We start from the raw sequence: 56,210 nt of genomic DNA, 5'->3' as shown, positions 1-56,210 counted from the left end.
GTTCGAGAATATTGCGCATCTTCTGGGCGTGGTTGGCCCACACACCGGCGAGACAATCCGCCTGCAGTTCCAGCGCAACCGAGAGGCGGTTCGCCTGCTCGGGCCGCGAACGCTGTTGAAGGCCGTGAACCTTGGACGCAATGCCGAGCAGGTTCTGCACGTGGTGCCCCACCTCGTGGGCGATTACGTAGGCTTGCGCAAAGTCCCCGGGCGCACCGAAATCGCGCTGCAACTCGTCAAAGAAGCGCAGATCCAAGAAGACTTTCTGATCCGGCGGGCAGTAAAAGGGTCCCATAGCGGCTTGCCCAAGACCACAGGCCGAGTTCGTTGCCCCGGAAAAAAGCACCAGGGTGGGTTCCCGATACGCCTGCCCGGCCCGGCTGAACAGGCTCTGCCAGACATCCTCGGTGCTGGCCAGCACCTTCGATACGAAGACGCGTGTCTGGCCTTGTTCCTCTCCACTATTCCCGAGGCGCGGGGCCGGCTGTCGCTGCTCGATGGGAGCGCCGCCTTCCAGCAGGCTCAGGACAAGGGCAGGGTCCGCCCCGAAATAGATGGCCGCAAGGGCAATCAGGATACCTCCCAGGCCAATCGAGCGGCGCCCGCCGCCCAGTCGGACCGGGGAACCGCGACGGTCCTCGATGTTTTCACTTTCGCGTTCATCCTCAAGTCGCATGGCTTCTGGCCCTCACGGAGAAAAAGCGGCGGGAGATCTCGGGCTATTAAACCCCGCATTGCGCCCGCGCGAAAGCCGGACCGGTCAGAAACGCAGTTCCGTCTGCACGTAGAGGTAATTGACGTTGTCGTGATTGGTCGGGGCGCCGGGAGCATTCTTGGCGAAGTCGCCCTTGATCAGATAGGTCCAGCCCCCTTCGAAGGATATGTTTTCCAGTGCATCCCAGCGTGTCGAAAACTCAATGGTATGACCGATGAAATCACCAGACTTGCCGGTCGGGTCCACCAGGTTGGCGGGCTGCCAGGCCGCCCGGCTGTCGGCCAGCCACCATGCCCGGTAGGCCAGGAATGACGAGACATCGCGGTGGGGCGTGACGAAGATCCGGGCGCCGGGGGAACTGATGTTGTTGCGCGCGAACAGGCCCAGGATGCCGGTAGGCCCGTATTCCCAGCGCCGTGCGCCGAACAGCGTATCGAAGGAGTGGCTGGTGTTGCCGTTGTCGCTGCTTCCGCCGGAGGCGTAGTCGTATTGCACGAGCAGCCTGGGCTGCCAGGGCACATCGAAGGTGTAACCCAGTTGCAGATGCTCCAGGAAGGCTTCCACCGAGACATCCTCCTTGGAACTGGAGCCAGTAGTCGCGTTATAGATCGTGTCGATGCGGCTACCGGTTTGGGCAGCGCTTTCCCCCTCGAAATCCCATGCGCCGGCCTTGGCTTGACGGAACCAGCGGATGCCCGGCGTGAACAGCCTGCGCTTGTTGCTGCTGTCGGCGTCTTCTCCCAGGTAATACAGATAGGCCTCGCCACGGCTGCTCCAGGGTAGTCCATTGAATTCCGCGAACAGACCCGTGAAGACGGCGTCCTGTTGTTCCTGATCCCAGGCATAGTCGTTATTGCGTAACTGCTCCTTCTCGTCGGGCAGGCGAACCACGGGCTGCACGCCGAAGGCCTGCACTTGCCAGGCCCCCGCTCCGTCCCGCAACCGCATCAGCACGCCGGTAAACGAATTGGTGGTGTTACGAAAGGCATTACGGGCGACCAGGCGGCGGCTGCCGAGGTCGAGGGTCTGGCGGCCACCCTTGAATTCGAAGCCCAGCCCGGTTTCGAAGAGATTCCGCGTGCTCCAGGCGCCGTAGATCTGCGTGAAATCCGCCACGTCCACCATGGTGGTGCTGAGCGACGGATTGCGGTCGGTCCCGACTTGGCGCGCGTCCCAGAATTCGACCCCGGCACGGAAAGATTCGTAGTTGGCCTCCAACCACAGCACCGTCTGCATGGGAATCTGGTGCTGGCCGCCGGTTTGGCCTTTGGCGAAGGGCGCGTCCAGGGTCTCGTAGCGAACACGGTATTCCAGGCCGAGCGAAAGCCAATCCGGCAATCCCAAGGTTTTCCTGGCGTTGTATTCCGAGGGCCAGTCGAAGCGGTCCTTGCCGGTCAGCCAGTCGAAGCGCTGGCTGTCCGCTGCGGTCAACGACCAGCGCCGCGGTGGTTCTTTTGGCAGTGGCTGGACGTCGGCGGTATTCGTGGACGGTGCGGCAGCAGTTTTTTCCTCGGCGGGTGGTCTGGATCCCGATGCAGGCTCTTTAGATGATGCCTGGGTCGGGCTCAGAGCCAAGGCGATGGTCGGCGCGGCGATCCCCAGTGCGAACAAGGACCCCCAACGCCATGGGGTTAGGCGTAAGCGCAGCATGTTCTCCTCCATTGTCATGCGTCAGTCCGCTGAAGTTCGGCCAGGTGAGGCCCTGGTTTTCTGTAAGAGTAATTTGGCATTTAGTCTAGCAGTGACCTCGAATGGGGTTGGACACGGATTCAGAGTACGTTCGTCGCCATCTATCAGCGGGTTTTCACCGCCGTTCACACCTCAATGGTGTTGGGTGGAAAAGTCGTCCGCACGCTTGGCGTCACATCTGTCGCCGTATTATTCAATGCATAGAGCATCGCCGTCGGGCGGGAGGCCAACCCCCCAGTTCTTGGGCCGGCGGACAGCGCCCTGAGGCCGTTGCTCCATTAAATTTTCCCCGCTGCACGGGACTCCTCTTGAGCGCCCCCACCGGCCGCGTCAGCCAAGGTCGGGCGCATGCCGACCTTGGCGTCGGCCCGAAATACCAGGAGGGTATTTCGGGCCTGATCAAATAGGGCTCGACACAGGTGACAGATGATAACCGTGAGGAGATAGAACGTATCCTTCGGCAAGTAACTTTCCCGCGAAGATTTCCGGAACCCGAATCTGGGCTTTCCGGCGCAGCGTATTGATGTGCCGTGGGTTGTAAAGAAAGCGGAATAGTCATTTTCCAATTTCGGCAGGCTCTCCGGCGCGCTTGGATGTTCAAATCATGGCGGAGGCAACACGGTGACGCGTAGCCACCGCCGCCGGTTAGAAACCGCGGCAGCCTTCTTACTTGAAATGTGTTTGATTTTTTCCGGACTGCCATGGATCTGGAGGCGTTCCACGCCAGATCGCGGCAGCGTAGTATTGTTCCAGGATGATGCGCTCCGGAGGCCGGACGCTGCGATCATTCCGGAACGCACAGCAGGGAGAGGTCATGAGCGACAGCCCCAATGCCAGTTACAGTTTTACCCTTCGCGTCAAACTGCCCACCCGTGCCGGCAGCCTCGGCGTGGTTACCACGGCCATCGGTGCCGACGGTGGCGACATCGGCGCCATCGACATCGTCGGCTTCGCGGACGGCTGCATGCTGCGCGACATCACAGTCAATGCCACGTCGAGCCCGCACGCCGAGCGGATCGTGGGCTCGGTCCGGCGGCTGCCCGAGGTGGACGTGGTCAACGTATCCGACCGCACTTTCCTGATGCACCTCGGGGGCAAGATCGAGGTCGTTTCCAGGGTGCCGCTGAAAACCCGGGATGATTTGTCCATGGCCTACACGCCGGGCGTCGCGCGCATCTGCGAGGCGATACACCGGATGCCGGAGAAAGCCTTTACCCTGACGATCAAGCGCAACACCGTGGCTGTCGTTACCGACGGGACCGCCGTGCTGGGGCTGGGCGATATCGGGCCGGCGGCGGCGCTGCCGGTCATGGAAGGCAAGGCCATGCTATTCAAGGAGTTCGCCGGCGTGGATGCCTTTCCCATCTGCCTCTCCACGCGCGACCCTGACGAGATCGTGCGCACGGTGAAGGCCATGGCCACCGGCTTTGGCGGCATCAACCTGGAGGACATCTCGGCGCCGCGTTGCTTCGAGATCGAAGAGCGCCTGCAGCAGGAATTGGACATACCGGTGTTTCACGACGACCAGCACGGCACTGCGGTCGTGGTGCTGGCTGCCCTGATGAATGCCACCAAGCTGGTCGGCAAGCCGCTGGACAGCTTGAAAGTTGTCGTCAACGGGGTGGGTGCGGCGGGCGTCGCCTGCAGCAAGATCATCCTGGCGGCCGGCGTGCGCAATGTCATCGGCTGTGATCGGGAAGGGGCGATCTACGCCGGACGCAAGGAAGACATGAATGACTCCAAGATCTGGTACGCGGAGAACACCAATCCCTTCGGCGAGCGCGGCAGAGTGCATCATGTGCTCAAGGGTGCGGACGTGTTTCTCGGATTGTCCGGTCCCGGCGTGCTGACGGCGGCCGATTTGAAGAACATGGCCATGGACCCCATCGTTTTCGCCATGGCCAACCCGGTGCCCGAGATCATGCCCGAGCAGGCGGCGGGGCTGGTTGCCGTCATGGCGACCGGCCGCTCCGACTACCCCAACCAGATCAACAATGTCCTGTGTTTTCCCGGCATCTTCCGCGGGGCCTTGAACTGCCGTGCCTCGCGCATCAACGAACCCATGAAGCTGGCCGCCGCAGGCGCCATCGCCGCGATCATCCAGGATCACGAACTGCACCCGGAATACATCGTGCCCTCGGTCTTCGACAAGCGGGTGGCGGAGGCCGTGGCGCATGCCGTCGAGGACGCCGCGACTGCTTCGGGTGTCGCGCGGCGGGTGGCAGGGCATGGTGAGGGCCACGGGGAAAGCGGCTGAGGATGCGATCGCCCCGCCGTGTGCCAAGTTACGGGATGTTTGGGCGCCCCTGCCTGAAGGGATGTTACGGCGAGCCGGCGCTTGAGGTATAACCCAACGGTGAGATTGGACCTTTCTGGAGTTTCATTGATGAGTACAGTGCTGGATTACTGCAAAGAACTGCCGGAAGCTCGTTTCGAAGCCGAAGCCGTCCTGATGCGGGAGGGAGGTCGGGAATGCAAGCTCTACATCCTGATCGAAGGGGAAGTGGCTGTGCTGAAGGGTGACATCCTGGTGAATACCCAATCCGAGCCGGGGACCATCTTCGGCGAGCTTTCGGTGCTGCTAGACGTGCCGCACACCGCGACGGTCAAGGCGGTGCAGCCCACCCGCGCCTATGTCGTGGATAACGCCCAAAGGTTTCTGCAGTCGACGCCGGAAATCGCGTTCCATCTCTCCCGGCTGCTGGCCAAGAAGCTCAACAGCATCACCGGCTACCTGGTCGATCTGAAAAAACAGTTCGAGGACCAGGAGGACCACCTGGGTATGGTGGATGAGGTCCTGGAAAGCCTGCTCAATCAGCAGATCGAGGCCCACACGCCGGGTTCCCAGCGCTATCCCGATTCGTCCCTATAAGCCATGGAGGCGGGCGTTCGAGGGCGGGGATCGGCCGCATGAGGTCCTGATCTAGGCAGACTTGTTCCATGCCGGCCAATGAGGACCAGAAGGCCCGTCGTTCCTGGGTGTCCAGTATCACGTGGGTCGGCGTGGGGCCGATCTGGCGGCCTGGGTTGAATACCCAGGTGGCGCCGATACGGTCTGCCCAGGAGCCGCCGCTCTTGAATGGCGACTGGTGGATGTGGCCGGTGAGCACCATGTCTGGCTGGAACTGTCGTATCCACTGGGTGAGCTGCGAGTCGCCGAAGGACTGCCGCCCTCCCCAACTGGTGGGCGATTCATCCGGCGGTGCGTGATAAACCCAGACCCAGCGCGCTTTCTCCCTCGTGCTGTCGCGCTCCAATTGCTCCGCGACGCTCTGGCAGGCAACCGGGCCGTCCCACCAGGGGCAGACGGTGAATAGCGTGCCGTTTCTTTCCAGGCTGTCCCCGTCGGTGGGTACATCGAATTGCCGTAGCTTCAAGATCCAGCGGGCGAACTTTTCGTCGGCTTCATTTTGCGCGTCCAGATCGTGGTTGCCGGAGCAGACGATGACCTGCGTGCGGGCGCGGAGCCGGCGCAGATAGGTGACGATGACGGTGATCTGCGCCTGAAAGTCGACCGCCGAGGCTATATCGAGGTGATCTCCCGCGATCACGACCACGTCGCAGGTATCAGCCTGGTTCAAGACCCAGTCGAACTGTCTCAGCGTGTAGTGCAGATCAGAGACCAGCAGGCAGCGCATATCAGACCTTCTTGGAAGGAGGGAGGCGTTTAGGCGATGGTAGCAGAAACCCGAGCCGCTTTCGCCGCTGGGCGCGCGGGAGCGCGGCGCCGGCATGCACCCATGGCGCAATGCCCAGCAATGAGGCAGGCTTCACCGTTTTAGGTCACGCGTTTCGCCCCATTGAGCCCGTCCCCGTGGCCGGATTGCGGAGTCTATGCGCAGTTTTACGTATACGGATACCCGGCCCGAATTGTGCTTGCTCAGTTTCACAAGGCCCCAATCACTCTCTTTGCTGGCGACGTTCGGCGATAGGCCCGAAGCGGGAGGACCGGTGACGGTTTTGCTCCTTCAGCTATCCGTCGGTACATCTGCCTCAATCAAGGTGGTAAACCGCAGTGGACGAGAAAAGCGCGCTCGGACTGAATGCCGAGCACATCAATGTCGCGGACGAGCGATTACGTCGCCGCCATTTTCTCAATATCAACCTGACCCTGGCGGCCGCGGGGCAGCCCATCTGCGAGCAGGTCAACAGCGGCGACTTCATGGATGTGGCCCGCGATGTGGTGGATTGCTACTACGCCCAGTCCCGCCTGGCGCCGGAATATCTGTGTCCGGCGGACCAGCGCATCCAGTCCTTTCTCGATGCCTACCTGGGGAAGTTCCAATTGCCCAGCCCGAAGCTGCCCGTCACGACGCTGGTCCTGCATCGTCACGGCATCGCCCGTGAACTGTCCTTGTCGCCCCGCCTGCATCTTTTCGAGTCCGGAATCATCCAGAGTTACCGGGTGCGGCAGGGCATTCTGCATAACACCCTGAACGACAGGCGCACCACCCAGGGTTCTTTTCATATCGCGGCAGGCGGTTTTGCGGTCCCCAGCGACAAGCGCGAAGTGCCGGTCCTGGCATTCCAGCGGCTTCTGCAGAAAGCGCTCGAACCGCCTCGGGAGATGCTGCGCCTGCCTTTCACGGCCGAGGAGAAGGAACCGGCGGAAATCTTCGTGTCCCTGCTCATCCGGCCGGTGGTTTGCCCCGCGGTGCCCGGTGTCGCCAGCGAGAAAACCATGGAGATCCGCTTCTTCGCGCCGGGCGGCGCGGTCTCCAACCTGGATTTCGTTGAGAGTATCTTCGGCAATGCAGGCAATCCCTACCTTCCCGAAAATGACGCCGGCCTGGATATCGAACATTGGAGCGGTCACACGGGATGCGTGATCGTGGCGCCTCACCTGGCGGGCATCAGGAAGAAGGACCTGGGATTGCCGCGCAGGGACGAGGCCTCGAGCCGCCAGCTGGCCGACGGCATGTATTGGCAGGACGAAGAGGAAATCTACAACGACGGCAAGCCCTTCAAGATCACGGCGCGCGATGCCTCCGGCGTGATCGTGACCCTGATATCCGACAATTATTTCGGCTACTGCAAGAAAGAGGTCAAGACGCAGATCAGCTTCGCGGCGAACCTCTACGGGCTCGCGGAAGAGGAGCATGCCGGTGGGGCCTTGGTGTTTGCCCGGCAGAATCACGGCGAGGAGTTCGGCCTGGACAACAGCGTGCTCGGCAGCGGCTACAGCTTTGCCGAGGTCAAAGCGCGGTATGCCGAGTGTATGGAACTGCAGCCGGAAGGTTACGGCATCGACCGGCGCTTTCCACAACTGTGGTATGTACCCGAGGGTACGCGCATCGACCTGAACCGGCAGGAGTTGTCCTGGCTGGACGGCGATTCCGTGCAACTGCTGAAGCTGCACCCCGACCGTGTCTACATGCTGCCCGATGGCTACAAGGTGCAGATGGAGAAGCACCCGGCGGCTCCCTCCTGGCGGCTGGTGAGAACGGAGGCGGAGGGCGTGTTCTGCCACAAGCCCTGCACCGTGTCCGGAGGGGGAAAGTCGGAGATTTCCAAGTCGATCCGGAACACCGTGTTGTTCGGGCCGGTGTTCGTGGCCGATCTGGAGGATGACCTCGACCAAGTGGAAGCGATCTTCCGGCGCGATTACAGCGACCGTTTCATCAGCGGCATGGCGCCCTGCGAAGGTCGCGAGCACACCAGCCGGTACGTGCTCAGCAGCACGCGCAGCCTGGGTTCGGTCATCAAGCTGCTGACGCCCTCCAGCCGCTACACCCCCGACTACAATGCCTGGCTGGAACAGATCCCCAATCGGATCAAGTCCATCGTGTTCATGATCAAGCGCTTCTACAAGCCGGAATGGGGCGATCAATGGCGCCGGCACTTTTCAGTCGATTTCATCAATGGGCGGCCGGGCAATGAGTTGAAACTCGACGGGCGTGGCCTGGTGGCTTCCAATCTGAGGGTGGGATTTTCCGGCAAGGCATCCTGGCGGGTTTTCAAGCTGCGGCAAGATTTCGTGCCAGCCGCCAAGATCCAGACGGAAGACGACATCACCGTGAGCGTGGTGGTGCCCAGCGACGTGCTGCCCAACCGGCCGGAGCATCTCAATAACCCCTGCGTCAAGCTCACCCACAATTGCGAGTACCGCTTGTTCCAGCGTCCCGACGAAGCCATCCATCGGGGCTTGGACATCGAGACCGAGCGCGACCTGGCCGGCCCCGGCAATTTCCTGTCCAACTACGAGGCGCTGGGGGCATCGGAACTGCAGGATCTGGTGGAGGATGTGATGGGCTTCCACCAGTACACCCCGTCCATGCGCAGTTTCCTGTCGGAGGCCTCCCGGGACGAGCAGGGCTACGCGGTTTCGCCCGCGCATCCGCGTCTGGTCGCAGGCAAGCCGAGCCAGAATCCCCGCTACCTGCAGTTGCGCCAGGACATACAGGATGAGTTCGCGCCCTATCTGGCGCAGATGGGGGCGCGCCTGCGCCGGCGCGTGCCATTGCACGAGGACGTGGTCTTTCCCGTCTCTGCGGTGATCTCGGGGCGGCGCAACAACCGGCCGGAACCCGGAGTGCGCCCCTTGTGCGTCTACAACCCCATTCATTACCAGGAACTGCCGGAACTGTTCATGGACTACATCTGCAGTCTGACCGGCAAATCGCCCTCGACCACGGGCGCGGGCAGCGAAGGTGCCTTGACCAAGGGTCCTTTCAACGCGCTGCTGCCCACCGTAGACCTGAACAACGCCCTGGTGTCGGCGATCCTCACCGGATACGGCGGCTTCAGCAGCGCGGCGGGCTATATCGGGCCGCACCTGCGCGTCGACCACGACGTCAGCCTGCTGATTCCGGAGATCTGGTCGCGCCTGCCGCCCGAGGCCAATGATCCGGCCTACCTCATCCGGGAAGGACACCTTGAGCCGGTTCAGGATTTCGAGTACCAGGGCCGACCGGTTCTGGCGAGTCGCCTGGGTTATCGCATCACCAGCCACTTTGTGCACAGCTTCCTGGGCAAGGTTTTCGACGCGCCCTCCGCCGTTTTCGACGACGCCGTGCTGCGGCCTGAGACGCAGGATATGGCCTGCTTCGTCGACGGGGTGGAAAACATCGTCGAGGCGCAGAGGGTCGTGGCCCAGGCCTATCTGAACGACGGCAGCGTGGAGCAGGCCTGCCCGCCCCTGAAGGCCTTGCTCTACATCATGGCCACCGGCAGTTACCGGGGGATGGATGTGCAGCATCGGGAAATCCGCCAGATGTTCACCCGGGAGCGCCTGCTGGGCTCGGACTGGTACCGACTGCGCCTGGCGGTCAAGCAGGCCAGGGACGTGGAGTTGTGGGAAAGGCATATCGCCTATCTGGAGGCTTTTGTCGCAGACGGAAGGCACGCCCAGTTCGTCCACCGCCTGCAATTGCAGGAGCGATTGGCCAAGGCGCGCAGCATGCGGGACTGGACCATGTCCGCCGACTACCGTGAATTCCTCGTGGGCACGCTGGGCGCCGACCCGCTGCAGATGGGTGCCGGTGCCATTCGCTATGACGTCGAGCCGCCCGCCGGTGTGGTCACGCTCAGGCAGGTGATGCAACGCTGAGCCTTGACTGGCCGAACTTACCAACCGCAAACGATCCGAGATGAACTTAGACCCCTTGAATGACGGCATTTCCGCCGTGAACTATGTGGACCACATGGGCGATGATCTGCGCGTGGTCAATGCCGCGCGCGTGAGTCTGGACCGCCAGAGCCAGTTTGAATGCGACGAGACGGGGCGCTGGCTGCTGGAAGAGGACGAGAAACTGATTGTCGACCTGGCGGCGCGCAAGCACATCAGCCCGTTCTTTCATCCGCAGATCTGTCTGTGCATCAGCATGCCCTCTTACCTGGGCAAGGTCTGGTGGCGGTCGACCGTGGGCGTGAGCCGCTCGGAAGTCTTTCAGCGCTATGTGAAAGCCAGCCCGAAGCTGTATTCGCCCTCGAGTTGGCAAGGCTCCGGGCCTGACGCCAAGACCCGCGAGCCGGAAGCGGCCTCCGATTTCGCCGTGCGCGTCGAGGGGCTCTACCGCGATGCGGAAGCGCTGTACGAGGAGGCCCTGGCGTCGGCGATATCCGCGGACATGGCGCACATGCTGCTGCCCCAGGCCCAGTACACCAGTTGGATAGAGACCGGCAGCCTCTATTACTTTTCCAGAATGTTCGCCCTGCACGGGCGGCTTGGGACCCAGGAAAGCCTTCGGGCCTATGCCGACTGCATCGACAGGATCGCCAGCGGTTTGTTTCCTGTCTCCTGGCGCGCCCTGATCGACCACGTCTGCGCGACCTGAGCGCGGCCGCGTCATTACCCGTATCAGCCTTCAGCCCCGAATCATGACTGCCCGAGAGGATGCCCGCGTGAATGCCAGCCCCGAACTGACCGATGCACCGGAACCGGAAGAATCCGTGCCGATGATGTCGCCGTCCCTGGACGTGAAACGGACCACGCCCATGGACAAGGAGGAGATCAAGCGCGCCTTCCTGGACAATCTGTTCTACGTCCAGGGCAAGTTTCCCGTGCTGGCCACCCAGCATGACTACTATATGGCCCTGGCCCATGTGATCCGAGACCTGCTGCTGCACCGCTGGGTGAGTTCGGCATCTGTCTACACCGCCGAGAAGGCGCGCACGGTCTGCTACCTCTCGGCGGAATTCCTGATGGGGCCGCATCTGGGCAACAACCTGCTCAACCTGGGCATGGGCGAACAGATTCGCCAGGCCTTGGCGGAACTGGGCCTCAGCCTCGATGAACTGATGCAGGAAGAGGCCGAGCCCGGGCTCGGCAATGGCGGCTTGGGACGCCTGGCGGCCTGTTATCTGGACTCCCTGGCGACCCTGGAAATCCCGACCCTGGGCTACGGCATCCGCTACGAGTTCGGCATCTTCGAGCAGGAGATCGCCGATGGCTGGCAGCTTGAACGCACCGACAAATGGCTGCGCTACGGCAACCCCTGGGACATAGCGAGGCCGGAGTGGGCGGTGGAGGTCAAGCTGGGCGGGCACACGGAGCATTACCGTGACGCGAAGGGGGAGCCGCGGGTGCGCTGGAAGCCTGAGCAGACCGTCGTGGGCATTCCCTATGACACGCCCATTGCCGGCTACCGGAACAACACGGCGAACACCTTGCGCCTGTGGCGCGCGGAAGCGCCGGAATCCTTCGACGTGGCCGTTTTCAACCGGGGCGATTACTACGGCGCCGTCGAGCAGAAGGTGAAATCGGAAAATCTCACCAAGGTGCTGTATCCCAACGACGAACAGGTCAAGGGCAAGCAGTTGCGCCTGGAGCAGCAGTATTTTTTCGTCTCCTGTTCCCTGCAGGATATGCTGCGCATCATGCGGGTGCAGCACATTCCGCTGGAGCGGTTCCACGAAAAATTCGCGATTCAGCTCAACGACACCCATCCGGCCATCGCCATTGCGGAACTTATGCGGCTTCTGGTGGACGAGCATGGGATGCCCTGGCAGCAGGCCTGGGCTATCACCCGCCGCTCGTTTGCCTACACCAACCACACTCTGTTGCCCGAGGCGCTGGAGCGCTGGCCTATCGGGATCTTCGCGTCCTTGTTGCCGCGCCACATGGAAATCATCTACGAAATCAATGCCGGATTTCTGGAAGAGGTGCGGTCCCGTTTCAACGGCGACCACGACCGCGTGGGCAGGCTGTCGCTGATCGATGAGGGCGGCGAGCGCTACGTGCGCATGGCCCATTTGGCCTGCGTGGGCAGCTATGCCATCAACGGCGTCGCCCAGCTCCATTCGGAGTTGCTGAAATCCGATGTACTGCGGGATTTCTACGAACTGTGGCCGGAAAAATTCCAGAACAAGACCAACGGCGTCACGCCCAGGCGCTGGCTGGCACTGAGCAATCCGAGCCTCGCCGGTTTCATCACCGCGAACATCGGCGAGGGTTGGGTGACCGATCTCGATAAACTCAAGGAACTGGAGCGGCGGGCCGACGATGCCGTGTTCGGGGCCAAATGGCGCGAGATCAAGCGGCTCAACAAGCATCAATATGCCATGTATCTGCGGCACAAGACCGGCGTGGGCGTGGATCCGGAATCGCTGTTCGATGTGCAGGTCAAGCGCATACACGAGTACAAGCGCCAGCACCTGAACATTCTCAATGTGATCCGCATGTACCTTGAGCTCAAGGCCAATCCCAACCTGGACATACAGCCGCGAACCTTCCTGTTCGGCGGCAAGGCCGCGCCCGGCTACCGCATGGCCAAGCTGATCATCAAGCTGATCAATGCGGTGGGTTCGGTGGTCAATCGGGACAAGAGCCTGCGCAACCAGCTGAAAGTGGTGTTCGTGCCCAATTACAACGTCAGCAATGGCCAGCGGATCTACCCGGTGGCGGAGTTGTCCGAGCAGATTTCCACCGCCGGCAAGGAGGCCTCGGGTACCGGCAACATGAAGTTCCAGATGAATGGCGCCTTGACCATCGGCACCCTGGACGGAGCCAATGTGGAGATGCTGGAAGAGGTCGGGGCCGAGAACTTCTTCCTGTTCGGCCACACGGTGGACGACATTCAGAGGTTACAGCGCGAGGGCTACCGGCCGTTTGAAACCTTCGAGCGCAATGGAATCCTGCGGGAGGTGTTCAGCCTGCTGCAATCGGGATTCTTCGCCAAGGGCGACGCCGAGCTGTTCAGGCCGCTGGTGGAGAATCTGCTGTACAGCGATCCCTTCTTCGTACTGGCGGATTTCCAATCCTACGCGGATTGCCAGGATGAGGTGGGACGGGTCTATCAGGATGCCGGCCGGTGGACGCGCATGTCCATCCTCAATGTCGCACGCTCCGGCAAGTTCTCGTCGGACCGGGCGATCGACGAATACTGCCGTGACATCTGGAACGTGAAACCGGTGAAGACCAACCTGCTCAAGCAGCATCGCATCATGCACCGCTCCATTCAATAGCGCGCTTCCGCGAGGATTTCCCGGGTCGAAGCTGGTGGTGAGCTTCCAGTCTCGGCCTGGGGGCTGCTGTCAAGCGAGCGAGCGGCCGGTAATCTTTTCGTAGCGCTCGTGGGCCATCTGGGTCAGGACCTCCGCGAACTGCGGATGGTCGCGCAGAATGCGGTCGAAGTCGGACTTCTCCAGCACGAACAGATCGCATAGGGTCTTGGCGCGGACCGTGGCGATGCGGGCTCCTGACAACAACAGGGCGATCTCCCCGAAGCAATCGCCATCCTGGAGGTGCATCAGCGGCTCGCCCCGACGGTCGAGGAATTCCACCTCGCCCCGGCAGATCAGGAACATCTCCAGCCCCGGATCGCCCTTGCGGCAGATGATGTCATCGGGCGCGGCGCGGCGCGGACGCAGGCACATGCTGAGGTGGCTGAGGAACAGCGGGTCGGCATCCTTGAACAGGGGAATGTGCTCCAGGGTTTCCGTGGTTACCACCTCAAACCAGCGGCGACCGTCCTGCTCCACCAGGTCGGAGGCGGCCTTGGGCCCCCAGGTGCCGGCCGGGTAGTTGGGGAAGTCCAGGGTGGGATAGACGAACCAGGCGTCCAGAATGGGCTGGACGATGCGCCAGGAGCTTTCCACCAGGTCGGTGCGGGAGAACAGGGTCGCATCGTTCAGCATGCAGCTGTAGATCATGACCTCGTAGCCGGTGCCACGCGATGCCTGGAACGCCTCGCCATAATTGAAGCGCATGTTCACCGGCTGCAATTGCATGGTTGGGCCCGGTATCTTGGCCTGGAACACAGACTGGATGGCCTGTTCCGGCTGGATGTGGAAGATCAGGCGGTTGGCTCCCACCTTCTTCACCGCGGTGCTGCGAAACACCGAGGCCGGCGCCTTCTTGAACTCCACCACCACGTCGGTGCCGCGCTTCCACAGGGCCTTGCCGGTGCGCAGGTAGATGGGAACGCCTTCCCAGCGCCAGTTGTCGATGTAGAGGCGCAGGGCCGCATAGGTTTCCGTGCTGGAATAGGGGTTCACCCCGGGCTCATGCCGGTAATCCGGGCAGTTTACGCCATCCGCCTTGCGGCCGGCCCCATACTGGCCGCGCACGCTGTTCCTGAATGCCTCCTCGGGCGAGTAGACGCGAACCGCCTTGAGCAGCTTGGCTTTCTCATCGCGGATATCGTCGGCGGCGAAGGAGTTGGGCGGCTCCATGCACACATAGGAGAGCATTTGCAGCATGTGATTCTGCACCATGTCGCGCAGGGCCCCGGATTTGTCGTAGTAGCCGCCCCGGCCTTCCACGCTGACCGATTCCGACACCGTGAACTGGATGTTGTCCACGTGCTGGTTGTTCCACAAGGGTTCGAACATGCCGTTGGCAAAGCGGAAGGCCAGGATGTTCTGTACCGTTTCCTTGCCCAGGTAGTGGTCGATGCGGAAGATCTGCCGCTCGTCCCAGAAGGACAGCAGTTGCCGGTTCATTTCCCGTGCCGAGGCGAGGTCCGTGCCAAAGGGCTTTTCCACAATGATGCGTTTCCAGCCGGTGCAGCGGTCGAAACCGGAGGTCTGCAGCTTGCTGGAAATCAGCCCGAAAACCGAAGGCGGCACCGCCTTGTAGTACAGGACATTGCCCCGGGCCTGGTACTGGCCGTCCAGTTCCAGCACCAGATCCCTGAGCGTGGTGAAGGTGGATTCGTCCTCGAAGGAGCCAGCGGTGTAATACAGCCGGCTGCTCAAGGCCTGCCAGGCCGATTCGTCGAACTCGCGGCGGGTGTGGAACTGGCGGATGTCGCGGCTCATGCGCTCGCGAAAGCCCTCGGTGTCCATTGCATCCAGTGACACACCGACGATGGCGAACTGCTCCGGCAGCAGCCCATCGATGAACAGGTTGTAGAGCGACGGTATCAGCAGGCGCTTGGTGAGGTCGCCGGCCGCGCCGAAGATGACCATTATGCAAGGCTCGCCCGGCGCGGCCCTGGTGCTTGCTTCCACCATCGGTGCCCAAACCCACTGGCTGTGTTCCACGGAGTGTCCCCTTACGCTTGTCTGATTCGCAAAAAATGGTCCGGTCGAAGTGCGGCCAGAAGCCCGCTCATTCCACTTGCCGCAGTTGGATGGTGTCGATGATGGCGCCATGGGCCAGGGCGTTGGTGATCACCACCAGCCAGGTGCCCGGGTCGCACCAGTTGCGCCGCCGGAGATAAGCCAGGGCGTTCTTGATGGTGATTTCAGGATCGTCGGAAAAATCCATGAGGAACGGCTCCACACCCCACGGCAGCAGCAGGTGACGGAACACCGCATCCACGTCGGTGAAGGCATAGATGGGCACCGAGCGGGGCCTGAGCGCGCCCAGGATATAGGGCAGGGAACCGCTGCGGCTGAATACCACGATGCCGGAGCGGTCCAGGTCCTGCGCCAGCACAGCGGCGGAGCGGAGCATCTTGGATTTCGGCGTCAGCAGGCGCATGGCCTCGTTCAGGCGCCGCTGTTCCTTGGGTTCGACGCTCTCGAGGATGTTCTGCAGCACCGTCACGCATTCCAGGGGATAGCTGCCGGTGGTGGTCTCGGTGGAGAGCATGAGGGCGTCCACCATGCTCTTGATGGCATCGGTGACGTCGGTGATTTCGGCGCGGGTCGGCCGGGGCGAGGACACCATGGATTCGAGCAGGTGCGTGGCGATGATGACCGGCTTGCCGTGGGCATGGCAGGATTCCACGATGCGCGCCTGAACCAAGGGCAGAATGTGGTCGTCGATCTCCACCGCCAGGTCGCCTCGGGCCACCATGATGCCGTCCGCCTTGGCGACGATACCATCCAGATTGCGCAGGCCCACTTGATCCTCGATCTTGGCGATGATGCGTGCGGGCGAACCGTGGCTCTCCAGCAGGGCGCGCAGTTCGTCGATATCCTTGGGCTGGCGGGCGAAGGAGAGGGCGACGAAATCAATACCGGCCGCCACCCCCTGCGCCAGGTAATCCCGGTCGGCGTCGGTAATGGGCGGCAAGTCGGGGGTGATGCCCGGCAGGTTGATATTCTTGCATGAGCCCAGCGTCCCCGGCGTCTTAACGACGCAGCAGACCCGATACGCTTCCTTTTGCGTCACCTCCAGGCGGATGCTGCCGCGGTCCACCAGGATGCTGTCGCCGACGCTGACATCGCCGGGCAGGCCGGGATGATTGACCCAGACGCCCTGTCGTCCGGGGGTGGGGGCCCCCGTGAAGAACTCGAATTCCTGGCCGAATTGCAGATCCACGTCGTGATCGAGGACACCGGTATGCATTTCAGGTCCTTGCAGATCCAGCATGATGGCCACGTGTCGCTCGACTTCGCTAGAGACCTGTCGAATTCTGGCGACGATCTCGCCGACCTGAGCGGAGCTGATGAAGGCCATGCTCAGCCGGATCATGTCGACGCCGCTCCGGATAAGCTTGGCGATCTGTTCGCGGCTTTCGGTCGCAGGTCCTAGGCTGACGATGATCTTGGTGTGTCGGTAATAGCCCCGCATTCAATCTCTCCAGGGAATAAACGGCCGCCGGGCATTCACCCAGGGCGATGGCCCGCTGTAACGGGCGTCACGGCAATGATGGGTTGGACAAAGCGGGTCAGCCCCAGGCCGGCAGCTGCCCGCCGCCGGGCCGAGCGCTCAGCCCGGCCACCCAGGGTCGGGCCGAAAACGCGGGGCTGATCAGGATAACATCGATCGGTGGCTTGTTTTCGTCCCAATACGGGTACGGATTATTTTTGTTGGGCATCGGTCATGCGGGAGTGTGCGAACGGTTTCGCTATTTTAAATGACAAATAGCGCCTGTTGAGCCCATAGGAGTCGAAATGACCCGCTTCAGTGCGTTTTCAGGACCGCCCGCCACCCCATCAGAGCATCAGCGCATCTGGCGCCAGCGGTAATGTACCTGCCCGTCGTCGCACTGATAACCGGAGCGATTGCTGCCATCGGTCACCGCGACCGGCGTGCAATGATGGCTATCGCGGAAACTTGCCCATTCACTTTCCTCATGCCGGTTGTACATCAGCAGCGACGCTTCCGCCAGAACCGCAAAGGCGACGCCGCCAAACATGAGATGGCTGGTTTTCATGCTTTATCCCCCTCGAGTTGTTGTGTTTTTGTTTGTCCGGTCCCTGTCCGGGCAGGGGCGGGCCAGGTCCGGCAGGCACCGTTGAGGCCGCAATCATTGAGACCGTCTGCGGCGCACTGGGTTCCGATCCCCCGTACTTCGCGTTTTCACCAGGCCGCCCGTGGCGATTTACAGGCGGCGCGCGAGTGATACCATGAGACTGGCGGCGCTTGGGACAGTCGTAGCCGTAGTTGGGTGGGGATTTTCGAGGCGGCGGTGGGCATCCATGAATAAACCTAAGAACCTATCGGAGCGGCTATCCCTGCATTGGGTCCTCGGTGTGTGTCTGGCCGTTCTGGCGTCGTGCACCAGTCCGGGTTACAACGACAACCCTTCTCAGCAGATATCCAATCCGCGACTCGGCTGTCCCGTGGCGACCGAGTTCTTTAGCGTGTATTTCAACATCCATGTGCAACCGCCGGCAGGAGAGCAGGATGCGCGCGTGACGAGCGATGTGTTCCGCGCTTACTGCAACGCCATTCCGGTGCCGGGCCGCGTCTTTCTGACCATCGACCTGGTGGGGCCCGAATTGCCGAGAACGCCCCTCGCCCTCCGGGTCTCGGAACTGGGGGGCGACGCGGAAACCTATGCTGCTCCGCCACTGCTCGACTTGCCCGCGCAGCGCTATCCGAAGGGTATGATCGAAGCGAGTTTTGAACCGTCACGAGTCGGCGACTATGCCATTTACCTGAGCCGGGAAGGCAGCACGGCGGAAGATGAGCAACTCGTGATCCCGCTGCACGTGGGGGACGCCGAAGCGGCCGGGGGCCTGTTGCGGGGACTGGCCACGCTCATCGGCGTGATCCTGGCCGTCTCGTTCTCGGCTTATCTCCTGCTCCGAATCGGGCGAAGGCGCGGGTTGCCCTGAGGCCGCGCCGGATTTCCCCTTGTGGGATCTCTTGGCATCCATGCTTGGCAGGTTTCCTACACCCGTGTCGTGTTTGCGCCTCGGCGTCAGCGGATGATGCCTGGTCGCCCTGAGGCATGGCCGCCGCTAAAGGGGTACGCGCGGACTTAGATACATGGCGCCGGAATTGCATCGCTTCTTGCGTGCACCCGGCCCCGGGGCGCGCAAGGCACTGACGAGGCATTGCATAGATGACGGCAGAACAGCAGGCGCAACTGAAAGACTATCTGGCATCCGTTTCCGCCATGAGCCTGGAGCAGGTATTCGAGGCCTTTCATGCGGCGCGTGCCAGCAAGGCGCAGGCCGGGGACGATTCGGTGACCTATTGGCGGGCCGTACTCATCGGCCTCGGCGAACAACTGCATCGCCGGCTGGGCCCCGGCGCTTTGCAGGAATACGCCCGGCGCTACTGCTGAACGCGATGGCTGAACGAATGCGTGTATCCGCTCGTGTCAGCGTCGCCCACCCTACTTGGCTTATTTACGGTGCAATGTGATGGAAATGGATCAGGGATTTACCCTGCTGGCTGAATGCGAAGTCGCCACACCCAGGGCGCCGGACGCCGCCTATCGGCGCATCGACCTGGCGGTGGGCCGCAAAGGCTTCCTCTACCGCGGGATCGTCCGCGAAAGCTGGGGGCGCTATCAAGCCGACGGGCAGGCGGTGGAGGAGGGGAGCTTGCGGGTGACGTCCACCGACAGCGACTGGTCGCTGGCCTTGATCGGGGTGCGCGACAAGGCGGCGCCACGGAAGATTGGCGCGGACCCGGAAGCGGCGGAACACTTAAAGGCCGCCCTGGCAGAGTGCGAGGCCAGGCTGCGGGTGTTGACAGGCCGCTGATGGGGCCCTCAGCGGGTGCCGAGGACCACGATGGTCTTGCCGGAAACCGAAATCAGCCCCTGATCTTCCAGCGCCTTCAGGATCTTGCCCGCCATTTCCCGCGAGCAACCGACGATGCGGCCGATTTCCTGGCGGGTGATGCGGATCTGCATGCCGTCGGGATGGGTCATGGCGTCCGGTTGGCGACAGAGGTCCAGCAGGGTGTTGGCGATGCGGCCGGTGGCGTCCAGGAATGCCAGGGTGCCGACCTTGCGGCTGGTGCTCAACAAGCGGTTGCCTAACTGACGGCCGAAAATGTGCAGTATTTCGACGGCGTAATCCGCCAACTCGTTCTTGAGCAGATGATGCAGCCGTGCGTAACCGATTTCCGCCAGCTGTGTGGCTTCACGCGTCACGACGGTCACATCGCGCTTCATGGCGCCCATGAAGACGCCGATTTCCCCGATGAAATCGCCCTTGTTGAGGTACGCCAGCACGATCTCGCTATCGTCCAGGTCGTTGTGCATACGGACGGCAACCGAGCCCTCGGCAATATAGTAGAGCACGTCGCCGTCGTCCCCCGGCTTGATGATGGCAGCCTTGGACTGATAGCGCCGTTTATGGCAAAAGCGCAGCAATTGCTCGAGCGCTTCGTTCTTTTGCGGGGGGCTGGGGATGATTTGCATACTTCGCTGGCCGTCGGTATTTCCCTGTAATCATAAGTCTAGCAAGTTTGGCGGCATGCCGTCATCGAGGCGCTTGGTGCTGCGGGATTCTGTGGTAAGCTATGCGCCATTTTTTCCTGGGTCAAGAAAAGGCCGATGAAAGCGCGGGTTGTGTGGTTAGAGAAGGTGAAATTCCTGGCCGAGTCGGGCAGCGGGCACGCCGTGGTGATGGACGGTCCACCCGAAAACGGCGGTGACAACCTCGGCGTCCGTCCCATGGAAATGCTGCTGATGGGCATGGGTGGGTGCACGGCCATCGACGTGGTGCACATTCTCAAGAAGGGGCGTCACGACGTGCGCGGGTGCGAGCTTGGCCTTGAGGCGGAAAGGGCCGAAAGCGATCCCAAGGTGTTCACCCACATCACCATACGCTACCGGCTGACCGGCAAGGGCCTGAGCGAAGCGGCCGTCCGGCGAGCCATCGACCTGTCGGCGGAAAAGTATTGCTCGGCATCCATCATGCTCGGCAAGACCGCACAGATTTCGCATGACTTTGAGATCATCGAAGTTCAGGAATAGCGCCTGTCGGTTTCAGGCGTTCCGGCGACCCAAACGGATGTCAAGGCTCGCACAGTTTTAGCAATCAGTGGGATGTGCCGTCGGGGTCGGCCATCCGACCCCGTTTCGATACAGGTGTTTCCGAATCTGATGGAAAAGTTGCAGTTACACGGCTTCAACAACTTAACCAAGTCGCTAAGCTTCAATATCTACGATATCTGCTATGCCAAGTCGGAGCAGCAGCAGCGGCGGTATATCGAGTACATTGACGAGGCCTACAGCGCCAAGCGCCTGACCCAGATTCTGACGGACGTCACCGCGATCATCGGCGCCGAGATCCTGAACATAGCGCGTCAGGATTACGAGCCCCAGGGCGCCAGCGTGACCATGCTGATCTCCGAGGGCCATGACGGCGCCGGTGTCATCAGCAACACCGAGGCGCCGGGACCTTTGCCCGAGGCTGTGGTGGCCCATCTGGACAAGAGCCACATTACGGTCCACACCTACCCGGAAAGTCATCCGCACAACGGCATCAGCACCTTCCGCGCGGATATCGACGTCTCCACCTGCGGCCGTATTTCACCGCTCAAGGCGTTGAATTACCTGATTCACAGCTTCGAGTCGGATATCGTGATCATGGATTACCGCGTGCGCGGGTTTACCCGGGACATCAGCGGCCAGAAGCATTACATCGACCACGAGATCACCTCGATCCAGAACTACATTGCCGACCTGACCGCCGATCGTTACCAGATGATCGACGTCAATGTGTATCAGGAGAAGATCTTTCACACCAAGATGATCCTGAAGGACTTCAACCTGGACAATTACCTGTTCGAGACCGACAAGGATGCGCTCAGCAGCGACGAGCGCCTGGCGATCCAGAAGCAGTTGAAGCAGGAGATGGCGGAGATCTTCTACGGCCGCAATTACAAGCTGCGTCGTTAGGCTGCTGCCGTCGCACTGAAGAACCGCCGCATCTGTCGCGAGAGCGGCGGTTTTTTTCGGTTCAGCGCATAGGTTGCGCTGTGGATGAGGGTTTGATGACGAGAGCGCCCAATTAGCGGCGCTCCTATTCGGCAGACCTGATTTCTTAGCTCAGATTCTGAGCCGCGACCATGAAATAAAGCATGGGAATGGAGAACATGGTGTTGAAGCGGCTGGTGAGCATGGCGGTGCGGGCCGCCGCTTTTTTCTCTTCGTCCTCGGCGGGCACCAGGCCCAGGGCCTTCTGCTGGTTCGGCCAGATGATCATCCAGACGTTGTAGGACATTACCAGGCCAAGCCACATGCCGATGCCGATATAGGTGGTCATGCCGCCCTTGAAGTAACCGAACAACATGGCTTCCAGCACATATCCCTGCAGGCCGGCCAGGATCAGGCCGGTCACGACCGTCGAGAGTGCCGCCCAGCGGAACCAGAACAGGGCGGTGGGCGCGATGACTTTGCCGACGGCGGGTTTCTGCTCGTCGGGAATCTTGGGCATGGAGGGGATCTGGACGAAATTGAAGTACCAGAGCAGGCCGATCCACATGATTCCCGAGATGACGTGCAGCCAGCGGAACAAGAAAGTCAGCCAGGTGCGGCTCATTTCAATGCTGCCTGAGGCAAAGGCGAGCAACGCAGCGAGCGCCAGTCCGAACGCCAGCGCATATTCCAGTTTGTCCAGCCCGAATTTGCCCAGGCCGTGGATGGCCTTCAACATGATGTTTTGCATAGTTCTTCCTCCGGTTTTTGGCTTGTTTTTGATGTCGGCCACCTTCTCAGGGGCGATGCACAGGTTATTGCGAACTTGCTTCCGGAGCAAACCGGGAAACCCGCTCCCGCGCCGGGACTGTCTGAGCGGTGCGCCTTTGGCCTCTGGGGGCGCGGGCTGGGTGGGGGGAGGGGCTCTGCCCGGCCTTTTCAGGGCGGGCATGTGGGCATGAACTACATCGATGTGATCGGCATGTTGGCCGGCGGTCTGACCACGGTTTCCCTGGTGCCCCAGGTGCTGAAAATCTGGAGAACCCGGTCCGCCAACGATATCTCACTGGGCATGTTCGCCCTGTTTGGTCTCGGGGTGGTGCTGTGGCTGGCCGACGGGCTTCTGATCGACGCGCTGCCCGTGATCGTCGCCAATGCGGTGACCCTGGTGCTGACCTTGACGATCATCCTGATGAAATGGCGGTTCGGCGGATAGGGCGCTGAGGAGTTATCCCGCGCTTCCAGAGAGCGCAGGACTGCAGCACCGATCGGGCTATTTGACGGCCATCGCCATGGGAGCTTCCCGGTAGACGGTGACGGGCACGCCCAGCGCCGCCCAACCGTATAGCCAACCGGCATCCTCCGAGGCATTGGGCCAGCGCGTGTTTTTCTCCTTGGTGGACAGGTTCACGCATCCGTGGCTGGCCGGATGTCCGAATCCGTTGTGCCAGAACGCTCCGTGCAGCGCCAGATCGCCCTTGAAGAACTGCGTGTAGGGCACATCCTCCACCTCGTAGTAGCCTGGCCGTCCCTTGGGTATGCCGCGGCTACGCATGGTTTTGCGTAGGTAACGGTCGTAAATGTAGAAACTGCCGGTGGCCGTCGGTGTCTTTGCCTTGCCGGTGCTGACCTTGAAGGTCCTGACAACCTGCCCGTTTTCCACGGCGGTGGCCTGCTGCCTGTCCAGATAGACGAAGATATGCCGGTCGGTGCCCGTGCTGAAGCGGCCGGCGAGCGGTGCTTCCAACCTGCCTCCGCTTTCGGCGCGCAGCAGGGCCTCATCGCCGCGTACCTCGAATGTTGTGGAGGCGGGCCATGCGGGCCTCGGCGTGAACTGCAGGCGCTGCTTGCCGACCCAGTGCCAGTAGCCTGGCACGTTCGCGCCATCGCTGGTTTTGACCGAAACGGCCTGTTTGGCTGTCATGCGGTCACGCACTGGTTCGCTGAAGATCAGCTGCAGCGGCAGCATGAGTCCGAGATTGTCTATTCCCTGGACATTCAGTCTGGCTTCGAGGGCCGGAGGCGTGGCCACTTCCATCTGCAGCGGGGGCAGGGGAGTACCGGTGACCGTCTGCCATATCAGCTTCAGCGGGTAGGTCTGGCCTTGCGCGTAGCTTCCAACCTGGAGCCGAAAGCTGCGGCGGCTGGCGTCGACAGCGGAGACCGATGCTGAGAGAGCGCCGAGAACCCCCAGATTTCCCACCGGGCGGTCGAATTGCAGGATCAACTCGCCGTCGGCACCCAGCATACGCGCCAAGCCGCCCTCCAGGGCAGGCACCGCCAACAGCCCGGAATTCCGGTCGCGGGCAGCTTTCGGATCAAGGGCCTCTGCTTGGAGGATGGCGCCTTTTTCCAGGTCAAACCCCCAGGCATCGGTGACAGGCGGGCGGGCACGCAGATCCATGCCCGGCAACACGCGCGAGGTTTCCCGTTCGAGCCAAGCAGTAGCTAGCCTGGCGACCTGCGCTTTTGCGTCCGGGGCATTAGGCGAAAACGGTGGTCCAGTCAGCGGCATGGCCTGAAGCGTCTGGGACGTAAGGGCCAGAGCGAAAATGGAACTCACCAGTTCGAAGCTGAATCGACTTGGGAAGGAGGCGCGTGGATTTGTAGCTGGCATCAGATCGATACCCCGGTCTTTCGTGCAATTCAGTTGAAACGGGTCATGTTTACATCGGGCTGCCTAGCTGGCTGGGCACGCCGTCCCGTCGCAAAACCTACATATCATCCAACATTAGCGTTCATTCTGCGAGTTTACTTAGCGTTTGCGAGGACTCGTCAAGCGCCAGGCGGGTTCTACGGGAACCGATACGACCATCCCACTTTCCCGGCTGAAGCAATTGTCGTGCGGCATCGGCAGGCCGGCGCGATGTGGCTCGTGAAAAAAAAGAATTCCTGCGGGCCGTCTACTTCCGGGATGCGTTCGTACTAGAATTATCGCCATTGTCTGGCGCAATGCCAGCATCGACGGATTTTTTTCCTGGCCTTGGCAACTCCTGGCCGGAATTTTGGGGAATTTCCATGAACTACCGACTTGCCCTGATCGTATTTGCCCTTATTCCCCTGTCACTGATGCAATCATGTTCCACCCGTCCGAGCGTGAAGGAAAACGTCGCGGCCCACGGAGCGGGATCAGTGCCGGAAACCTCCCCCGCGCCGCGCGCCTTTTCGGGTTCGAAGGAACCGGGGTACGGCCATGGGGACGACGGTCTAGATGACGCTGCTGCCCTGTTCGGTACCTTCCCCCGTCCCAAGACCCTTGAACCGCAGGTCAGGTTCTGGCGCAACGTCTATTCCACGTGGGGCCGCTCGCAAGTGGCCATCCATGACGACCTTTACCTGAACGTGGTTTACGAGGTGCTGGACCTCCCCGGCTTCACCCTGGAAGGAATGACCGCTTCCCAGAAGGACTATGTGAATGAACGCATGGCCTACTGGCGGGACCGACTGCAGAACCTTGAAGCCAAAGTCAGTTCCCGTTTGCCCTTGAGCAGCGACGATCAGCGCGTGGCCAACCTGTTCGCGCAGAACGAGGACGGCCTGACTTCGGTGCAAGGAGCCAGCGAACGGCTGCGCTATCAGCGCGGCATTCGCGAAAAGTTCCGCCGCGGCCTTGAACTCAGCGGCATGTATGAGAGTCGTTTTCGCGAGATTTTCCGGCGGGCCGGGTTGCCCGAGGACCTGGCTTATCTTCCCCATGTCGAGTCGTCCTATCAAGCCAATGCGCGTTCCTCCGCGGGCGCGCTCGGGGTCTGGCAGTTCACGGCCGGCGCGGCGCGCATGTTCATGAACGGCGATGACAGCGTCAGGGCTCGGCTCGATCCGATCGCGTCGGCTTACGGCGCTGCACGCTATCTCAGCTATGCCTATGGCAAGCTGGGCAGCTGGCCCTTGGCGGTGACGTCCTACAACCACGGCATTGGTGGCATGCAGCGCGCGAAGACCCTGTATGGCCAAAACTTCAGCCGCATCGTCAAGGACTACGATCACCCCTTGTTCGGCTTTGCGTCACGCAACTACTACGCCGAATTTCTGGCTGCCCGGGAAATCGCCAGCCAGCCGGAGCGCTACTTTCCCGAGGGTGTGACCTATGCGAAAAGCGCAGACTGGTCGATCTCGCGTCTGGCCGACGAGAGCGACACAGCGGTTTCCGCCGCTCAGGTCCTTGCTCGGGACATGACGCCCAGCCCGCGCCAGTTCGGGCAGGCTCGGCGCAGCGTGGTGGTCAAGCAGACCCAAGAGCGGGGGTATGCCGGCAAGTTGGTTTTGGCAAAAGGCCACTCCTCGCCTAGCATTCGGGCAGGCTTGGCCAAATCCTCAAGGTTCGCAGATCGCCCGCTCAAGGGCGGGACGCGGGTCGCGCAAAACCGGGTGCCACATAGCGCCACCCAGTCGAGGCTGCCGGCAGGCGCGGTCAGCGCCCGCCAGACCGTCGCGCGTGGGGAGATCAAGCCGGCGGCGCAGAAAGCCTTGACTACGGGGGCGAAGAGCCGATCCGCGCTACCGGTCACCGCCAGCGCCTCTACGCGGCCTGCGGCCACGACGCCGCGTAAAACCGCGTCGACCGGGAAGACGGCGGGTGCTGCGGTAACGCGCTCGTCGGCCTCGCAAGGCATTACCAATATCGCGCGTCGTTGACGCGCCTAAAGGCCCCTTCAGCGCAGCAGTTTGCGCAGCCCCATGAGTTGAGTGCCGCTCCAGCCCTGTTGCCGGTAAAAGGCCAAGGCGGCGGCATTTTGCCTGTCTGCGAGAAGTTGAAGCCGCGTAAGGCTTTGCTTAGTCGCCCAGGCCTCAGCCGTCCGCAGTAGTTCCCGCCCGGCGCCGTGTCGCCTCCAGCTTTCAGCAACCACCAAATCCTCGATCAGCCCCACCGCGGCGCCTTCCGCCGTGGAAATTAGAACCTGCAGGGTGATCATGCCGACCACCTCCCCGCCACTTTCCGCCACCCAGATAACCGCGTCCGGATGCCGCAGCAGGAGTTCCAGGCCCTTTGTCTGCTTCTCGGGTGCCGCCTGGAAATCAGCTTCGATGCTGAATAGTTGGGTCAACAACTCCACCATTGCCGGAATGTCGGCCTTTTCGCCCTTCCGAATACTGAGTGAATTCGCGGCATGTGTCATACAAACCGGCCTCACGGCTTGTCGCAAATCCGACAAGCGGGCTTGGCTGCAAAAGCGAACGAGCTATAAAAGCACTCAAATATCATTGGCTTATTGATTCGTCGGGTCGGTGGCGCGGTAATTGCCCCAGGATCTTTGCATCTTTACTGACTGCGTCTTGAGCGAAGCCGGCGGCGGGCGATGACGTTACCCTGGCAGCTGAGCGTGAGGCGCGCATTGTAACCGATCATGACGAGGTGCTTATGAAGACCGAGACCGAAGCAGACGTGCGTCAGGAACGATTCGAAATCGCGGGGGTAGACGAAGAGTCAAGCGCCTCTGCGCCCGGAGCGAGTGCGGCGGAATATCCCTATTACATCGTGACGCGGCCGCCCGTGCCGGGTAAAACCGGTTGGAGTGTCACTGCCTGGTGAGGGTGTCAGGCGGACTGTCCGGGGCAGTTACGGAACCGTATGGTCAGCGGCAGATCATGCCTCAAAAAGTGCTGGATGAATCCAAAGGATTCAAACAGAGAGGCGAGGACACGGATGCTTCGCCATATTACCAACGGCAAGGTCCCATCAGCTTAATGAGTGCAGGGTACCCATGACAAAATCAGTGAATGGTCCCGTGTGGGAGCGCTTGGTGCAGGTACCGGAATCGGCGGTTCCCTCGCTGCCGCAAGACGTGGCGGACGAAGCGGGTTTGTGGGCAGCCTGGCGCGAGGACATTGCCTGTGTGTTCGCGCGGGATCCGGCCGCGCGCAGTCATTTCGAGGTGCTGACCACCTATCCCGGGGTTCATGCCATTCTGGTTCACCGCCTGAGCCACCGCCTCTGGCGTGGCGGCTTCCGTTACGGCGCGCGTCTTCTCTCGTTTTTGGCCAGGCTGTGGAGCAATATCGACATCCACCCCGGGGCCCGGATCGGCCGGCGCTTTTTCATCGACCACGGGGCCGGTGTGGTCATAGGCGAGACCGCCGAGATTGGGGACGATGTCACCCTCTATCACGGCGTGACCCTGGGCGGGACCACCTGGAACAAGGGCAAGCGCCATCCGACCCTGGGTAACGGTGTGCTGATCGGCGCGGGCGCCAAAGTGCTGGGTCCCATCGTGCTCGGCCACAATGTCCGGGTGGGCGCCAACTCCGTGGTCGTCAAGGACGTTCCGGCCAACAAGACCGTGGTGGGCATACCGGGCAAGATTGTTCAGCCCCGCCAGGGCATCGCGATGAACCCTAGGGGCATCGACCTGGATCACCATCACATTCCCGATGTCGTCAGCCAGACCATAGCCGCGCTGCTCGACCGCATAGAAGCCCTCGAGCATCGATTGCAGGCTGCCGAGCGGCCTGTCGAGGGCGGCCAGGACCCGTACTTCGAAATGCTCGAACTGTGCAAGGTAGCCAGCCGGTCCGCGGATTGATGCGGTCTCGCGCTGATCCGCCGTAAAGCGGGCGGCATCGACACCACGCGTTTAGCGTGACCCTCGTTGCCGGCTGCTTCCTCAATCGCTATCGACCCTGCCTCCTCGCCTCGTAAGAAATAGTGAGCGGAAACCCTTGCACAAGGCCGGTGCGACGGAGATAATCGGGAACCGTTATCATCTGGCAATATCTTCCATGTCTGAATTCAGTCTTAGCGTGCTCGAACCCGGGGCGGTCGCTATCATCAAGGACATCGCAGCCGACGAGGCCTTGCATCACCGCTTGTGGGCAATGGGCTTTCGGGTTGGGCGGGAGGTGCGCATGGTGAGGCGTGCCTGGTTTTCAGGGCCCTTGCAACTCCGGGTGGGCACTACCGATGTCATCATGCGCCGCACGGACGCAGAGAAGATTCGTGTTTCTGATACGGCGAATCCATGAAGTGCATTGCCCTCCTCGGAATGCCGAACACGGGCAAATCGACGTTTTTCAACCGATTTACCGGCGCCTCGGCGCGGGTTGGCAATTGGCCAGGCATCACCATTGACCTGATGGCGGCCAAGATTCCGCTGGGCGGGCATCTGGTGCAAGTGGTCGATCTGCCTGGAATCTACGATTTCCATGGATTTTCGGAGGACGAGAAAGTCGTGCGCCGGTTCCTGGAGAACAATGCCATCGACCTCCTGGTGGTGATCGTCAACGGTACCCAGATCGAAAGGCAGCTCAGCCTGGCGCTTCAGGCCCGTCAATTGGGGCTGAACATGGTGCTGCTCCTGAACATGTCCGACGAAACCAAGCGGGCCGGCATCTCCATCGATCTGCAAAGGCTTGCAGCCGGCTTGAATATGCCCGTGGCCTGGATCAGCGCCAAGTATGGCGAAGGGTTCGCCGGCGCGACCCAGACCATTGCCGGTGCCCTGCGCGAAAGCCATCCGAGCAATACCGCTCAATTGCGAGACAGCCTGGCGGCCGACGACGCCATCGAAGCGGACATGGAGCAAATTCTGCGCGGCTCCGTACAGATACCCAAGCTCATGCCCGAAGGCATGACGGCCCGGTTGGACCGCGTCCTGCTGCATCCCCTGTTGGGACTGCCGCTGTTCTTCCTCATCATGTTCCTCCTGTTTCAGTTCATCTTCACTGCGGGCAAACCCATACAGGATGGCATGGCCTGGCTGTTGCAAGAGTTTCGGACGCTGGCCCTGGAACCTCTGCTCGCGGGTCTGCCAGCCTGGGGGCAAGGGCTATTGCTGGACGGGATTTACAACGGCGTCGGCACGGTGGCCGCCTTTGTGCCGGTGATCGTCCTGTTCTTCCTGGTCATGACCGTGGTGGAAGATAGCGGTTATCTGTCCCGAGCGGCTTACCTGATGGATTCCCTGATGGCCAGGCTGGGCCTGGACGGACGCAGCTTCGTCATGCTGCTCATGGGATTTGGCTGCAATGTGCCCGCACTCATGGGGACCCGCATCATGCGCTCGCGCGGGCTGCGCCTGCTCACCATGCTGGTTATCCCGTTTTCGCTGTGTTCCGCGCGGCTGCAGGTGTTCCTGTTCATCATCGCGGCCATCTTCACGACGCAGGCGGCGCCCTTTGCCCTCTTCAGCCTTTACCTGCTGAGTTTCGCCTCCGCCCTGTTGACCGCCTTGCTGTTCCGGCGGCACTACGTCAGCAGCGAGCCGTTCATCCTGGAACTGCCGCCCTACCGCCTACCCACGACTCGTCAAATCCTGCTGCGCGGTTGGCAAGAGATTCGCCATTTTCTCAAGCGCGCCACTAAGTTCATCACCGGCGGCGTGGTGGCTGTCTGGGTGCTGACCCATGTACCAACCGATGTCCCACCGGGAAGCCTCGGCACCCTGGCCGGCCAGCTCAGCACCTGGTTGGCGCCGGTGTTGAGCCCGATCGGCATCGACGCAGAGTTGGGCATTGTGCTGATCTTCGGATTCGTTGCCAAGGAAATCGTGATTGGCTCCTTGGCTGCCATTTACGGGCTTGAAGGTGGCGCACTCATGGAACTCATCGGCCGCAAGCTGGACTGGGTGCAGGCTTACAGCTTCATGCTGTTCGTGCTGATCTACACGCCCTGCCTCTCGGCCGTGGCCACGCTGCGCAGCGAGGCCAAGAGTAATGCCTTCATGTTTGGCTCGGTGGCCTGGTCCTTGGCGCTAGCCTGGCTGACCTGCTTTGCCTTTTACCAAAGCGCGCGCTGGCTCGGTTTCTGAATCAGCCGGGGGCACAACGCCCCGCGCCCTCAAAGAAATACCGAGAGCTGGCTGCCATATACCTCAGTTGGCCTGCCAGACCTGGACCGGATCAACAGCGCGCAGCGCTGGGCCTGTTGCGCATCATCGAAGAAGCAGATAATCATGCCGGCGGTTTCATAACCGTATCCCCGGCAGGTGTGGATCAGCTGGGCGATGACTTCTTTCATGGCGGCGCCTCCCGTGCATTCGTGGTCGAACCTGCGGCCGATTCCCGGTGCTATGGGCGGCCGTGGATCTGTTTTAATCCATGCTGTCATCGGGTTCTGTGTGGAATGCACATTCAGGCTGTTGCAAATCACCGCTCCGTCGCGAAGTTGCCAGGCGAGCTGGCAGGTCTTGGGACCTGGGACCGTTTGAGGTGCGCCGTAAGCGACGCGCATCCTGGGCATCGGCGTATGGAGGGACGTGAGGAGGACGCGATATGGGGTTGAGGAGCAAGTTCCGCGGGTGCCTGCTGGGTCTCGCGGTCGGGGATGCGGTTGGCACGACCCTTGAGTTTCGCCGCCGCGGCAGTTTTACGCCGCTCACCGACATGGTCGGCGGCGGCCCGTTCGGACTGGAGGCCGGCCAGTGGACGGACGATACGTCCATGGCCTTGTGTCTTGCCACCAGCCTGCTCGAACGCGGCGGATTCGACCCGCGTGACCAGATGGAACGCTATTGCCGCTGGTCGCAAGAGGGCTATTTGAGCAGCACCGGGACCTGCTTTGACATCGGCGCGACAGTGGCGGCAGCGCTGCGTCGCTATCGCCAGGATGGCGATCCCTTTGCCGGCTCGGCAGACCCTTGGGCGGCGGGGAACGGCAGCCTCATGCGGCTGGCGCCGGTGCCGCTATTTTATTTCCCTGACCTGAATTTGGCCGAGCAGTTTGCGGTCGAGAGTTCCAGGACGACCCACGCCGCCGAGGAGTGTCTCGATGCCGCCCGCTTCCTGGCGCGGGCGATCGGCCGGGCGCTGGCCGGCGCCGGCAGGAACGAGGTCTTGCTGGGGGATGCGGAAGGCTTCCAGGGCTGTGCCTCCATTGTCGCGCTGGCCCGGGGGGACTACCGGGGCAAGGCGGAGTCCCAGGTGCGTGGCTCGGGCTATGTGGTGGAGAGCCTGGAAGCCGCCCTATGGTGCTTTGCGCACAGCCGAAGTTTCGCGGAGGCTGTGCTCAAGGCCGCCAACTTGGGCGACGATGCGGATACCACGGCGGCCATCTGCGGGCAACTCGCGGGCGCCTTTTACGGCGAATCGGCGATTCCGCCAGCCTGGCTCGAAAAACTCGCCATGGACCAGGAAATTCGCGCTCTGGCAGACCGCCTGCTGGCGGCCGGCCCTGGCAGGGCCGAAGCCTTGCTGATCGATACCCTCGTTTCCGATAGCCCGGACTGACGTACTCCTCGTGCCGCCGGGTCTTGGCGGCACCTAAAAGCTATTCTGCGCCACGCTCCTCAATCCGTGCGGGACGCTTCGGCCCCTGCGGATTTTCTATTCGCGACTAAACTTGTTGTGTCCCCACACCTCACGCGTCACCTGTCACGGGATGGCGCCAGATCTGGTCGGTGCCATCCCGCGATGGCGCAGCATTCCGCTCGATATTCGCGAAGCCCCGGCCTGGTCCAGGGTGGGCCGTTACCCAATCCATCGCAGCGGAGTTTCCGGCCATGCAAGAAACGTATGAAAAGTCAGACCAGAACGTCCACGGAACCGAGTGGCTGACGCTGACGCTCGGCGACGAGGAGTACGGGGTCGCCATTCTCAACGTTCAGGAGATCCGGGGCTACGAGACTGTCACCAAGATCGCCAACGCGCCGGATTTCATCAAGGGCGTTATCAATCTGCGCGGTGAGATCGTGCCCATCATCGACATGCGCATCAAATTTGGACTCAGCAACGTCACCTACAACGCCTTGACCGTAGTGATCGTTCTGAATGTGGCGGATCGCATCATCGGCATCGTGGTCGACGGCGTTTCCGACGTGATCTCCCTAAATCCGGAACAGATTCGCGAGGCCCCTGAGATGGGAGCGGCTCTGAACACCGAGTACATCCTGGGCATGGGAACCATCGACGATCGCATGATTATCCTGGTGGACATTGCCAAGCTCATGTCCGCCGAAGACATGGCGCTTTTTGACCGCGCCGCCTGAAACCAAGGCTTGATAAGTTAGTGCCAATGGATTACCCGCGAAGGCGACGCCAAAAGTAATAAATAGATCCTTCGGGAGAGAACAATGAAAGTACGTGACCAGATTGTGGGCGGTTTCGCGATGGTGATCGCACTGATGGTGCTGAGCATCGCCTTCGGCCTGTGGAAAATGTCGCAGATCCAGGACCGCCTGGATGACATCAATAATGACAAATTCAAGAAAACCATGGCGATCAATACCCTGTTGGACCAGGCGCGGGAGGAGGGGATCGCCTTGAGAAACCTGTTTATCACCGACGACCCGGCCATCAACCAGGAAATGGCGGACCGGTTTCCCACGGTCCGGCAGAAGTTTGACGAGCATGAGACCTTCCTGCGCGAGAACGTGAAAACCCCGCAGGGGAAGGAGTACCTGAGGAAGGTTGCTGACCTCAAGATCCAGATGCGCCGAGCGACGGACGAGGCCCTGCGTCTGGCACTCCAGAACAAGAACGCGGAAGCGATCAATGTATTCTGGAACAAGGTGCGCGCGCCCTCGCGCGAAATGATCAAAGTCCTGGACGAGTTTCTGGAGCAGCAGAGCAGTCTTGTGGATCAGGCTTACGCCGATGCCAGTTCAGCGTACCAGAGCGCCTTCGTCTGGGTAGTTGTGCTCGGGCTCCTGGCGGTGGCGGTGGCGATAGCTTCAGGCCTGCTCATCGCACGCAACATCATGACCAGCCTGGGCTGCGAGCCTTCCGAAGCGGCGGAATACGCTCGCAGGATGGCCGCCGGCGACATCTCAATGAACATTGACACCGTCGGCAAAGATAGCGCCAGCATGGTGGTGGCCGTCAGGGCGCTGATCGATGTGCTGCAGGAATTTGCCCGCGAGCAGAAGCGCATGTGGGATCAGCATGCTGCCGGCATGATCGATGAGGTGATCCCGGCGGACAAGTTTCAAGGCGCCTATCGCCAGATGGCCCAGGATATCAACGATCTGGTCGCTTCCCATATCGCGGTGAAGATGCGGGTGGTGGAAGTGGTCAAGCAATATGCTGAAGGCGATTTCAGCGTGGACATGGATCGCCTGCCTGGAAAGAAGGCACAGATCACCGCCGCGGTGGATGGTGTCAAGGCCAGTCTGCAGGCCATGCATGCCGAAATCATGCGCATGGTGGAAGCGGCCGTGGCGGGACAGCTGTCAAACAGGGCCGACGCCAGCAAATTCAAGCACAGCTTCAAGGAGATGATGGATGGTTTCAACCGCACGCTGGACGCCGTGATCGGGCCCCTTAATATGGCGGCGGAAAATATCGAACGTATTGCCCGCGGCGATATTCCGCCCAAGATCACGGCTTCCTATAACGGTGACTTCAACGCCATCAAGAACAACCTGAACGTGGCCATCGAAAGCATCAATGCCTTGGTGGCCGACGCCCAGATGCTTTCCAGGGCAGGCGTGGAGGGCAAACTGGCCACCCGCGCCGACGCGTCGAAACATCACGGCGACTACCGCAAGATCGTGCAGGGAGTGAACGATACCCTGGATGCCATAGTCGGACCGGTGGAGGAAGTCGTGCGGGTGCTGGGGGCCCTGTCCCACGGTGACCTGACGCAGAAGATCACCGCCAATTACCAAGGCACCTTCGCGCAACTGCGCGACGATGCGAACCGCACGGTGGAACACCTGTCGGCCAGCGTTCAGGCGATCCGCGAGGCGACCGACGCCATCAACACGGCGTCCCAGGAAATCGCAACGGGCAATGCCGATCTCTCCCAACGCACGGAGCAGCAGGCCTCCAGTCTGGAGGAAACCGCATCCAGCATGGAAGAACTGGCATCCACCGTGCGTCAGAACGCCGACAACGCCAAGCAGGCCAACCAGATGGCGGTGGCCGCCTCCGATGTGGCGGTGCGCGGCGGCGACGTGGTGCAGCAGGTGGTGGGCACCATGAGCGCCATCAACGAAAGCTCGCGCAAGATCGTGGACATCATCAGCGTCATCGATGGCATTGCCTTCCAGACCAACATCCTGGCACTCAACGCTGCGGTGGAAGCGGCGCGCGCCGGCGAGCAAGGCCGCGGCTTCGCGGTGGTGGCGGGCGAGGTGCGCAACTTGGCGCAACGCTCGGCGGCGGCGGCCAAGGAGATCAAGATGCTGATTGGCGACTCGGTGGAGAAGGTGGAAGACGGGGCCAATCTGGTCTCGGAAGCCGGCCGCACCATGGACGAGATCGTGTCTGCGGTGAAACGGGTGACCGACATCATGTCCGAAATCGCGGCCGCCTCGGTGGAGCAGAGCAGCGGAATCGAGCAGGTCAACCAGGCGGTGGTGAACATGGACGAGGTGACCCAGCAGAATGCGGCGCTGGTGGAGGAAGCAGCCGCTGCCGCCGAATCCCTGGAAGAGCAGGCTGCCAATCTGGCCGAAACCGTGGCACAGTTCAAACTTTCTCAGGGATCGGCCAGTGCGCCAGCGCGCCGGCCCGCGCTGCGCGCAGTTGCAGCAGCTCCGGCACCCGCCAAGCTCAGGTCTGTTCCGAAATCTTCTCCCAAATCGGCTCCGCTCAAGCCCTCAAGTCCTGCATCGCAGGACGACGATTGGGCCGAGTTCTGACTCTGATGTTGCATGCCGGGGTGGTTGTAAACACCGGCCCCGGCATGGCGCGAAATGCACGATTAGACGGTAAGCCTTGAAATCTGAGCGAAGGGCGGGGGATTCACAATGTCGGACACCATTGGCTTGACACCAAACCCCTTGGGTAACGTGCTTGTCGTGGACGACAATTCTGCCAATCTGCGCGTGCTGGAAGGCCTTCTGCGAAACGAGGGCTATCGGGTCCGATTGGCGATAGACGGTGAATTGGCCCTGTCCGCGGTAGCGGCCGAAGCTCCCGATATTATTTTGCTGGACGTCCGCATGCCGGGAATGGACGGACGGGAAGTATGCCGTCGCCTCAAATCGGATTCCGCGACTCGCGACATACCTGTCATCTTCATCAGTGCCCTGCAGGATCTGCAAGAGAAGCTGGCTGCATTCCAGGCAGGTGGTATCGACTACATTGTCAAACCTTTTCATGCCGAAGAGGTACTCAGCCGGCTGAGGACGCAGATGGAACTGCTGGCCGCGCGGCGCGCCGAAAAGGAGTTCAGCGCTCGCCTGGAGGTGCTGGTTGCGGAACGGACTGCGGAACTGGAACAAGCAAACCGGCATCTTGCCCAGCAGGCCCGCTGGGAGCAAGTTCTGAGCGAGTTGACCAAACTGGCCTTGGGCAGCGGGTCCTTGGACGCGTTCCTGCCAGAGGCGCTCAGGCTGCTCAATGAAAAGTTGGAGTGGCGGGGGCCCGAAAGCCACAATCTCATTCTACTCGCGCCGGATCACGCCGCGCAGGACTGCTTATGGGTGTCTAGCGGAATTGGTCCATCGCCGAGCACTCAGCGCGCTTGTCAGCATACATCGATGGCGGATTGCGTCTGCCTTCAACGCTTGCAAGCGGGGACATACCTGGTTGACGCGGCGGAGCGCATTCCCTGTGAATCCCTTCGCAACCTTGGATCTCCCAGTCTACCCAGTTACTGGGTACCGTTGCATGGCCCTGACCGGATTCTGGGTGCCCTTGTGCATTACCTTCCGGCGGACCGCAACAAGATGCCCTTATCACCGCACGAGGACTCCTTCATGGGGCGCTTGAGCGAGGTGCTGTCCCTGGCAATCACCCGTTGCCTGGCAGACCAGAAGCTTACCCGTCAGGCAACCCACGACGAACTGACGGGACTGCCCAATCGTCGGATGTTCGAACGGAATCTCCAGGCTGAACTGGCGCGTCCTGCTGTGATGGACAATCGGGGAGCCGTGGTTTTCCTGGATCTTGACCACTTCAAGCACGTCAACGATGCCTTGGGGCATGAGGTAGGGGACGAGTTGATGCGCCAGATCGGCGAGCGCTTGTCCAGGGTATGCCGACATCCAATGACATTGGCACGCTGGGGGGGCGATGAGTTCCTCCTGATGCTGCCTGGGCAGCCTGGTGGTGAGGCGGGTTTGCGACGGCGGGTCATGGGATTGTCGGAGACCGTTCGGGAGGAACTGACCCGACCTTTCGAAGTCAGGGGTAATGACATCCGCCTTGGTTTCGGTCTCGGCGTCGCATTTTTCCCAGCGGATGGGGTTGGCTTCCAGGAACTGGTCAAGCGCGCGGATACGGCCATGTACCATGCCAAGCGACAGGGACTGAACCAGATCAGCTTTTTCGAGCCATCCATGCAAGCCGATGCGGAGAATGCCCTGGCTTTGGAGCGCGACCTGCGCAAAGGGATCAGCAACGGCGAATTTGTGCTGTACTATCAGCCGCAGGTGGACCAGGACGGGGTGGTCATCGGCATCGAGGCGCTACTGCGGTGGCCGCGGCCCTCCGGGGTCATGACTCCGCCGGATGTGTTCATTCCCATTGCCGAGGAGACCGGACTGATATTGCGGCTCGGGGAATGGGTGCTGCGCGAGGGCGCCTTGCGCTTCGCCGGCCTGCTGCAGGCGGAGGACATTTCCCCGGAGGTGCGACTCAGTGTCAATATCAGCCCGCAGCAGATCCACGATCCTCACTTCGTGGCCATGGTGAACCGTGTGCTGGACGAAACCGGCCTCCCGCCTGAGCGGCTGCAGTTCGAGGTGACGGAAAACGTGCTGATGAATGGCCTGGAGCAGGTGGTCAGAGTCATGGACGAATTGACGGCGCGTGGCATTCAGTTGTCCATCGACGACTTCGGCACCGGCTATTCCTCCTTATCCTATTTGAGGAGGTTGCCACTCTACCAATTGAAGATCGATAAATCGTTCGTCATTGGTTTGCATGAGAATCCCAACGACGCGGCGATTGTGACGTCCATCATCAATATGGCGACCAATCTCAGCCTGGACACTGTCGCCGAGGGTGTTGAGACCATACAGGAACTCGTATTCCTGCGGGATGCGGGCTGCTCGTGCTTTCAAGGTTATCTGTTCTCCCGCCCGATTCCCTGGCAGGATGTGGTTCCCATTCTGCGGCGCGGCTACATTCAGGTTCCCGGGGTCGGGCCCCTCGCAGACTAAGAGGCCGTTCGTGGCGATTGAGGAAGCTCAGGCCTCCGGCCGGTCATTTTTTGGGGCTGGAGACAACAGCCGCCATAGGGTACTTTGCGCCTTAAGACGCTCCAGGTGATAAACGTGCCGCCGGCGCATGGCCTTGACCAGAATACTGCGACGCTCGTCACCCGAGGCGGGTCCCCATTCCATGATTTCTGCCACGGTGCGAAAACAACCCAGGCAGACATTGTCCTCATTGAGGCAGCAGTTCCTGACGCAGGGTGATTCAATGGGAGGGTGTTTGTCTTGCATACCGGCACCTTAAGCTGGTCGAGTCACCGATATCCTTGCGGCTTATTCTGCCGCCGATGATTAATCAATTGCTTGTATAGTAATACGCATTGTGCTGCGCGCGTCAATAACGAAGAGAAGAAAATAGGTAAATTTCGGGGTCCATTGACGTCTGCCGGTTCGCTAAGCTGCTTTTTCGGTTACCACTTCCCGAATAATGGCATCGATCTGCCGCTCGTAAGCCCCGGCAGTGAATGTCTGCCGAAAGCGCTCATAGCCCCGCTCCGCCCGTCGTTTCCGCTCGACCGGGTCGTTGATGATCTGACGGATCGCCTCGGCGATCTCGGCCGGATGATTGCCGCTGACAAACATCTCATTCTGGGGATCGATGAACTCCCGGCAGCCGTCGGTATCCATCGCCAGGACCGGGAGTTTCATGGCAAAGGCGTCGATGATCTTGTTAGGTATTCCGCGCCGCGCCTTGGGTGAATTGCCGAAAATGCCTAAAGCCAAGTCGCAGTTATCGCGCAAATAGGCCTGCAATCCACCGTCCAGGAAGGTCTTGTCGCAATGAATCGCGACGTGCTGGCCCAGTTCAAGTTCCTCGATGAGCTTTGCATACCGAAAGCGCGCCTTGCTCGCCGTACCGAGCAGTTCCAGATGGAAATCAACGCCTTCCCTGGCTAGGATGGCCGCCGCCTCCAGGATGTTCTCCAGCCCATGCAGGGGAATCCAGGTTCCCCACCAGCAGACCCGGAAGGTGCTGGAAGGACTCGGATCTGCCAAGGGCTTCCATGCAGTGCAGATGGGAACCACGCGTATCGTGGCCGGATTCAGCTTTGCATTGACCGACTTTGAAAATTGTACGGCGTCATCCCTGGTGATATAGATAACTCGGGTTGACTGTTCAATGCCGAGGCGATCCAGGAGTCGGTGATACATCGCTTTCAGAGAGCGTGGGCTCTTATACTGCTCGCGATCGACCCCTGTTTCATACAAGGAGATGTAGTGATCGGTGATGATTGGTTTTTTCCAAATCGCATTTGCTAGGAGAATCCGCAGTATCCAACCGTGATTCATGGGCAAAAGGTAGACTACGTCGCAAAACCAGATCTTGAGGAACAAAGAACACAAACTGACCGGCTTACGCAGAAAAAGCAGGGTTTTGCCCAGCCACCTGGTCAATCGGGTTGTCTGCTCAAACCGCGGTTGGTAAAAATTGTCGTTGGAGAAGGTGACCGCGTATTCGTCGCAATGATCCAACAGATATTTGACAACGATCTGCGTGCGGAGCGTGCCAACGGCTCCCCCTACCAACAGGACCTTGATTATCTTTGCCATGTATCGGTGTCGCCCTGCGCGGACTCTGGAATCTCTCGGGAATCGGTAACGAAATGCCTTGCCGGAATGCTCGGGTAGGTGCGCAGCCCTTGCATACAGGAAAAGCCTATGGTCGCTTTCTAAACGAAGAATAGGGGTGAGGCAACGTAAATATTACCGAAACCTGCCGCCGCTCATTCGTCACAGCGAGAGCCGTCAAGGACGTCAGAGTTCCGAGCCGTGGAAAGGCAGGCCAAGCCAATCGGGCGGGCTGTCCGGTTTTACACCCAGGGCCTTTTCGATCGCTCCCAGCCGGGTCTTGGTTTCCGTGGTTTCGTGGGATCTGCGGAGGAGGTCCAACACATAGGCGAGGCGGGTGCCCTCGTTGGTGTCGATGCGCCCACAGCGCATGTCCCGGTAGACTGCGGCCATCTCCTTGCGTATGGCCTCCATCGAGGCGTCAACCGCCGGTTGCGTGCCAAGCTTTTCATAAAGCTCTTCGACGCTCTCTTCGGCACCTGATTCCCTTGCTTTTTCCCGCTGGCGCGCGGTTTGCTGCTCTTCCCACCAATCCGCAAGACTCTTTTTTGCCATATGCCGCCACTCTTGACATAGCGTTGATGCCAGCCCGGCAAGGCCGGGCATTCCTTTTCGCCTGGGCAGTTTAATCCCTGTTGAGGCGGGATGCGAGAGGGCGGCCGTTTGCTGGCGACATTCGGTGGAATGGGCGGGAGCTAAGCGGCGAGATCGACCTGCACCATGCCGTCTTGAATGCGCAGGGGGTATTCCTTCATCTGCCAGCCCTCTGGCTGCAGGCAGGTACCGTTGCGGCCGTCGAATACCCAGCCGTGGGCAATGCAGTAGAGTATCCTGCCGTTGAAGTCGCCGCGGCCCAGGGAAACACCCTCGTGGGGGCAGCGGGCATCGTAGGCCTTGGGCTCGCCGCCATCCGGCCACATGATGACGATTTCCTTGCCGTCGAGCATGCAGGGTACCAGTTCTCCTTCGGCAATCAGGCTTTGTTTGCAGACAGTTTCATAGGCCATGGGGGTTACTCCGGGACGGGTTCGAAAGCTTGTTCGTGGCGGAAGTTCAGGTAACTGCGCAACCCTAACGGGCCTTGGCGATTCATGGTTCTTGCGTTCCGAGGTCGCGGATGCCTCTGGGCGTCCAGGAAAACAGCTCCGGATCGGCCTTGCGGTAGTGCCGCAGCCAGATCAGGGTGGCCGGCACCAGAGAAGAAACCGCAAACCACAGCGTCTCGTCGCCTTCTCCGCCGCGCTGCCGCACGCCCCTGGCGATGTGCGTCCATCCATCAAAATCAAGGGAGGCCAGGCGCGCGCGTGTCTCGTTGGGCAGGCTGGCAAGCGCGTCCGCCATGTTCAGCACGTGCCGGCTCACCTCTTTGCGGGTCAACCGGGAACCCAGCAATTCCTGGCGCCGCAGCGATCCCACCAGAGTCAGCACCGCTGTGCCTGATTCTTCGACCAGTGAGAGCGGCAGGGCGTCGTTCAACATCGCTAATGGCCGAAAGGCGTCCGTGCTCAGGCACCGCCCATGATCAGGTTAAAGGCCTGGCGGAGGAGATTGAGTTCGGCCGCTGGAGAGCCCCGCAGTTCGCTGATGGGTTTGAATATCGCGCCATGGGGCTCGAAGGTAGCGCGTGGGGCTTCGAAGGTGGTGAATTGGGCCAGGTGTATGCGTATGGACTCTTGGCCGGTTTCCACCCAGGCCTGGAAGGGCGCCACCAGCTTCAGGGCCCCAGTTTCCAGGGCATACTGCTGGATGATGGCCGGCAGCACCGCTTCGGGCGCATGTTGCAAGCCGGTTTCAAGCGGTGCTTGCGCGGGGCTGGCCGACTCGGGAAGGGGCGTAGGCGCCAGGATCGTGTTGCCAAAACGGGCGAACAGGAGGGCCGTGCTGTAGGTGTCGAAGTGGCACAAAATGACGCGGTTGTGGGTCAGCAGTTCGTTCACAGGCCTGGTCTCACAGTTGATGGCGTTCCTCTGGCGCGCTCTCGCCGCTTCCAGGAACGCGCTGAACGCGGGTGCTAGAGCTTAAGAACACGGTATCCGTGTCCGGTTTCTCGTCCCACATCCGCTTGAAGCAGGTGTCCAGCCGCGACAGCCGTTGCGTCGTGGTTTCCAGTCGCGCATGCTCGGGAAAGCGCCGTTGATTGCCCGACGCATACCACTGTTCCATGGCTTCCTTGAGGGTCTCCCGTTCTTGCGCTGCCGCTGCTATCAGGCTTCGGGCCCAGGATTTGGAAGCATCAATCCCGATGGGAGCGACGCGGTAGCGTACGGAGCGGTCGAACAGCCTGACGCCGCCGCCTTCCGCCACCGTGGCCCGCAAACTTTCCTCATCCACGAGTTCGACGCCTGCCAGGTAGTCGATGCCAAAGTGATAGAACTCCGGCAGCCAGGGTGTGGTGGGACCCATGAGCACGCTGACGGCATCCCGGGCCAGTTCCGCCAGACGCGGGAAGGTCTTGTTGGCGATACTGCTGGCGGTGATGAACACCCAGTCCGAATCACCCAGTACGTACTCACAGGCCGCGTCCGGCAAATCCGCTCCCGTTGGCTGCCGTTCCAGGACTGTCAGATTCAGGTCATGGGTTTCGGCAAACTGCTCCAGGCCTGGATACCGGCCGATCACCGCGATGCGTTTGCCGGTCAGTTGGGGCAGGAAATGTGCGAAAACCGCCAGGTTGTTGTTCGCGCCCGGCTCCGGTTCGAGGCGCGTGCCAAGGGGCAGTCGATCGCGGCTGTTGACGCCGGCATTGATTGCCGCCATGCCGATGACCGCTTTGAAGGGGTCGAATTCCCGCACCCACGCTGCCAGTTCCACCAGTGGCCGACCGCGCAGCGTCCCCGCCCATGGCAATGTGCGTGTCGCGGAGCCGGGGCTCATGGCAAGCCCGAGGCTTGCTTCGGTTTCGCAATAGGTCCACACCAGGCCCAGGCAGACGGCGGTGATGGCGTCCGGCCCCGCCGCATAATCGAGCAGCAGGTCATAAAACTCGTGAGGTTTGGCCACGCGCGCCCGGGATTGGGTCAATCGCCCAGTGCGGGAAATAACTTCGGCTCGCTCTTGATGGCGCCGTCGCGGCCCCAGGCCACCACACCCTCTACGAACCAGCGAGGATCCTTGGGGTGCGGCTGCACCACGTCATATTCGGCGTAAAACGAGCCATCGCCATGAAACTTCATCTCGCCGATGCGATGGCCGCGCCTATCTTTCCAGTAGAGGCAAAAGGTGTCCTGGCCGCTGTAGGGGTCCTTGCTGGTTTCCAGGCTGGCCTGCTCGAAACTGGGTGCCTGTGCCAGCTGTTCGGGCAGGAAGCCCAGCTTGTGCATTTCGTTCAGGAGGCGTGCGCAGATGTTCTCGGCACGGTTTTTGTGCTCCGGATCAGTGAGAGTGCTCATAGTCGCCCTTGTTATCCAGGGAGTCCGCCATCGCGTGCAAAGTCGCCGCGCCGCAGCGGTCATTGGGGTCCAGCCGGGTCAGGTGCCGCAGCAGGGCACGCGCTTCTTCCTGCCGATTCTGGCGCAGGCGGACAAACGCCAGTGCCTTCAAGGAGATCAGATAGAAAAGTCCGGCTTCGCAACCGCCGAGATCAACCACTTTGTGCTCGGGCAGGCGGTTCAGTTTCTCCCAGTCACAGTGAAACCCGCCCTGCCGCGCCGCTTCGGTGAGCGCCAGGCGCAGAGCGCGCGCCGCATCGTTGAGCCGCTTGCCATGGGAATAAAACTTGTAGAGGGCGAAATAGACGGGCAGGCAACTGGGGTCTTCCGCTTGCGCCTGCCACAGGAGTCTCTCGGTTTCGAAGCGGTAGCGCCGCCGGGCGGCGACGGCCTTGCGCAGCCGCCTGTCCAGTTCCGGATCGACCCGCGAGCCGAACAGCAGGGGTTCACTTTCCAGGTCGGCGCCCCACAGATCATCGCGGGGCAGCGCGCCGTCCAAGCCTTCGTGGCGGTCCAGGGGATTGTGCATAAAGGCTGGGTCTGTCCTGATTTACATGCCTGACTGCAGATAGTTCTGCAGGCCGATCTGATCGATCAGGCTGAGCTGAGTCTCCAGCCAGTCTACGTGTTCCTCCTCGCTTTCCAGGATATGTTCGAACAGTTCGCGGCTGACGAAGTCGCTGCTTTTTTCGCAATAGGCGATGGCTTCCCGCAACAGGGGAATGGCCTCCAGTTCCAGCTTCAGGTCAGCGCCCAGGCATTCGGGAACCGTCTCGCCGATGCGCAGCTTTCCTAGTTCCTGCAGATTCGGCAGGCCCTCCAAAAACAGGACGCGCTCGATCAGCGCATCCGCATGCTTCATCTCGTCGATGGATTCCTTGTACTCATGCTCATTGAGCTCTTTCAGACCCCAGTTCTTGAACATGCGCGCGTGCAGGAAATACTGGTTGATGGCGGTCAGCTCATTGGTGAGCACGCGGTTAAGGTAGGAAATGACTTTATCGTCGCCTTTCATGATGCCTCGATTTGTTGGTGTGGGCGGTTAGCTGAGCTGCGCCGGAGCGCGAAATTCCTATCAATCGTCGTCGTCCTCATCCTCGTCGCCCATGCGGCGGCGGCGCACGGTTTTGGGGTCGGCAATGATGGGACGGTAGATCTCTATGCGGTCGCCGTCTTTGAGCGGCGCGTCGAGTTTGACTAGCTTGCCGAAGATGCCGACTTTTTGCTGGCTCAGGTCGATCTCGGGAAAGCGATCCAGGATGCCGGAACGCCGGATGGCTTCCTCTACTGAACTACTTTCAGGTACCTCCATTCGGAGCCAGAGCTGCCGGTCGGCGTCCGCGTAGCACACTCCCACGTTCATGAATCAGGCCCCGGTCAGGATTGTTCCACCAAGGTGTCGCCCACGGGCACGGGCCTCGTAGTCCGGGCCGCCAGGCGGCGGTCGATTATCTTCTTGCCGGCGAGGATGAAGCCCAGCATCAGGAAGCCGCCCGGGGGAAGCGCCATCAGCAGAAAGCCTTTGTATTGAGGAATCAGCACGGTCTCCATCCAGGAAAAGGATTCACCCATCAACAAGGATGCGCTTGCAAACAGCGTACCTGCCCCCAGAATTTCCCGCGCAGCACCAAGAACCACGAGGGCCAGGGTGAATCCGAGACCCATCATGACGCCGTCCATCGTGGCTTCTGCCACAGGATGGCGCGAAGCGTAGGCCTCGGCCCGCCCCAGAATGGCGCAATTGGTCACGATCAGGGGAATGAACAGGCCCAAGACCTTGTGCATTTCGTGCAGCCAGGCATTCATGACCATGTCCACCAGGGTCACGATCATGGCGATGAGCACCACAAAGATAGGGATGCGGATCTCGGGGGGGATCAGTGCCCGCACGTAGGAGATCAGGGCATTGCAGGCCACCAGCACGGCGAGGGTAGCGAGCCCCATGCCCAAGCCGTTGGTGGCGGTACCGGTTACCGCCAGCAGGGGGCATAGCCCGATGCTCTGGCTGAACACGATATTGTTGTCCCACAGTCCATCGCGGGTGATCTTGGCGAACTCGGGCTTCATAGGAACCTCAGGGCGTGGGTGAGAGCAGTGCGTCGCGGTGCCGCTGGTAAAAGGCGAGTCCAGACTGGACCCCGCGAACCACCGCACGCGGCGTGATGGTGGCGCCAGCGAACTGGTCAAAGTCGCCGCCATCCTTTTTGACTCGCCAGCGCTCGGGCGCCGTGTTGTCCAGGGAACGGCCGGTAAAAGCCAGGACCCAGTCCGATTTCGCCTTCTCGATCTTGTCTCCCAGGCCCGGCGTTTCGGCGTGGGCCACCACGCGCACACCCAGAATGGTTCCGCTGCGGTCAATGCCCATGACCAGGTCGATGGGGCCGGAGTAGCCGCCCTGGGCCGAGAGTTTGAAGGCGATCGCGGAAACCTCGCCGGCCTTGCTGGCCACGTACACCGGTACCGCACCCAGGCCATGATCGGCACTGTCGTCGATATTCCGGAGTGAATGCAGCAAGTCGTTGTCGTAAAGGTCCCTGGGCAGCACCTGCTCCAGGGTGGCCAGCATATCCTCTTCCTGGCGCTGGGCGATCGAGCCACGGGTACTCAGGTCGGCGAAGCCCAGCAGGAGGCTGGCGACTAGGCCAGCCGCTGCCAGCAGATAGGTCTGATAGTCCAGACGTTGCCTTAGGGCTTCCAGATCGTCGAACTGCTTGCGCAGCCAAGCCCAGCGCTCTTGGGCCAGTTCACGCCACCGTTCCTGCCGCACGCTGCTCATTTCTTAGGCTCCGCCAGGTCCAGGGGCCGGCCCGTACGGTCACGGCCATAGATCCGGGGCCGCACGTAGTGATCGATGACCGGGGTCAGGGAATTCATCAGCAGCACGGCGAAGCCGGCGCCTTCCGGATAAGCGCCCCAAGTGCGGATGGTAAAGATGATCAGGCCGCAGCCGGAACCGAAGATGATTTGTCCCCAGGGGCTGTTGGGGGAGGTCACGTAATCCGTGGCGATGAAGAAGGCGCACAGCATTAGGGCGCCGGAGGTCAGGTGGAACAGCGGCCCCGGATAGCGCTCGCCATCCGCCAGGGTGAACACGCATGCGAGAAAGAACACCGTCCCCAGCATGGAAACTGGGATTTGCCAGGAGATGATCTGCTGCTTCAACATCCACAAGCCGCCCAGCAGGATCAGCAGGGCCGAGGTTTCGCCCAGGCTGCCGCTGGTCCAGCCCAGAAAGGACTTGAGGAAATGATAATGGCCCGCGGCAAGGGCCTCACTCAGGCCGTGTCCCTGGGAGAACTCGGTCTTGATGTGTCCGATCAGGGTTGCGCCGGTCATGCCGTCCGGGGCAGCGGCCCCGGAGAAGGTGATGGCCAGGCTATCCGGCAGTCCAGGCGCCAAGGACGAGAACAGCGGCGTGGGGTGCACCCAGGTAGTCATCTCCAGGGGGAACGAGACCAGCAGGGCGACGCGGGCAAGCATGGCCGGGTTAAAGAGGTTCTGCCCCAGGCCGCCATAGACCTGCTTGCCCAGCACGATGGCGATGGCGGCGCCCACTACGCCGATCCACCAGGGCGCCCAAGGGGGCAGGGTCATGGCCGTGAGCCAGCCGGAGAGCAGGGCCGATCCGTCCAGCAAGGTGGCGCGGACGGGCCTGCCGCACAACATCAGGCACAGGGCCTCGAACAGGAGGGCGGAGAGGATGGTGACGGCTAGCAGCAGGAGAGCCGGCCAGCCGAAAATGAACACGCCGAACGCGGTGGCCGGCGCCAGGGCCAGCATCACGCGCTTCATGATGGCCTGGACCTGGCTGTCCGCCCGGGCGAAGGGCGCGCTTAACATTGGCGCGCTCATGCCGCTTCCTCAGTCTTCTTTTTCTGCTGCTGCTCGCGGGCCGCCTTACGCGCGGCGGCTGCCGCCGCCTGTTCTTGCTTGTAGCGGTCGATGCGGGCCTGCTTCTCTTCGGCCAGCTTCTTGGTCTGTTCCGACTTGTGCTGGGCCTGCTGGCGCGCCACCAGTTCGCCGCTGGCGTACTTGAAGTAGTGCACCAGGGGAATCTGCGATGGACAGACATAGGAGCAGGAGCCGCAGCTGATGCAATCCTTCAGGCCATAGTTGACGGCGCCCTCCAGTTGGCCGGCGCGGATGCGCGTCATCATTTCCAGGGGCAGCAGGCCCGCGGGACAGGCCGAGACGCAGCGCGAACAGCGGATGCAGGCCTTGGCGTCGGAAGCGGCGACCTCGCCCTCGGTCAGCGCCAGGATGCCGGTGGCGCCTTTCACCAAGGGGACATTGGCGTGCGGCAGCAGGTCGCCCATCATGGGGCCGCCCATGACATAGCGCGCCGTGGCCCCGCTCTGGTGCCCGCAGTAGGCCAAAAGGTCCGCCAGAGGCGTGCCGATGGGGGCTTCCACGTTGCGTGGCGCCGCCACCGCTTCGCCGCTGACGGTGATGACCCGGCTTACCAGCGGCTTGTTGAAGCGAATGGCCTGCTGGATGGCGTAGGCGGTGCCTACGTTGTGCATGAGCACGCCCACATCGGCGGAGCGCCCGCCGGCCGGGACCTCCTTGTCGGTCAAATAGCCGATCAACTGCTTGTCCCAGCCCATGGGATAGAGCGAGGGCACCAGGGTGATCTCGATCTGACCGAAGCCCTTGGCGGCTTCGCGCATGGTGTCATAGGCTTCGGGCTTGTTGTCCTCGATTCCGACGATGGCATGACGGCATTCCAGGGCGCGCAGCATGATGCGGATGCCATCGACGATGTCGGCGGCGCGCTCGCGCATGAGGCGGTCGTCGCAGGTCAGATAAGGTTCACACTCGCCGCCGTTGATGAGCAGCGTCTGGATGCGGGTCTTGCGGCCCAGGTTGAGCTTCACCGCCGAGGGAAATGCGGCACCGCCCATGCCCACCACGCCCGCAGCACCCACGCGATCGGCGATCTCCGCGGGACTCAGGCTGAAGGGATCAATTTCACCGATGCCCTCGATCCACTGATCCTCGCCATCGGGTTCCAGCAGCAGGGTCGGCGTGGGCAGGGCGGAAGGGTGGGCCGCCGGATAATCCATGATGTCTAAAATGATCCCCGAGGTGGGCGCATGGATGGGTGCGGAGATCTTGCCCTGGCTGCCGGCAAGGAGTTGGCCTTTAAGGACGCGCTCGCCCACCTTGACGACCGGTTCGGCGGGCTGGCCCACATGCTGCTGCAAGGGCAGGTACAGCATCTTGGGCAGGGGGAAGGCCGTGTCGATGGTCTGGTCGGCCGTGGCGCCCTTGCGCGGTTCCGGATGGACTCCGCCGCGAATCTTCTTGCGCGACCAGAGCGATGCGATGTCGAAGGGCAACATGGTCAGGCTGCCTTGGCGGTCACGACTTCAGGATTGGGCCAGCGCCAGTTGCGCAGGGTCACTTTAACTGGGTGCAGGCGCAGACATTCCGTGGGGCACACATCCACGCATTTGGCGCAGGCGATGCAGGCATCCGCCACCACGGCGTGAATCTGCTTGGGCGCGCCCACCAGTGCGTCGGTGGGACAGACCTTGTAGCAGCGCGCGCAGCCGATGCAGTTGGTTTCGTCCACCCGCGCCACCATGGGCACCTGATCCTCCATGTCGGAGAGGTCCAGATCCAGGGACAGCTTGTTGGCCAGTTGCTCGGCCAGGGCGCGACCGCCCGGCGGGCAGAGTGTGGGCGGCGCCTCGCCGGCCACCAGGGCCTCGGCTGCGGGCCGGCATCCCGGATAGCCGCACTGCGCGCATTGGGAGCCGGGCATCAGGGCCTCGATCTCCTCGATGAGCGGATTCGCCTCGACCTTGAAGTAACGGGCGGCGGCCCCGAGCAGGAAGCCGAGGCCCAATCCCATGCCGGTTAGAGCAATAATGGCGAAAAGTATGTACATCTGCTTTCCTTTCCTGCGTGGATTAATGTGTGTTCAAGCCCGCAAAACCCATGAACGCCAGGGACAGAATGCCCGCCGTAATAAAAGCGATGGGCGTGCCCGAGAAGGCCTCGGGCACGCTCATCAAGGCCAGGCGCTCGCGGATGCCGGCGAAAATCATCATCACCAGGGTGAAGCCCAGGGCCGAGCCGAAACCGAACAGGGCGCTGTGGAGAAAATCGTATTCCTGCTGGATATTGAGCAGGGCCACGCCCAGCACCGCGCAGTTGGTGGTGATGAGCGGCAGGAAGATGCCGAGCACCTGGTAGAGCACCGGACTGGTCTTGCGGACGACCATCTCGGTGAACTGCACCACGGCGGCAATCACCAGGATGAATGACAGGATGCGCAGGAAACCGATTTCCAGGGGCGCCAGGATGTAGTGCTCGATGAACCAGCTGGCAACCGCGGTCAGGGTCAGCACGAAGGTGGTGGCGAAACCCATGCCGATGGCCGAGTCCAGTTTTTTGGACACGCCCATGAACGGGCACAGGCCGAGGAACTTGACCAGCACCACGTTATTCACCAGGGCGGTGCCCAGCAGCAGCATCAGGTAGTCGCTCACTCTCGCCTTTCCTCACAGGGGTTGTGAGGGTTTATGCAGCAGACATGCCAGGCCACCGGCCCGTTTCTAAACCCAATGAATCGTGAGGATTTGGAGGCGGGAGAGTGCGCAGCGAGGCGCTGTCGTGCTTGTCGCAAAAATTACATGGAGCGGGGTTTTGTGGGGCTTTGTTACCTTTCCAACAATGTGGGAATTACGCGTGGGCAGGGCCTTAAAAAACATCACAGCCCGTGTTGAAATGGAATGTACGGACCGGGTGCCGCCGTGCTAATTTGAACCGCGCGCGCCCAGGCGCAGGCTCCCAGTTTCAAGAGGTATGACGATGACCGAACTCAGGCAGGCGGACGCGGCGGGTATGGAGATCCCCGCTTCCCGATTCGACGGGCAATTGCTCAACAAACTGTGCAAGGAAACTCTCGCCGGTGCCGACGACGGCATCCTGCTGGATCGACTGCGCAGGACGTATCCCGAATACGATCTTGCCATTGCCCGTCAGGGGCATGAATGGTATCGGCTCGGCGGCGTGGTTAAGTCGGACGGTACCCGCGTTGCCGCCGACCTGGGCGAGTGGGCCGAACGTACCTACATCGAGTGTGGACAGGACCTCAATACCCTCCTGGATCACTGCGCCGAGGAGAACTTCCTGGCGACCCAGCATCAGGGCGTCAGCCTGTACCTAGTGGCGCCCACCGGGAGCCGCGCCGAGGACTTCGTGCAGATCGAGGTGGACCGCACCCAGGAAATGGCGCAGCGCTACCTGATCGACGAGGAGAATCCGCCGGACGATCTGGAAGAGCTGATAGATCCCATCGAGCCGATCAAGGTGCGGCCGTTCGCCGTGGGCGCACCGCGCTACACCTACCGCCGCAAGACCGAGGTCGCGCTGTTCATGCAGGAATTGGCCCGGCACCGCGCCGACCGTCATCCGGCGCAGCGCATGATGGACGACTGGAATGCCAGCAGCGCCGGCCAGGCCCGGGCGTTCTGCAGCGACTGGAGCCTGCGCCTGTCCCAGCATCTGGGCCGGCACGGGGAGCAGGTGATGAACGTGGAGGTGGTCAACAACCGTTCACGGGAGATTCCGCGGCTGGAGAGCCCGGAGGGCAAGCGCGGCAAGGCGCTGGCGACCCTCATTAGTCGCTTCGACCACCAGGCCGGCTATCCTTTCGCCTGGTTCTTCTACATGCTCAAGGGCCTGGTTTCGTCTCATGTGGCGGAGGCGGTGCACCGCGATCTGGCCAAGGATTATGCCTACCTGCCCGAGCGTGACACCGCCATAATAAAGGCCTGGGCCGCTTCGCCCTACCACGTTTAAGGCGGCGTCAAACCAGGCGGAACTTGTTGGCGTGCGGGATGTATTCCCGTGACTTGATCTTCTCCGAACGCTCGCCTTGCAGCACGGACACGATGTCCCGGGCGACCCGGTCATGATCCTGGAAATACGAGTGCTCGCTGACCCCGGTCACCACGCCGCTGGCATCCACCGCGACCACTTTGGCGGGTAGTTCCAGGGGTTTGCGGGGGCCGTCGTGGCCGAGCCGGTCCGGGTTGCCCTTGGTGCTGTCGCTCACCGTCAAGGCCAAGTCGCCGTTGTTGAAATACACCGTGATGCGCTGAGCCAGTTCGGGCAGGCGCGCCAGCTTGTGATCGAGTTCGAAGGCATCGTTGTCCTCGTCGGCGGCTGCGAGCACGATTTCATCGAAGATGCGGTTGAGCGGCGCCGCCCCCGCGATCTTGCGCGCCTGCTGCAAGGCATGGCGCAGCACATAGTTGCCCATGCTGTGGGCGATCAGGTTGATGCGGCGCTGACAGTTCTCCGCCGCCGGCGTCTCTTGCAGGAACTTGGACAGCTTCATCAGGCCCCTGGCAAAGGCGTAGCCGGAGGCCTCGGCATCGTGCCGGTCATTGGCATAGTTGGTTAGCTTGCCATCGGAGGGCCAGGAGAAAACGAATACATTGGGCCGGTACTGGCTGCCCGAGACGCGGGCATAGCTGTCCGAGAGCAGGCCGGCCGATTCCATGGCGTCGCGGAAGGAGACATTGAAGCCGTGGATGAATACCAGCGAATCCGCCCGGTCCGCCTTCATGGCCTGCCGCAGTTCCGTGAACAGGGCCTGCGAACCCTGGCGCGGATTGTCCGGCAGCACTTGGATGCTGGCATCATCCAGTTTGCCTGCGTTGACGTTGGCCCGCCCGAAACGGAGGTCGCCTAGGTCCGTGCTGGAAAAGCCGGCGCCGAAATCGGTGGGTTTGTTGGCGCGATTGGGCTTGCGATTGGTGGCGAAGTAGAGGGTGGTCATGCTGGGCTCCCTGTGCAAGAAGGATCTAAAGGTGAGGGGGCCGGCTTGCCGTGCCATGTTGCGAAGGGCCGAGCCGGTGCCACGGATGGTATGCCAGGGTCAAGTGCAGATAAAGGGATTATTACCCGGCCGAATTTTCATTAGCCGAAGCTATCGGCTCGCCCGCACCAACAGCCCGCAATCGGACATTCCCGTTTCTCGCCTGGCTTGACGGGCTTATCGGTCCGGCGCATCATCGATTGGAATTGGGCGAATGCGCCTCGAGTAGTAACCTCCCTCACTTAAAGACCTCGTATGGATAAGGCAACCCTGGAACTCAAGCGAAAAGCGGAGCAAATCATTGATTTCACGCCGCAGGAGTTGAGCGGCATTACGCCCGAGGAGATCCAGAGGCTGTTTTACGACCTGCAGATCTACCAGGTGGAACTGCAGATGCAAAACGAGGAATTGCGCCTGGCCCAGCGGGAACTGGTGGATTCCCGCGACCGCTATCATTTTCTCTATAACCAAGTGCCGGTCGGCATCGTCAGCGTCAATCACCTGGGCTTCGTCGAACAGGCCAACGACACCTTCCTGGCCATGCTCGCCATGGGTGGCAAGAACGTCATCAACAAGCACCTCTCCAAATTTTTGGTGGAAGAGGATCGCAACGTGTTTAACTCGCGCTTCAACGGTTTCTTCAAGATGCCCAAGGACAAGAGCATGAACCTGCGCTTTGCCCGTGAGTTCGGGCCGCCGTTTTTCGCCAAGGTGCGCGGGCGGCTGGACAATGGCGATGACCTCGGCTTCGGCGAAGGCCGCGAGAATAGCAAGCTCCTACTGACCATCACGGACATCAGCGACTTCAACCCCACGCCATCCCCCTGAGCCCATGACCACAGTCCCGCAGGCCGATGCGGAACCCTCCTACATCGTCGGCATAGGCGCTTCCGCCGGGGGACTGGAGGCCATCGAGGCCTTTTTCAAGAGCATGCCGGCGGATACCGGCCTGGCGTTCGTGGTGGTGCAGCATCTTTCCCCCGATCACAAGAGCCTCATGGTGGAGCTGCTCTCCAAGCACACCGCCATGCCGGTGCACCGCATCGAGGAGGGGCTCAGGGTCAAGGCCAACAATATTTACCTGATCCCGCCGCGCACCAACCTGACCCTGTTCCATGGCCGTTTGCTGCTCAACGAGCCGGAGAATCACGAGGTCCTGAACCTTCCCATCGACATCTTCTTCCGCTCCCTGGCCACCGACATGAACGAGCGTGCCGTGGGCATCGTCCTGTCCGGCACCGGCAGCGACGGCACCCGCGGCATCCGCGCCATCAAGGAGCACGGCGGGATGGTGATGGTGCAGGACGAGCACACCGCCAAGTTCGACGGTATGCCGCGCAACGCCATCGCTACAGGGTTGGTGGACTTCATCCTGCCGCCCAAGGAGATGCCTCGCCAGTTGCTGGCTTTCGTCAAGCACCCCTACGCGGTGCAGGACAGCAACGTGCTGGCCACCGAGGACAGCGACCTCACCCGCATCTTTGCCTTGCTGCGCGACAAGCACAAGGTGGACTTCACCCACTACAAGCCCAACACCGTGGTCCGCCGCATCGAGCGGCGTGTGACCATCAACCAGTGCAAGGACCTGAAGGAATACCGGCTGCTGCTGGAGGGCAATTCCCACGAGGTTTCCACCCTCTACCAGGAACTGCTGATCGGCGTCACCAATTTCTTCCGGGACGAGCTGGTCTACGAGGAACTGAGGGGGCGCTGGCTGGACGAGGTGATCCGCACCATCACCAACGACGAGCTGCGGGTCTGGGTGCCCGGCTGTTCCACGGGCGAGGAACCCTATTCCATTGCCATGCTGTTGGCCGAACACCGGGAAAGCTCGGGGCAGCGCTTCAAGGTGAAGATCTTCGCCACGGACGTGGACCAACGCGCGGTGGAGCGGGCCAGCGCCGGTTTCTATCCGGAGAGCATTGCCGCCGACGTGCCCTCCTACCTGCTTGCCAAATACTTCGTGCGCAGGGACGAGAACTTCCAGATCGCCCAGACCATCCGCGAGATGGTGGTGTTCGCGCAGCACGACCTGACCAAGGATCCGCCCTTCACCAATATCCATTTCTTGAGCTGCCGCAACCTGCTCATCTACCTGCAGCCGGTTCTGCAGCGCAAGATACTGGATTTTTTCAATTTCTCCCTGGTCAAGGACGGTATCCTGCTGCTCGGCACCAGCGAGACCATCGGCGAGATGGTGGAGCATTTCGACTTGGTCAGCCCCAAGTCCAAGTTCTACCGTTCCCGGGGCAAGTTCAGGCCCCTAGGGCTGACCTCGGGGGACGGCCTGCCGCTGCTCAATAACACCTTCCGGGTGGTGAACAGCCTTCCGGCCCGCGCCCTGAACCGCTACACCGACGAACGCGTGCTGGAGCGCTTCATCAATGCACTGGCCGGGGATGTGCTGCCTTTCACCATGATCGTCAACGACCAGATGGAGATCACCCATCTATTCGGCGAGTCCCGCGACTACCTGTCCTACCCCAGCGGCAAGCTCATCAGCGACGTGTCGCGCCTGGTCAACAAGGAACTCTCCATTCCCATCGCCACCGGTCTGCAGAAAGTGCTGAAGACCAACGAGGAGATCCTGCTGTCCAACATCCGCCTGCGCGACCGCGAGCGCTGCCGCAGCCTGACCCTGCAGATCCGGCCCTTGCCCGGCAAGAAGGGTCAGGCGCCGCTGTTGGCGGTCATGCTGCGGGAAGCCGGGCATGTGTCCATCAACGACCGCGCCGAGGCGGTTTCCTACGATCTGGACCGCGACGCCGCGCAGCGCATCAATGACCTGGAGCAGGAGCTCACCCTGAGCCGGGAGAACCTTCAGGCGACGGTGGAGGAGCTGGAAACCTCCAACGAGGAGTTGCAGGCCACCAACGAAGAGCTTTTGGCCAGCAACGAGGAACTGCAGAGCACCAACGAGGAGCTGCAGTCGGTGAACGAGGAACTGCACACCGTCAACGCCGAGCTGCAGGGCAAGATCACCGAGTTGACTCTGCTCAACAGCGACCTGCACAACCTGTTCAACAGCACCAGCATCGCTACCCTGTTCCTCGACGAGAACCTGGAGATCCGCCGATTCACCCCCAACCTGCGCGACATTTTCAACATCGTCGAGAGCGACGTGGGACGGCCGTTCTTCCACTTGTCGCACAAGCTCAAGGGCGTGGCCCTGAGTACCTTGGTGGAGCAGGTCAACCAGAACCACCAGGTGTGCGAGCGCGAGGTCCAGCTCAGCGGCGGCGAATGGTATTTGTTGCGGGTGCTGCCCTATGCCGTGGGGACGGCGCTTTATGCGGGGGTGATCCTGACCTTCATCGACATCAACCAGCTCAAGGAGACAGAGCACTCCCTCCAGAAGCAGATTGAGGACGAAAAGTCCCGCCTGGCGGCCTTCGTCAACGACTCCCAGGACGCCATGACCCTGCAGGACATGCAGGGCAATATCCTCACCTGGAACCGCGGCGCGGAGACGCTGTATGGATGGAGCGAGGCCGAGGTGCTGGGCAAGAGTTTCTATACCCTGATCCCGCAGGCTTCGCGCGAAGAGATGGAGACGGTGGTGGCACGCTTGAAGTCCGGCAGCAATTCGTCCCAGTTCAATGCCCAGCGCATCACCAAGGATGGCCGGACCATCACCGTGTCGGTGTCCGCCGCCATTCTGCGGCCCAGCCCCGACACGGGCGAATTCCTGGCGCTGACCGAGCGCGATCTCACCGCCCACCATGAGGCCGAGCGGGCCAACTGCATCGCCTGCATGCAGCGCCTCGCCCTGCAACTGCTGGACGTGCAGGAGGCGATCACCCTGATCGACTTCAATGGCAACGTCCTTGCCTGGAACAAGGGCGCCGAATTGTTGTATGGCTGGACCCAGCAGGAAGCCGCCGGCTTGAATTTCACCTGGCTCATTCCCGAGGAGGATCGGGCAGAGGCCGGCCGCTTTTTCACGGAGCTGACCTCGGGCGAGACCGGCCGCCAGGTACAACAGGTGCGGCGTGTCACCAAGGACGGACGCGCGATTCTGGTGGATATGGTAGCCTCGGTCTTGGGCGACCGTCATGGCGAGCGCATGGTGGTGGTCACCACCGAGCGTCTCAGCCCTTGCGCCGGCTGACCCTTGATGACGACAGACGAATTCTGGGAGGTGTCATGAACAGAGCGGCCTTGGTAATCTGCATGGGCCTGGCGCTGGGCGGCTGCGCGTCCACCCGCCCCGTCCTTTATCCCAACGAGCATTTCAAGACGGTGGGCGAAGATACCGCCCAACTCGACATCGATAACTGCATCCGCATGGCGGAAGCCGCCGGCGCCGATTCCAGCAGCGGCGCTGGCGATGCGGCCGCGCGCACCGCGGGTGGCGCCGCCGTGGGTGCGGCCGCCGGGGCCGTGGGCGGTGCGGTGGTCGGCTCCGCCGCATCGGGTTCAGCCTTTGGCGCCGCCTCCGGCGCCACCTCCGGCCTGTTGTACTGGCTATTCAGCAAGCCGGCGCGCAGTCCTGCTTTCGAGAATTTCGTCAACCGCTGCCTGCAGGAGCGGGGCTACCAGCCGGTAGGTTGGGATTAGCCGGCGTCCGTATCTCCTGAAGGCGCTTGCTGCGGCTCGGGTTCGCCCCAGCCGCCGCCGCCCGGCGTCTCGATCACAAATACATCGCCCGCCGCCATGGACGACGTGCCAATGTGGCCGAGAACCTCGGCGTGGCCGTCTTTTCGTTCGATCCGGTTGATCCCCGCCGCGCCAGCCTCGCCCCCGGCCAGCCCGAAGGCGCCATGACGCCGCCCGTTGCTGAGGATGGATCCTGTCATGGGCTCCAGGAAGCGGATGCGCCGGACCGTCCCTTCGCCTCCACGCCAACGTCCCGCGCCGCCCGAGCCATGACGCAGGCAGAAGCCTTCCACCCGCACCGGAAAGAGCAGTTCCAGTACTTCCGGGTCGGTGAGGCGCGAGTTGGTCATATGGGTCTGCACCGCGCTGGTGCCGTCAAAGCCT

54 protein-coding genes (2 of these 54 cut by a window edge) are annotated in these 56,210 nt (G+C 61.6%); 24 read left to right on the top strand and 30 right to left on the bottom strand.

Annotated elements, in window-relative coordinates; translation table 11 throughout:
• Both ypfJ and EK23_RS02490 read right to left on the bottom strand, forming a co-directional pair.
• Positions 1-676 carry the 5' portion of a KPN_02809 family neutral zinc metallopeptidase gene (gene ypfJ / locus EK23_RS02495; RefSeq protein ID WP_045223647.1) on the bottom strand. The gene continues 185 nt to the left of window position 1, outside the view, so 676 of the gene's 861 nt are visible here — the first part of the coding sequence; the start codon lies at positions 674-676; its stop codon lies beyond the left edge, outside the window.
• Between the two features lie 84 nt (positions 677-760).
• A complete protein-coding gene (locus EK23_RS02490; protein ID WP_158002432.1) occupies positions 761-2,365 on the bottom strand; it encodes an alginate export family protein in 1,605 nt (534 codons plus the stop codon).
• An 853-nt stretch (positions 2,366-3,218) separates the two neighbouring features.
• On the opposite strand from EK23_RS02490, the gene EK23_RS02480 reads away from it, so the two are divergent.
• Complete coding sequence (locus EK23_RS02480) at positions 3,219-4,661, top strand: NAD-dependent malic enzyme (protein WP_045223645.1); 1,443 nt, start codon at positions 3,219-3,221, stop codon at positions 4,659-4,661.
• A 129-nt stretch (positions 4,662-4,790) separates the two neighbouring features.
• On the top strand, positions 4,791-5,276 hold the full coding sequence (locus EK23_RS02475) for a cyclic nucleotide-binding domain-containing protein (protein WP_045223644.1): 486 nt from the start codon (positions 4,791-4,793) through the stop codon (positions 5,274-5,276).
• On the opposite strand, the gene EK23_RS22315 is transcribed toward EK23_RS02475, so the two are convergent.
• On the bottom strand, positions 5,215-6,042 hold the full coding sequence (locus EK23_RS22315; protein WP_045223643.1) for a metallophosphoesterase family protein: 828 nt from the start codon (positions 6,040-6,042) through the stop codon (positions 5,215-5,217). The genes EK23_RS02475 and EK23_RS22315 overlap by 62 nt on opposite strands.
• Before the next feature lie 377 nt (positions 6,043-6,419).
• Between EK23_RS22315 and EK23_RS02465 the strand changes: the two genes are divergently transcribed.
• Genes EK23_RS02465 through EK23_RS02455 form a run of 3 tightly spaced genes read left to right on the top strand, consistent with a single transcriptional unit; the run spans position 6,420 to position 13,309 of the window.
• Positions 6,420-9,953: a PPi-type phosphoenolpyruvate carboxykinase family protein gene (locus tag EK23_RS02465; protein ID WP_052807854.1), complete on the top strand. Its 3,534-nt coding sequence runs from the start codon at positions 6,420-6,422 to the stop codon at positions 9,951-9,953.
• 40 nt (positions 9,954-9,993) lie between these two features.
• Positions 9,994-10,680, top strand: coding sequence for an FAD-dependent thymidylate synthase (locus EK23_RS02460; RefSeq protein WP_082053869.1), 687 nt, complete (start codon positions 9,994-9,996; stop codon positions 10,678-10,680).
• 43 nt (positions 10,681-10,723) lie between these two features.
• Complete coding sequence (locus EK23_RS02455; protein ID WP_045223641.1) at positions 10,724-13,309, top strand: glycogen/starch/alpha-glucan phosphorylase; 2,586 nt, start codon at positions 10,724-10,726, stop codon at positions 13,307-13,309.
• Positions 13,310-13,378: 69 nt separating this feature from the next.
• Here the strand turns inward: EK23_RS02455 and zwf are convergent, their stop codons facing one another.
• The 3 genes from zwf to EK23_RS02440 all read right to left on the bottom strand — a co-directional run bounded on the left by zwf (position 13,379) and on the right by EK23_RS02440 (position 17,397).
• Positions 13,379-15,331 carry a glucose-6-phosphate dehydrogenase gene (gene zwf / locus EK23_RS02450; protein ID WP_200892056.1) on the bottom strand — a complete coding sequence of 651 codons (1,953 nt, stop codon included), beginning with the start codon at positions 15,329-15,331 and terminating at the stop codon, positions 13,379-13,381.
• Between the two features lie 67 nt (positions 15,332-15,398).
• The gene (pyk, locus tag EK23_RS02445) at positions 15,399-16,811 is read right to left on the bottom strand and encodes a pyruvate kinase (RefSeq protein WP_045223639.1); all 1,413 of its coding nucleotides are present in this window, start codon (positions 16,809-16,811) and stop codon (positions 15,399-15,401) included.
• Between the two features lie 373 nt (positions 16,812-17,184).
• Entirely contained in the window at positions 17,185-17,397 is a 213-nt protein-coding gene (locus EK23_RS02440) for a hypothetical protein (protein ID WP_045223638.1), read from the bottom strand.
• Between the two features lie 265 nt (positions 17,398-17,662).
• Here EK23_RS02440 and EK23_RS02435 point away from each other — a divergent pair, with 265 nt between their 5' ends.
• The 3 genes from EK23_RS02435 (at position 17,663) to EK23_RS02425 (ending at position 19,183) form a co-directional block, all read left to right on the top strand.
• The gene (locus EK23_RS02435) at positions 17,663-18,304 is read left to right on the top strand and encodes a hypothetical protein (RefSeq protein ID WP_145998532.1); all 642 of its coding nucleotides are present in this window, start codon (positions 17,663-17,665) and stop codon (positions 18,302-18,304) included.
• Between the two features lie 230 nt (positions 18,305-18,534).
• On the top strand, positions 18,535-18,759 hold the full coding sequence (locus EK23_RS02430) for a hypothetical protein (RefSeq protein ID WP_045223636.1): 225 nt from the start codon (positions 18,535-18,537) through the stop codon (positions 18,757-18,759).
• Positions 18,760-18,838: 79 nt separating this feature from the next.
• The gene (locus EK23_RS02425) at positions 18,839-19,183 is read left to right on the top strand and encodes a hypothetical protein (RefSeq protein ID WP_145998531.1); all 345 of its coding nucleotides are present in this window, start codon (positions 18,839-18,841) and stop codon (positions 19,181-19,183) included.
• An 8-nt stretch (positions 19,184-19,191) separates the two neighbouring features.
• Here the strand turns inward: EK23_RS02425 and crp are convergent, their stop codons facing one another.
• The gene (crp, locus tag EK23_RS02420; protein ID WP_045223634.1) at positions 19,192-19,848 is read right to left on the bottom strand and encodes a cAMP-activated global transcriptional regulator CRP; all 657 of its coding nucleotides are present in this window, start codon (positions 19,846-19,848) and stop codon (positions 19,192-19,194) included.
• Positions 19,849-19,983: 135 nt separating this feature from the next.
• Between crp and EK23_RS02415 the strand changes: the two genes are divergently transcribed.
• Together EK23_RS02415 and speD are read left to right on the top strand one after the other, a co-directional pair.
• On the top strand, positions 19,984-20,406 hold the full coding sequence (locus EK23_RS02415) for an OsmC family protein (protein ID WP_045223633.1): 423 nt from the start codon (positions 19,984-19,986) through the stop codon (positions 20,404-20,406).
• A gap of 129 nt (positions 20,407-20,535) precedes the next feature.
• A complete protein-coding gene (speD, locus tag EK23_RS02410; RefSeq protein ID WP_045223632.1) occupies positions 20,536-21,333 on the top strand; it encodes an adenosylmethionine decarboxylase in 798 nt (265 codons plus the stop codon).
• 145 nt (positions 21,334-21,478) lie between these two features.
• Here the strand turns inward: speD and EK23_RS02405 are convergent, their stop codons facing one another.
• Entirely contained in the window at positions 21,479-22,102 is a 624-nt protein-coding gene (locus tag EK23_RS02405) for a urate hydroxylase PuuD (protein WP_200892055.1), read from the bottom strand.
• Between the two features lie 207 nt (positions 22,103-22,309).
• On the opposite strand from EK23_RS02405, the gene EK23_RS02400 reads away from it, so the two are divergent.
• Positions 22,310-22,567, top strand: a complete 258-nt coding sequence (locus EK23_RS02400; RefSeq protein ID WP_045223631.1) for a SemiSWEET transporter — start codon at positions 22,310-22,312, stop codon at positions 22,565-22,567.
• A 57-nt stretch (positions 22,568-22,624) separates the two neighbouring features.
• Here the strand turns inward: EK23_RS02400 and EK23_RS21425 are convergent, their stop codons facing one another.
• Complete coding sequence (locus EK23_RS21425; RefSeq protein WP_158002431.1) at positions 22,625-23,914, bottom strand: L,D-transpeptidase family protein; 1,290 nt, start codon at positions 23,912-23,914, stop codon at positions 22,625-22,627.
• Positions 23,915-24,369: 455 nt separating this feature from the next.
• Between EK23_RS21425 and EK23_RS22310 the strand changes: the two genes are divergently transcribed.
• Complete coding sequence (locus tag EK23_RS22310) at positions 24,370-25,986, top strand: transglycosylase SLT domain-containing protein (protein WP_235281880.1); 1,617 nt, start codon at positions 24,370-24,372, stop codon at positions 25,984-25,986.
• A gap of 17 nt (positions 25,987-26,003) precedes the next feature.
• On the opposite strand, the gene EK23_RS02385 is transcribed toward EK23_RS22310, so the two are convergent.
• Positions 26,004-26,468, bottom strand: coding sequence for a GNAT family N-acetyltransferase (locus EK23_RS02385; protein WP_045223630.1), 465 nt, complete (start codon positions 26,466-26,468; stop codon positions 26,004-26,006).
• A gap of 242 nt (positions 26,469-26,710) precedes the next feature.
• Between EK23_RS02385 and EK23_RS23585 the strand changes: the two genes are divergently transcribed.
• The 4 genes from EK23_RS23585 (at position 26,711) to feoB (ending at position 30,095) form a co-directional block, all read left to right on the top strand.
• A complete protein-coding gene (locus EK23_RS23585) occupies positions 26,711-26,881 on the top strand; it encodes a hypothetical protein (protein ID WP_158002430.1) in 171 nt (56 codons plus the stop codon).
• 172 nt (positions 26,882-27,053) lie between these two features.
• Positions 27,054-27,872: a serine O-acetyltransferase gene (gene cysE / locus EK23_RS02380; RefSeq protein ID WP_082053866.1), complete on the top strand. Its 819-nt coding sequence runs from the start codon at positions 27,054-27,056 to the stop codon at positions 27,870-27,872.
• Between the two features lie 196 nt (positions 27,873-28,068).
• The gene (locus tag EK23_RS02375; RefSeq protein ID WP_045223955.1) at positions 28,069-28,311 is read left to right on the top strand and encodes a FeoA family protein; all 243 of its coding nucleotides are present in this window, start codon (positions 28,069-28,071) and stop codon (positions 28,309-28,311) included.
• Positions 28,308-30,095 carry a ferrous iron transport protein B gene (feoB, locus tag EK23_RS02370; RefSeq protein ID WP_045223629.1) on the top strand — a complete coding sequence of 596 codons (1,788 nt, stop codon included), beginning with the start codon at positions 28,308-28,310 and terminating at the stop codon, positions 30,093-30,095. The genes EK23_RS02375 and feoB overlap by 4 nt, the downstream gene beginning before the upstream one ends.
• A gap of 29 nt (positions 30,096-30,124) precedes the next feature.
• Here feoB and EK23_RS02365 read toward each other — a convergent pair whose 3' ends face one another.
• Entirely contained in the window at positions 30,125-30,304 is a 180-nt protein-coding gene (locus EK23_RS02365; RefSeq protein WP_045223628.1) for a hypothetical protein, read from the bottom strand.
• Positions 30,305-30,558: 254 nt separating this feature from the next.
• Between EK23_RS02365 and EK23_RS02360 the strand changes: the two genes are divergently transcribed.
• From EK23_RS02360 to EK23_RS21420, 4 genes are all read left to right on the top strand, one after another.
• On the top strand, positions 30,559-31,512 hold the full coding sequence (locus EK23_RS02360; RefSeq protein ID WP_045223627.1) for an ADP-ribosylglycohydrolase family protein: 954 nt from the start codon (positions 30,559-30,561) through the stop codon (positions 31,510-31,512).
• 272 nt (positions 31,513-31,784) lie between these two features.
• Positions 31,785-32,270, top strand: a complete 486-nt coding sequence (locus EK23_RS02355) for a chemotaxis protein CheW (protein WP_045223626.1) — start codon at positions 31,785-31,787, stop codon at positions 32,268-32,270.
• Positions 32,271-32,354: 84 nt separating this feature from the next.
• A complete protein-coding gene (locus EK23_RS24550) occupies positions 32,355-34,868 on the top strand; it encodes a methyl-accepting chemotaxis protein (RefSeq protein ID WP_082053865.1) in 2,514 nt (837 codons plus the stop codon).
• A gap of 108 nt (positions 34,869-34,976) precedes the next feature.
• Positions 34,977-37,337, top strand: coding sequence for a two-component system response regulator (locus tag EK23_RS21420; RefSeq protein WP_052807850.1), 2,361 nt, complete (start codon positions 34,977-34,979; stop codon positions 37,335-37,337).
• A gap of 27 nt (positions 37,338-37,364) precedes the next feature.
• Here the strand turns inward: EK23_RS21420 and EK23_RS22305 are convergent, their stop codons facing one another.
• The 17 genes from EK23_RS22305 to rsxA form a co-directional block, all read right to left on the bottom strand.
• Positions 37,365-37,622 carry a DUF1289 domain-containing protein gene (locus tag EK23_RS22305; RefSeq protein WP_045223625.1) on the bottom strand — a complete coding sequence of 86 codons (258 nt, stop codon included), beginning with the start codon at positions 37,620-37,622 and terminating at the stop codon, positions 37,365-37,367.
• Positions 37,623-37,784: 162 nt separating this feature from the next.
• Positions 37,785-38,942, bottom strand: coding sequence for a glycosyltransferase (locus EK23_RS02335; RefSeq protein ID WP_045223624.1), 1,158 nt, complete (start codon positions 38,940-38,942; stop codon positions 37,785-37,787).
• 204 nt (positions 38,943-39,146) lie between these two features.
• The gene (locus tag EK23_RS02330) at positions 39,147-39,566 is read right to left on the bottom strand and encodes a hypothetical protein (protein ID WP_145998530.1); all 420 of its coding nucleotides are present in this window, start codon (positions 39,564-39,566) and stop codon (positions 39,147-39,149) included.
• An 89-nt stretch (positions 39,567-39,655) separates the two neighbouring features.
• Positions 39,656-39,967 carry a Rieske (2Fe-2S) protein gene (locus EK23_RS02325; RefSeq protein WP_045223622.1) on the bottom strand — a complete coding sequence of 104 codons (312 nt, stop codon included), beginning with the start codon at positions 39,965-39,967 and terminating at the stop codon, positions 39,656-39,658.
• 82 nt (positions 39,968-40,049) lie between these two features.
• Entirely contained in the window at positions 40,050-40,439 is a 390-nt protein-coding gene (locus EK23_RS02320; protein WP_045223621.1) for a hypothetical protein, read from the bottom strand.
• 26 nt (positions 40,440-40,465) lie between these two features.
• Complete coding sequence (locus EK23_RS02315) at positions 40,466-40,897, bottom strand: hypothetical protein (RefSeq protein ID WP_052807849.1); 432 nt, start codon at positions 40,895-40,897, stop codon at positions 40,466-40,468.
• Between the two features lie 10 nt (positions 40,898-40,907).
• Positions 40,908-41,960: a DUF364 domain-containing protein gene (locus tag EK23_RS02310; protein WP_082053913.1), complete on the bottom strand. Its 1,053-nt coding sequence runs from the start codon at positions 41,958-41,960 to the stop codon at positions 40,908-40,910.
• Positions 41,961-41,977: 17 nt separating this feature from the next.
• Positions 41,978-42,349, bottom strand: a complete 372-nt coding sequence (locus tag EK23_RS02305) for a hypothetical protein (protein ID WP_052807848.1) — start codon at positions 42,347-42,349, stop codon at positions 41,978-41,980.
• The gene (locus EK23_RS02300; RefSeq protein WP_052807847.1) at positions 42,333-42,917 is read right to left on the bottom strand and encodes a hypothetical protein; all 585 of its coding nucleotides are present in this window, start codon (positions 42,915-42,917) and stop codon (positions 42,333-42,335) included. Before EK23_RS02300 ends, EK23_RS02305 begins: the two co-directional genes overlap by 17 nt.
• 21 nt (positions 42,918-42,938) lie before the next feature.
• The gene (gene bfr, locus EK23_RS02295; RefSeq protein ID WP_045223619.1) at positions 42,939-43,403 is read right to left on the bottom strand and encodes a bacterioferritin; all 465 of its coding nucleotides are present in this window, start codon (positions 43,401-43,403) and stop codon (positions 42,939-42,941) included.
• A 60-nt stretch (positions 43,404-43,463) separates the two neighbouring features.
• The gene (locus tag EK23_RS02290; protein WP_045223618.1) at positions 43,464-43,751 is read right to left on the bottom strand and encodes an RnfH family protein; all 288 of its coding nucleotides are present in this window, start codon (positions 43,749-43,751) and stop codon (positions 43,464-43,466) included.
• Positions 43,752-43,765: 14 nt separating this feature from the next.
• On the bottom strand, positions 43,766-44,455 hold the full coding sequence (locus EK23_RS02285; protein ID WP_045223617.1) for an electron transport complex subunit E: 690 nt from the start codon (positions 44,453-44,455) through the stop codon (positions 43,766-43,768).
• Positions 44,456-44,462: 7 nt separating this feature from the next.
• On the bottom strand, positions 44,463-45,164 hold the full coding sequence (gene rsxG, locus EK23_RS02280; protein WP_045223616.1) for an electron transport complex subunit RsxG: 702 nt from the start codon (positions 45,162-45,164) through the stop codon (positions 44,463-44,465).
• On the bottom strand, positions 45,161-46,240 hold the full coding sequence (locus EK23_RS02275; protein WP_045223615.1) for an RnfABCDGE type electron transport complex subunit D: 1,080 nt from the start codon (positions 46,238-46,240) through the stop codon (positions 45,161-45,163). The genes rsxG and EK23_RS02275 overlap by 4 nt, the downstream gene beginning before the upstream one ends.
• Entirely contained in the window at positions 46,237-47,733 is a 1,497-nt protein-coding gene (rsxC, locus tag EK23_RS02270; RefSeq protein WP_045223614.1) for an electron transport complex subunit RsxC, read from the bottom strand. The genes EK23_RS02275 and rsxC overlap by 4 nt, the downstream gene beginning before the upstream one ends.
• A gap of 2 nt (positions 47,734-47,735) precedes the next feature.
• Positions 47,736-48,284, bottom strand: coding sequence for an RnfABCDGE type electron transport complex subunit B (locus EK23_RS02265; RefSeq protein WP_045223613.1), 549 nt, complete (start codon positions 48,282-48,284; stop codon positions 47,736-47,738).
• Positions 48,285-48,306: 22 nt separating this feature from the next.
• Positions 48,307-48,888 carry an electron transport complex subunit RsxA gene (gene rsxA, locus EK23_RS02260; protein WP_045223612.1) on the bottom strand — a complete coding sequence of 194 codons (582 nt, stop codon included), beginning with the start codon at positions 48,886-48,888 and terminating at the stop codon, positions 48,307-48,309.
• Between the two features lie 322 nt (positions 48,889-49,210).
• On the opposite strand from rsxA, the gene EK23_RS02255 reads away from it, so the two are divergent.
• Positions 49,211-50,203, top strand: a complete 993-nt coding sequence (locus tag EK23_RS02255) for a hypothetical protein (protein WP_082053912.1) — start codon at positions 49,211-49,213, stop codon at positions 50,201-50,203.
• A gap of 7 nt (positions 50,204-50,210) precedes the next feature.
• Here EK23_RS02255 and EK23_RS02250 read toward each other — a convergent pair whose 3' ends face one another.
• Positions 50,211-51,188: an alpha/beta hydrolase gene (locus EK23_RS02250; protein ID WP_045223611.1), complete on the bottom strand. Its 978-nt coding sequence runs from the start codon at positions 51,186-51,188 to the stop codon at positions 50,211-50,213.
• Positions 51,189-51,482: 294 nt separating this feature from the next.
• On the opposite strand from EK23_RS02250, the gene EK23_RS02245 reads away from it, so the two are divergent.
• The 3 genes from EK23_RS02245 to EK23_RS02235 are packed head-to-tail and all read left to right on the top strand — an operon-like array spanning position 51,483 to position 55,787.
• The gene (locus EK23_RS02245; RefSeq protein WP_045223610.1) at positions 51,483-52,055 is read left to right on the top strand and encodes a PAS domain-containing protein; all 573 of its coding nucleotides are present in this window, start codon (positions 51,483-51,485) and stop codon (positions 52,053-52,055) included.
• 4 nt (positions 52,056-52,059) lie between these two features.
• Complete coding sequence (locus EK23_RS02240) at positions 52,060-55,338, top strand: chemotaxis protein CheB (RefSeq protein WP_045223609.1); 3,279 nt, start codon at positions 52,060-52,062, stop codon at positions 55,336-55,338.
• Between the two features lie 35 nt (positions 55,339-55,373).
• Positions 55,374-55,787 (top strand): glycine zipper family protein, encoded by a 414-nt coding sequence (locus tag EK23_RS02235; protein ID WP_045223608.1) that lies wholly within the window; start codon positions 55,374-55,376, stop codon positions 55,785-55,787.
• Here the strand turns inward: EK23_RS02235 and EK23_RS02230 are convergent.
• Positions 55,784-56,210, bottom strand: the 3' portion of a protein-coding gene (locus tag EK23_RS02230; protein ID WP_045223607.1) for a hydantoinase B/oxoprolinase family protein. 3,251 nt of this gene lie beyond the right edge of the window; the window shows 427 of its 3,678 coding nt (coding positions 3,252-3,678); the start codon falls outside the window, past its right edge — the gene reads right to left on this strand; its stop codon occupies positions 55,784-55,786. The genes EK23_RS02235 and EK23_RS02230 overlap by 4 nt on opposite strands.

This window comes from Methyloterricola oryzae, assembly GCF_000934725.1.
GTDB classification, from domain to species: domain Bacteria; phylum Pseudomonadota; class Gammaproteobacteria; order Methylococcales; family Methylococcaceae; genus Methyloterricola; species Methyloterricola oryzae.
Note: the sequence above shows the minus strand (reverse complement) of the source record. Positions and strands in the feature narration are given on the sequence as shown.

Coding starts and splice junctions, on each gene's coding strand:
- EK23_RS02490 (WP_158002432.1), bottom strand. CDS start 2,365: ATGCTGCGCTTACGCCTAACCCCATGGCGTTGGGGGTCCTTGTTCGCA.
- EK23_RS02480 (WP_045223645.1), top strand. CDS start 3,219: ATGAGCGACAGCCCCAATGCCAGTTACAGTTTTACCCTTCGCGTCAAA.
- EK23_RS02475 (WP_045223644.1), top strand. CDS start 4,791: ATGAGTACAGTGCTGGATTACTGCAAAGAACTGCCGGAAGCTCGTTTC.
- EK23_RS22315 (WP_045223643.1), bottom strand. CDS start 6,042: ATGCGCTGCCTGCTGGTCTCTGATCTGCACTACACGCTGAGACAGTTC.
- EK23_RS02460 (WP_082053869.1), top strand. CDS start 9,994: ATGAACTTAGACCCCTTGAATGACGGCATTTCCGCCGTGAACTATGTG.
- EK23_RS02455 (WP_045223641.1), top strand. CDS start 10,724: ATGACTGCCCGAGAGGATGCCCGCGTGAATGCCAGCCCCGAACTGACC.
- pyk (WP_045223639.1), bottom strand. CDS start 16,811: ATGCGGGGCTATTACCGACACACCAAGATCATCGTCAGCCTAGGACCT.
- EK23_RS02440 (WP_045223638.1), bottom strand. CDS start 17,397: ATGAAAACCAGCCATCTCATGTTTGGCGGCGTCGCCTTTGCGGTTCTG.
- EK23_RS02435 (WP_145998532.1), top strand. CDS start 17,663: ATGAATAAACCTAAGAACCTATCGGAGCGGCTATCCCTGCATTGGGTC.
- EK23_RS02430 (WP_045223636.1), top strand. CDS start 18,535: ATGACGGCAGAACAGCAGGCGCAACTGAAAGACTATCTGGCATCCGTT.
- EK23_RS02425 (WP_145998531.1), top strand. CDS start 18,839: ATGGAAATGGATCAGGGATTTACCCTGCTGGCTGAATGCGAAGTCGCC.
- crp (WP_045223634.1), bottom strand. CDS start 19,848: ATGCAAATCATCCCCAGCCCCCCGCAAAAGAACGAAGCGCTCGAGCAA.
- EK23_RS02415 (WP_045223633.1), top strand. CDS start 19,984: ATGAAAGCGCGGGTTGTGTGGTTAGAGAAGGTGAAATTCCTGGCCGAG.
- speD (WP_045223632.1), top strand. CDS start 20,536: ATGGAAAAGTTGCAGTTACACGGCTTCAACAACTTAACCAAGTCGCTA.
- EK23_RS02405 (WP_200892055.1), bottom strand. CDS start 22,102: ATGCAAAACATCATGTTGAAGGCCATCCACGGCCTGGGCAAATTCGGG.
- EK23_RS02400 (WP_045223631.1), top strand. CDS start 22,310: ATGAACTACATCGATGTGATCGGCATGTTGGCCGGCGGTCTGACCACG.
- EK23_RS22310 (WP_235281880.1), top strand. CDS start 24,370: ATGAACTACCGACTTGCCCTGATCGTATTTGCCCTTATTCCCCTGTCA.
- EK23_RS02385 (WP_045223630.1), bottom strand. CDS start 26,468: ATGACACATGCCGCGAATTCACTCAGTATTCGGAAGGGCGAAAAGGCC.
- EK23_RS23585 (WP_158002430.1), top strand. CDS start 26,711: ATGAAGACCGAGACCGAAGCAGACGTGCGTCAGGAACGATTCGAAATC.
- cysE (WP_082053866.1), top strand. CDS start 27,054: ATGACAAAATCAGTGAATGGTCCCGTGTGGGAGCGCTTGGTGCAGGTA.
- EK23_RS02375 (WP_045223955.1), top strand. CDS start 28,069: ATGTCTGAATTCAGTCTTAGCGTGCTCGAACCCGGGGCGGTCGCTATC.
- feoB (WP_045223629.1), top strand. CDS start 28,308: ATGAAGTGCATTGCCCTCCTCGGAATGCCGAACACGGGCAAATCGACG.
- EK23_RS02365 (WP_045223628.1), bottom strand. CDS start 30,304: ATGAAAGAAGTCATCGCCCAGCTGATCCACACCTGCCGGGGATACGGT.
- EK23_RS02360 (WP_045223627.1), top strand. CDS start 30,559: ATGGGGTTGAGGAGCAAGTTCCGCGGGTGCCTGCTGGGTCTCGCGGTC.
- EK23_RS02355 (WP_045223626.1), top strand. CDS start 31,785: ATGCAAGAAACGTATGAAAAGTCAGACCAGAACGTCCACGGAACCGAG.
- EK23_RS24550 (WP_082053865.1), top strand. CDS start 32,355: ATGAAAGTACGTGACCAGATTGTGGGCGGTTTCGCGATGGTGATCGCA.
- EK23_RS21420 (WP_052807850.1), top strand. CDS start 34,977: ATGTCGGACACCATTGGCTTGACACCAAACCCCTTGGGTAACGTGCTT.
- EK23_RS22305 (WP_045223625.1), bottom strand. CDS start 37,622: ATGCAAGACAAACACCCTCCCATTGAATCACCCTGCGTCAGGAACTGC.
- EK23_RS02335 (WP_045223624.1), bottom strand. CDS start 38,942: ATGGCAAAGATAATCAAGGTCCTGTTGGTAGGGGGAGCCGTTGGCACG.
- EK23_RS02330 (WP_145998530.1), bottom strand. CDS start 39,566: ATGCCCGGCCTTGCCGGGCTGGCATCAACGCTATGTCAAGAGTGGCGG.
- EK23_RS02325 (WP_045223622.1), bottom strand. CDS start 39,967: ATGGCCTATGAAACTGTCTGCAAACAAAGCCTGATTGCCGAAGGAGAA.
- EK23_RS02320 (WP_045223621.1), bottom strand. CDS start 40,439: ATGTTGAACGACGCCCTGCCGCTCTCACTGGTCGAAGAATCAGGCACA.
- EK23_RS02305 (WP_052807848.1), bottom strand. CDS start 42,349: ATGAGCACTCTCACTGATCCGGAGCACAAAAACCGTGCCGAGAACATC.
- EK23_RS02300 (WP_052807847.1), bottom strand. CDS start 42,917: ATGCACAATCCCCTGGACCGCCACGAAGGCTTGGACGGCGCGCTGCCC.
- bfr (WP_045223619.1), bottom strand. CDS start 43,403: ATGAAAGGCGACGATAAAGTCATTTCCTACCTTAACCGCGTGCTCACC.
- EK23_RS02290 (WP_045223618.1), bottom strand. CDS start 43,751: ATGAACGTGGGAGTGTGCTACGCGGACGCCGACCGGCAGCTCTGGCTC.
- EK23_RS02285 (WP_045223617.1), bottom strand. CDS start 44,455: ATGAAGCCCGAGTTCGCCAAGATCACCCGCGATGGACTGTGGGACAAC.
- rsxG (WP_045223616.1), bottom strand. CDS start 45,164: ATGAGCAGCGTGCGGCAGGAACGGTGGCGTGAACTGGCCCAAGAGCGC.
- EK23_RS02275 (WP_045223615.1), bottom strand. CDS start 46,240: ATGAGCGCGCCAATGTTAAGCGCGCCCTTCGCCCGGGCGGACAGCCAG.
- rsxC (WP_045223614.1), bottom strand. CDS start 47,733: ATGTTGCCCTTCGACATCGCATCGCTCTGGTCGCGCAAGAAGATTCGC.
- EK23_RS02265 (WP_045223613.1), bottom strand. CDS start 48,284: ATGTACATACTTTTCGCCATTATTGCTCTAACCGGCATGGGATTGGGC.
- EK23_RS02255 (WP_082053912.1), top strand. CDS start 49,211: ATGACCGAACTCAGGCAGGCGGACGCGGCGGGTATGGAGATCCCCGCT.
- EK23_RS02250 (WP_045223611.1), bottom strand. CDS start 51,188: ATGACCACCCTCTACTTCGCCACCAATCGCAAGCCCAATCGCGCCAAC.
- EK23_RS02245 (WP_045223610.1), top strand. CDS start 51,483: ATGGATAAGGCAACCCTGGAACTCAAGCGAAAAGCGGAGCAAATCATT.
- EK23_RS02240 (WP_045223609.1), top strand. CDS start 52,060: ATGACCACAGTCCCGCAGGCCGATGCGGAACCCTCCTACATCGTCGGC.
- EK23_RS02235 (WP_045223608.1), top strand. CDS start 55,374: ATGAACAGAGCGGCCTTGGTAATCTGCATGGGCCTGGCGCTGGGCGGC.